43 protein-coding genes, 1 tRNA gene and 1 pseudogene (2 of these 45 running past the window's edge) are annotated in these 57,671 nt (G+C 68.8%); 29 read left to right on the forward strand and 16 right to left on the reverse strand.

Annotated features, from left to right (window positions below; genetic code table 11):
• On the reverse strand, positions 1-1,704 hold the start of the coding sequence (locus tag MEU52_RS15430; RefSeq protein WP_337927654.1) for an amino acid adenylation domain-containing protein. It extends 2,889 nt beyond the left edge of the window; 1,704 of the gene's 4,593 nt are visible here — the first part of the coding sequence; it begins with the start codon at positions 1,702-1,704; its stop codon lies beyond the left edge, outside the window.
• A 330-nt stretch (positions 1,705-2,034) separates the two neighbouring features.
• On the opposite strand from MEU52_RS15430, the gene MEU52_RS15435 reads away from it, so the two are divergent.
• The 9 genes from MEU52_RS15435 (at position 2,035) to MEU52_RS15475 (ending at position 23,193) form a co-directional block, all read left to right on the forward strand.
• Positions 2,035-4,227: an AMP-binding protein gene (locus tag MEU52_RS15435; protein WP_238122256.1), complete on the forward strand. Its 2,193-nt coding sequence runs from the start codon at positions 2,035-2,037 to the stop codon at positions 4,225-4,227.
• Between the two features lie 46 nt (positions 4,228-4,273).
• Complete coding sequence (locus MEU52_RS15440; RefSeq protein WP_238122255.1) at positions 4,274-8,839, forward strand: type I polyketide synthase; 4,566 nt, start codon at positions 4,274-4,276, stop codon at positions 8,837-8,839.
• A gap of 92 nt (positions 8,840-8,931) precedes the next feature.
• Positions 8,932-9,999 (forward strand): LLM class flavin-dependent oxidoreductase, encoded by a 1,068-nt coding sequence (locus MEU52_RS15445; RefSeq protein WP_238122254.1) that lies wholly within the window; start codon positions 8,932-8,934, stop codon positions 9,997-9,999.
• Positions 10,000-10,013: 14 nt separating this feature from the next.
• A complete protein-coding gene (locus MEU52_RS15450) occupies positions 10,014-14,426 on the forward strand; it encodes a non-ribosomal peptide synthetase (protein ID WP_238122253.1) in 4,413 nt (1,470 codons plus the stop codon).
• A gap of 31 nt (positions 14,427-14,457) precedes the next feature.
• Complete coding sequence (locus MEU52_RS15455) at positions 14,458-17,742, forward strand: amino acid adenylation domain-containing protein (RefSeq protein ID WP_273546281.1); 3,285 nt, start codon at positions 14,458-14,460, stop codon at positions 17,740-17,742.
• Between the two features lie 296 nt (positions 17,743-18,038).
• Positions 18,039-19,322 carry an MATE family efflux transporter gene (locus tag MEU52_RS15460; protein ID WP_238122251.1) on the forward strand — a complete coding sequence of 428 codons (1,284 nt, stop codon included), beginning with the start codon at positions 18,039-18,041 and terminating at the stop codon, positions 19,320-19,322.
• Positions 19,309-20,082 (forward strand): 4'-phosphopantetheinyl transferase family protein, encoded by a 774-nt coding sequence (locus MEU52_RS15465; protein ID WP_238122250.1) that lies wholly within the window; start codon positions 19,309-19,311, stop codon positions 20,080-20,082. The genes MEU52_RS15460 and MEU52_RS15465 overlap by 14 nt, the downstream gene beginning before the upstream one ends.
• 135 nt (positions 20,083-20,217) lie before the next feature.
• Positions 20,218-22,635 carry a TonB-dependent receptor domain-containing protein gene (locus tag MEU52_RS15470; RefSeq protein WP_238122249.1) on the forward strand — a complete coding sequence of 806 codons (2,418 nt, stop codon included), beginning with the start codon at positions 20,218-20,220 and terminating at the stop codon, positions 22,633-22,635.
• A 165-nt stretch (positions 22,636-22,800) separates the two neighbouring features.
• The gene (locus MEU52_RS15475) at positions 22,801-23,193 is read left to right on the forward strand and encodes an Rrf2 family transcriptional regulator (RefSeq protein ID WP_238125018.1); all 393 of its coding nucleotides are present in this window, start codon (positions 22,801-22,803) and stop codon (positions 23,191-23,193) included.
• A 43-nt stretch (positions 23,194-23,236) separates the two neighbouring features.
• Here MEU52_RS15475 and MEU52_RS15480 read toward each other — a convergent pair whose 3' ends face one another.
• Positions 23,237-23,827 carry an RrF2 family transcriptional regulator gene (locus MEU52_RS15480; RefSeq protein WP_238122247.1) on the reverse strand — a complete coding sequence of 197 codons (591 nt, stop codon included), beginning with the start codon at positions 23,825-23,827 and terminating at the stop codon, positions 23,237-23,239.
• Between the two features lie 356 nt (positions 23,828-24,183).
• On the opposite strand from MEU52_RS15480, the gene MEU52_RS15485 reads away from it, so the two are divergent.
• The 6 genes from MEU52_RS15485 to MEU52_RS15510 all read left to right on the forward strand — a co-directional run bounded on the left by MEU52_RS15485 (position 24,184) and on the right by MEU52_RS15510 (position 29,857).
• Entirely contained in the window at positions 24,184-25,038 is an 855-nt protein-coding gene (locus MEU52_RS15485; protein WP_238122246.1) for an iron-siderophore ABC transporter substrate-binding protein, read from the forward strand.
• Positions 25,035-26,036 (forward strand): FecCD family ABC transporter permease, encoded by a 1,002-nt coding sequence (locus MEU52_RS15490; RefSeq protein ID WP_238122245.1) that lies wholly within the window; start codon positions 25,035-25,037, stop codon positions 26,034-26,036. Before MEU52_RS15485 ends, MEU52_RS15490 begins: the two co-directional genes overlap by 4 nt.
• The gene (locus tag MEU52_RS15495) at positions 26,033-27,019 is read left to right on the forward strand and encodes a FecCD family ABC transporter permease (protein WP_238122244.1); all 987 of its coding nucleotides are present in this window, start codon (positions 26,033-26,035) and stop codon (positions 27,017-27,019) included. The genes MEU52_RS15490 and MEU52_RS15495 overlap by 4 nt, the downstream gene beginning before the upstream one ends.
• Positions 27,006-27,851, forward strand: coding sequence for an ABC transporter ATP-binding protein (locus MEU52_RS15500; protein ID WP_238122243.1), 846 nt, complete (start codon positions 27,006-27,008; stop codon positions 27,849-27,851). The genes MEU52_RS15495 and MEU52_RS15500 overlap by 14 nt, the downstream gene beginning before the upstream one ends.
• Positions 27,852-28,203: 352 nt before the next feature.
• On the forward strand, positions 28,204-28,755 hold the full coding sequence (locus tag MEU52_RS15505) for an RNA polymerase sigma factor (RefSeq protein WP_238122242.1): 552 nt from the start codon (positions 28,204-28,206) through the stop codon (positions 28,753-28,755).
• A 145-nt stretch (positions 28,756-28,900) separates the two neighbouring features.
• Positions 28,901-29,857 carry a FecR family protein gene (locus tag MEU52_RS15510; RefSeq protein WP_238122241.1) on the forward strand — a complete coding sequence of 319 codons (957 nt, stop codon included), beginning with the start codon at positions 28,901-28,903 and terminating at the stop codon, positions 29,855-29,857.
• 268 nt (positions 29,858-30,125) lie between these two features.
• Here MEU52_RS15510 and MEU52_RS15515 read toward each other — a convergent pair whose 3' ends face one another.
• The 7 genes and pseudogenes from MEU52_RS15515 to MEU52_RS15545 form a co-directional block, all read right to left on the reverse strand.
• Positions 30,126-30,899, reverse strand: a complete 774-nt coding sequence (locus tag MEU52_RS15515) for an enoyl-CoA hydratase (protein WP_238122240.1) — start codon at positions 30,897-30,899, stop codon at positions 30,126-30,128.
• Positions 30,900-30,923: 24 nt separating this feature from the next.
• Positions 30,924-31,988, reverse strand: a complete 1,065-nt coding sequence (locus MEU52_RS15520; RefSeq protein WP_238122239.1) for a branched-chain amino acid ABC transporter permease — start codon at positions 31,986-31,988, stop codon at positions 30,924-30,926.
• 3 nt (positions 31,989-31,991) lie between these two features.
• Positions 31,992-32,882, reverse strand: a complete 891-nt coding sequence (locus tag MEU52_RS15525; protein WP_238122238.1) for a branched-chain amino acid ABC transporter permease — start codon at positions 32,880-32,882, stop codon at positions 31,992-31,994.
• A gap of 11 nt (positions 32,883-32,893) precedes the next feature.
• Complete coding sequence (locus tag MEU52_RS15530) at positions 32,894-33,667, reverse strand: ABC transporter ATP-binding protein (protein WP_238122457.1); 774 nt, start codon at positions 33,665-33,667, stop codon at positions 32,894-32,896.
• A 378-nt stretch (positions 33,668-34,045) separates the two neighbouring features.
• Positions 34,046-35,218: pseudogene (locus MEU52_RS15535) on the reverse strand (AMP-binding protein); the annotation flags it as partial.
• Complete coding sequence (locus MEU52_RS15540) at positions 35,206-36,063, reverse strand: ABC transporter ATP-binding protein (RefSeq protein WP_238122237.1); 858 nt, start codon at positions 36,061-36,063, stop codon at positions 35,206-35,208. The gene MEU52_RS15540 and the pseudogene MEU52_RS15535, both read right to left, overlap by 13 nt.
• 34 nt (positions 36,064-36,097) lie before the next feature.
• Positions 36,098-37,426, reverse strand: coding sequence for an ABC transporter substrate-binding protein (locus tag MEU52_RS15545; protein WP_238122236.1), 1,329 nt, complete (start codon positions 37,424-37,426; stop codon positions 36,098-36,100).
• A 244-nt stretch (positions 37,427-37,670) separates the two neighbouring features.
• Between MEU52_RS15545 and MEU52_RS15550 the strand changes: the two genes are divergently transcribed.
• Genes MEU52_RS15550 through MEU52_RS15585 form a run of 8 tightly spaced genes read left to right on the forward strand, consistent with a single transcriptional unit; the run spans position 37,671 to position 45,958 of the window.
• On the forward strand, positions 37,671-38,789 hold the full coding sequence (locus MEU52_RS15550) for a phosphotransferase family protein (RefSeq protein ID WP_238122235.1): 1,119 nt from the start codon (positions 37,671-37,673) through the stop codon (positions 38,787-38,789).
• A gap of 11 nt (positions 38,790-38,800) precedes the next feature.
• Positions 38,801-39,991 carry an acyl-CoA dehydrogenase family protein gene (locus MEU52_RS15555; RefSeq protein WP_238122234.1) on the forward strand — a complete coding sequence of 397 codons (1,191 nt, stop codon included), beginning with the start codon at positions 38,801-38,803 and terminating at the stop codon, positions 39,989-39,991.
• The gene (locus MEU52_RS15560) at positions 39,988-40,782 is read left to right on the forward strand and encodes an SDR family NAD(P)-dependent oxidoreductase (RefSeq protein ID WP_238122233.1); all 795 of its coding nucleotides are present in this window, start codon (positions 39,988-39,990) and stop codon (positions 40,780-40,782) included. Before MEU52_RS15555 ends, MEU52_RS15560 begins: the two co-directional genes overlap by 4 nt.
• A 14-nt stretch (positions 40,783-40,796) precedes the next feature.
• Positions 40,797-42,017 carry a CaiB/BaiF CoA transferase family protein gene (locus MEU52_RS15565; protein WP_238122232.1) on the forward strand — a complete coding sequence of 407 codons (1,221 nt, stop codon included), beginning with the start codon at positions 40,797-40,799 and terminating at the stop codon, positions 42,015-42,017.
• Between the two features lie 35 nt (positions 42,018-42,052).
• On the forward strand, positions 42,053-43,696 hold the full coding sequence (locus MEU52_RS15570) for an acyl-CoA synthetase (protein WP_238122231.1): 1,644 nt from the start codon (positions 42,053-42,055) through the stop codon (positions 43,694-43,696).
• The gene (locus MEU52_RS15575) at positions 43,680-44,417 is read left to right on the forward strand and encodes a FadR/GntR family transcriptional regulator (RefSeq protein WP_238122230.1); all 738 of its coding nucleotides are present in this window, start codon (positions 43,680-43,682) and stop codon (positions 44,415-44,417) included. The genes MEU52_RS15570 and MEU52_RS15575 overlap by 17 nt, the downstream gene beginning before the upstream one ends.
• An 11-nt stretch (positions 44,418-44,428) precedes the next feature.
• A complete protein-coding gene (locus MEU52_RS15580) occupies positions 44,429-45,160 on the forward strand; it encodes a nitroreductase (protein ID WP_238122229.1) in 732 nt (243 codons plus the stop codon).
• A 36-nt stretch (positions 45,161-45,196) separates the two neighbouring features.
• On the forward strand, positions 45,197-45,958 hold the full coding sequence (locus MEU52_RS15585) for an SDR family NAD(P)-dependent oxidoreductase (protein ID WP_238122228.1): 762 nt from the start codon (positions 45,197-45,199) through the stop codon (positions 45,956-45,958).
• 11 nt (positions 45,959-45,969) lie between these two features.
• On the opposite strand, the gene MEU52_RS15590 is transcribed toward MEU52_RS15585, so the two are convergent.
• Positions 45,970-46,533, reverse strand: coding sequence for a TetR/AcrR family transcriptional regulator (locus tag MEU52_RS15590; protein ID WP_238122227.1), 564 nt, complete (start codon positions 46,531-46,533; stop codon positions 45,970-45,972).
• Between the two features lie 339 nt (positions 46,534-46,872).
• Between MEU52_RS15590 and MEU52_RS15595 the strand changes: the two genes are divergently transcribed.
• The 6 genes from MEU52_RS15595 to MEU52_RS15620 all read left to right on the forward strand — a co-directional run bounded on the left by MEU52_RS15595 (position 46,873) and on the right by MEU52_RS15620 (position 52,999).
• A complete protein-coding gene (locus MEU52_RS15595; RefSeq protein WP_238122226.1) occupies positions 46,873-48,081 on the forward strand; it encodes an ABC transporter substrate-binding protein in 1,209 nt (402 codons plus the stop codon).
• A gap of 15 nt (positions 48,082-48,096) precedes the next feature.
• Positions 48,097-49,536 carry an aldehyde dehydrogenase family protein gene (locus MEU52_RS15600; protein WP_238122225.1) on the forward strand — a complete coding sequence of 480 codons (1,440 nt, stop codon included), beginning with the start codon at positions 48,097-48,099 and terminating at the stop codon, positions 49,534-49,536.
• On the forward strand, positions 49,536-50,696 hold the full coding sequence (locus MEU52_RS15605) for a CaiB/BaiF CoA transferase family protein (protein ID WP_238122224.1): 1,161 nt from the start codon (positions 49,536-49,538) through the stop codon (positions 50,694-50,696). The genes MEU52_RS15600 and MEU52_RS15605 overlap by 1 nt, the downstream gene beginning before the upstream one ends.
• Before the next feature lie 8 nt (positions 50,697-50,704).
• Positions 50,705-51,550, forward strand: coding sequence for an IclR family transcriptional regulator domain-containing protein (locus tag MEU52_RS15610; RefSeq protein ID WP_238122223.1), 846 nt, complete (start codon positions 50,705-50,707; stop codon positions 51,548-51,550).
• A gap of 10 nt (positions 51,551-51,560) precedes the next feature.
• Entirely contained in the window at positions 51,561-52,181 is a 621-nt protein-coding gene (locus MEU52_RS15615; RefSeq protein WP_238122222.1) for a glutathione S-transferase, read from the forward strand.
• 83 nt (positions 52,182-52,264) lie between these two features.
• Positions 52,265-52,999: an SDR family NAD(P)-dependent oxidoreductase gene (locus MEU52_RS15620; protein ID WP_238122221.1), complete on the forward strand. Its 735-nt coding sequence runs from the start codon at positions 52,265-52,267 to the stop codon at positions 52,997-52,999.
• Between the two features lie 142 nt (positions 53,000-53,141).
• On the opposite strand, the gene MEU52_RS15625 is transcribed toward MEU52_RS15620, so the two are convergent.
• The 6 genes from MEU52_RS15625 to MEU52_RS15650 all read right to left on the reverse strand — a co-directional run.
• Positions 53,142-53,228: transfer RNA gene (locus MEU52_RS15625), tRNA-Leu, on the reverse strand.
• Between the two features lie 112 nt (positions 53,229-53,340).
• The gene (locus MEU52_RS15630; RefSeq protein ID WP_238122220.1) at positions 53,341-54,498 is read right to left on the reverse strand and encodes an HlyD family secretion protein; all 1,158 of its coding nucleotides are present in this window, start codon (positions 54,496-54,498) and stop codon (positions 53,341-53,343) included.
• Positions 54,495-54,836 (reverse strand): DUF3302 domain-containing protein, encoded by a 342-nt coding sequence (locus tag MEU52_RS15635; RefSeq protein WP_238122219.1) that lies wholly within the window; start codon positions 54,834-54,836, stop codon positions 54,495-54,497. Before MEU52_RS15635 ends, MEU52_RS15630 begins: the two co-directional genes overlap by 4 nt.
• A 353-nt stretch (positions 54,837-55,189) precedes the next feature.
• Positions 55,190-56,047 (reverse strand): TetR/AcrR family transcriptional regulator, encoded by an 858-nt coding sequence (locus tag MEU52_RS15640; protein ID WP_238122218.1) that lies wholly within the window; start codon positions 56,045-56,047, stop codon positions 55,190-55,192.
• 72 nt (positions 56,048-56,119) lie between these two features.
• Positions 56,120-56,749 (reverse strand): isochorismatase family protein, encoded by a 630-nt coding sequence (locus tag MEU52_RS15645; RefSeq protein WP_238122217.1) that lies wholly within the window; start codon positions 56,747-56,749, stop codon positions 56,120-56,122.
• Positions 56,746-57,671: the 3' portion of a 2,5-dihydroxypyridine 5,6-dioxygenase gene (locus MEU52_RS15650; RefSeq protein ID WP_238122216.1), read on the reverse strand. The gene runs 133 nt beyond the window's last position; the window shows 926 of its 1,059 coding nt (coding positions 134-1,059); its start codon lies beyond the right edge, outside the window; its stop codon occupies positions 56,746-56,748. The genes MEU52_RS15645 and MEU52_RS15650 overlap by 4 nt, the downstream gene beginning before the upstream one ends.

Consider the following 57,671-nt stretch of genomic DNA (forward strand, 5'->3'; position numbering starts at 1 on the left):
GAGCAGCGCGGCGGCTTCCGGCGCCCGCGCCACCTGGCGCTCGAACATCGCCTGAAAAGTGTCGCTCTCGTCCTGCTCGCGCCGTGTGGCGTTCCACTGGATGAGCTGCGTGTGTCGCTCGTTTTCCGGCAGGAGCGACACGCTGGCCACAGCCTGTTCGGGTGCCGCGGCGATGGCCCGCAGCATGATGAGGAAATGGGTGGCGAACGATCTGATGGTTTCGGGTCGAAACAAGGCGGTGTCGAACTCGATCGCGCCGGTGAGGCCCTCCGGCCCCTCCTGCATGTTCATGCTGAGGTCGAGCTTCGCCACACCATCAAGACGGGGCAGACGGCGCAGCTCCACGCCGGGCAGGCCGGCAGGCTGGCGGGGGGCGGAATCGAGCTGGAATTTCAGCTGGAACAGGGGATTGAGGCTGGCGTCCCGCTCCGGCTGCAGCTCTTCCACCAGCCTTTCAAACGGCAGGTCCTGATGCTCCAGAACGTCCCACAGCGTCGCCTGCGTGTGCTTGAGATTCTCCAGGAATCCCGCCGCGAGGTTCAACCGGGAGCGGATCGGCAGCGGATTGACGAACAAGCCGATGAGGTCCTCGGTCTCCTGCCGCGGGCGGTGGGCCACCGGCGTGCCGATCACGAGGTCGCTCTCGCCGGTGTGCCGCGCCACGAAAATGTTGAATGCCGTGAACAAGGTCGCGAACAGCGTCGCCCCATGTGCGCCCGACAGGCGGCGCAGGGCCGATGCCGTGGCGGTGTCGACGACGAAGCCGTGGATCTCGCCCACATTGCCGGGGGTCGGCGGGCGTTGAAAGTCGCCGGGTAGGCGGGTCTGGGGCAGCGGCCGCTCCAGATGGCGGCGCCAGAAGGTCAGCGCGCGTTCAAGGTGCGGCCCTTGCAGGTGCGCGCGCTGCCAGGCGGCGAAATCGCCATATTGGATGGGCAGGGCGGGCAGATCCACGCCGGCGCCGGAGACCGCGGCGGTGTAACAGGCTGCGAGATCCCGCATCAGGATCTCCATGGACCAGCCATCGGCGCAGATGTGGTGTAGCGTCAATTGGAGCAGGGTGAGCTCCGGCTCCAGCTCAACCACCGTCAGGCGCAGCGGTGGCTCGGCCGTAAGGTCGAACGAACGTCGCGCCTCGGTCTGTAGCAGCGTATGGATCTCTGACGGGCTGGGCGCCGCCGCACCGCGATCGATCCGCTGCACCGGAACGCGGGTATCGGCGACGACGCGCTGCACGGGAACCCCCTCTTGCGTGTCGATGCGGGTGCGCAGAATGGCATGCCGCGCCACAACCTGCGCCAGCGCGGTGTCGAGGGCTGCCAGATGAAGCCGGCCGCGCGCCTCCACGGCGAAAGACATGTGGTAGAGCCCGGCATCCGGCAGCATCTGCTCGATGAACCAGAGCCTTTGCTGCGCGAACGACAGCGGCGGTGAGGCATCGCCGCGCCCTTCGATTTCAGGCGCAACCGGCGGCGTTGTGGAGACAGCGCTCTCGAGAAAGGTCAGGATCTCGGCTTTACGGTTGCGAATGGCCTCGGTGACCTGCGGCGTGAGCGCTTGCCGAGGTCCTGAGCAGCGCAGCCGCCCACCATCGTTCCACACACGCACGCCCTGTCCGGACAGGTCTTGCAGCAGATTTTTGATTGCCTCGTGGCTCGTCACTGCGATGCTCCCGGGACCGTAAAGTCGGATAGAGCTGGCCACAACAGATGTGCGGTTGGCATAGATCTTAGATATACAGACGATGGCAGGGTATATGTTGAGTTTTTAATGATTAAAAACGTTCTCTCGGGGTGAATGTCCCCTGTCCCGCGTGTGTCGACTTTATGAATTCATGTTCGCGGCCCGTCAGGGTGGCGCGTAAATGTTGACTACTGGATTCAATAATTATATGCAAGAGGCAATTCGTCAACGGCGTTTATACGCATGCGAAGGTTACATTTCAGGGATTCTAAGTTGTCGTCGCAGAAATGGCATGCCTGCAGGCGTGCCTACGCGTTTTCGGCCTTCCCCTCCAATAAGGAGAAGATGGACATGCACAACACCTCTTTGTCGGGCCGGGATAGCGGCGGCGAGAGCGGGTTCGTGAGCATCGTGCACATGCTCGAACGCAGGGCTGTCGCGACCCCCGATGAGGTGGGCTTCCGCTTCTTCTCCGACAGCGCGGTGCCGGCCGCTGAGGCGCGCTTCGATGCCTGGACCTGGCGGGAGCTGCGCGAGCGGGCGCGGGGTGTCGAGCGGGCGCTGCGCGCTGAGGGCGCGGTCGCCCCCGGCGCGCGCATTCTCGTCGTCTATCCGCCGGGCCTCGATTTCATCGCGGCCTTCTTCGGCTGTCTCTATGCGGGCGCCGTGCCGGTGCCGGCCCCTGCGCCCCGGCGCGCGGATGGCATTGAGCGCTGGCTGCATGTGGCGCGGGATGCCGGCATCTGCGGCGTGCTGTGCCCGGCGGATCTGGTCGAGCCGCTCCTGCCGCTGCAGCAGGCTGTGGGGCGCGGCTTCTGCTTCGCGCCGGCGGCCGCAGATGCCGCCGCGCCGTGGTGCACGTGCGACGAACGTCCGTTCGTTCCGCCCGGCGCGCGGCAGGTGGCCTTTCTGCAGTACACCTCCGGTTCCACCAGCAATCCCAAGGGCGTCATGGTGACCCATGGCAACCTGATGGCCAACTTGCGGCAGATCAGCGTGGCCTTCGCTTACAGCCCGCAGGACCGATCGGCCTGCTGGCTGCCCCACTATCACGACATGGGCTTGATCGACGGAATCCTGTCGCCGGTGTTCAACGGTTTTCCCGTCTCGCTCATGGCGCCGGCGTCGTTCCTGCGCCGGCCCCTGCGCTTCCTGGATCTTGCCTCCCAGTGCCGCGCCACGGTGATCGGCGGACCGAACTTTTCTTACGAGCATTGCGTGGAAAAGTTCACGCCGGAGGCCGCTGCGGGCCTCGACCTGTCCGCCATCCGCATCGCCTACAATGGGGCGGAGCCGATCCGCCCGCACACGCTGCGCCGCTTCGCCTCGACGTTCGCTTCATCGGGCTTTCGCTGGGAGGCGTTCTATTGCTGCTACGGCCAGGCGGAGGCGACGCTGTTCCAGACCGGCAATGGCCCGGCCGATCCCCCAGCCTTCCTCGCCGTGCGGCGGGAGGACCTCTCCACCCGCGGCGTCGCGATCGAAGCGGAGGCGGATGGGGAGAAGGCGCTGGAGCTGGCGGCGTGCGGCCGTCCGGCGGACGGGCTCGACCTCGCCCTGGTCGATCCGGAGCAGCGCCAGCGGGTGGCCGATGGCATCGTGGGCGAGATCTGGATCCGGGGGCCCAACGTCACCCCCGGTTATTGGGGCCGCGCCCAGCTGAATGCGGAGACCTTTGACCAGCGCCTCGATGGCGCGGGCGGCTGGCGGCGCACCGGTGACCTCGGCTTCCGCGTGCGTGGGCAGATCTACATCGCCGGCCGGCTCAAGGATCTGATCATCGTCCGCGGGCAGAACCACCACCCCGAGGACATCGAGCAGTCGGTCTTTTCCTGCCATCCCGCGCTGGCCCAGGGGCGGGCGGGTGTCTTCCCCATCGAGATCGAGGGCGAGGAGCAGGTGGGCATCGCCTGCGAGCTCACGCGCGACGGCCTGCGCGATCTTCCCGCCGACGAGGTCCTCGCAGCCATCCGAGGGGCGGTTTCCCGCAGCCACAGCCTGAAGGCGGGGGTCATCGCGCTGCTCAGGCCGGGTAGCCTGCCGCGCACCCCGAGCGGCAAGGTGCGCCGCTTCGCCTGCCGCCAGGGTGTGGCTGACGGCGCGCTGCGCATCGTTGCGCGCTGGGACGCGCAGCCCGGCGCGGCGCTGGCAGCGCCGGCGCTCCAGGAGCCGGTCCCCTGGCGCGAGCAACTGCGCGACCAGCCCAGGGCCTTTCGCAGGGATGGCCTGCGGCGTCTCATTCGCCAGGAGGTGGCTCTGCTCGCGCGGCTGGCGCCGGGAGAACTGCCGGAAGCCTCCACCGGCTTCTTCGACCTCGGGCTCGATTCTGTTGCCCTCGTCAACATCGGCGCCACGCTCGAACGGGAACTGGCGTTGCAGGTGAAGCCCACGCTGATCTTCGAGCATCCCACCATCGAGGCGCTGACCGACTATCTGCATGGCGTGCTCGATGCTGGGTTCCCCGACCTGCCGGTTCCGCACCATGGAGCCCTCGCCTCCGTTCCCGGCATCCCGCCATCCGGCGCGTCGATCATGCGGTCATAGCCGCCCGCACGATCCCTCCCGACCAACGAGAGCGAAAGCAAAAGCGATGACTGATGTCGACACGCCGGCGATTGGTTCCGAAACCTTCGATCGGGGGACGCGCGCGGCGGCGCAGGAGGAGCGGATCGCCATTGTCGGTCTCGCCGGGCGCTTCCCGGGGGCCAATGACATTGACGCTTTCTGGCAGCTGCTGCACGACGGGCGGAGCGGCCTGCGCACCGTCGACGATGCCGAGCTGACGCGGGCGGGGGTCGACCCGGCGACATCGGCGCGGCCGGACTATGTGCGGGTCTGGGGCGGGTTCGACGATCCCACCGGCTTCGATGCGGGGTTCTTCGGCTATGCCCCGCGCGAGGCGGCGCTGCTGGATCCGCAGCACCGGGTGTTCCTTGAATGCGCCTGGGCGGCGCTGGAGCATGCCGGCTACGACAGCCGCGCCTTCGCGGGGCGGATCGGTGTCTACGCGGGCGGCGCGCTCACCTATCATTTCAGCCACATTCACGCCGATCCGGCCTTGCGGGAGAGTGTGGACCCGCTCCACGCCGGCCTGAGCAACGTGCTTGGCATGATTGCCGCCCGCACCGCCTATCACATGGACCTGAAGGGGCCCTGCGTCGGCGTCCAGGCAACGTGCGCCACCTCGCTGATCGCCGTGCATCTCGCCGCCCGCAGCCTGCTGGCCGGCGAAGCGGACATGGTGCTCGCCGGCGCCGTGGCCGTCGGCCAGCCGCGACCCGAGGGCTATGTCTACAAGAGCGAGGGCGTGGTCTCGCCGGATGGTCTCTGCCGCCCGTTCGATGCCGCCGCGCAGGGCACGGTCTTCAGCAATGGCGTCGGCGTGGTGGTGCTGCGGCGGCTCAGGGATGCGCTGGCGGACGGCGACACCATCCATGCGGTGCTCCGTGGTTCGGCGATGGGCAATGACGGCGCCGCCAAGGTGGGGCTCACCGCGCCCAGCGTCGCCGGCCAGGTGGCGGTGCTGGAAGCCGCCCTGGCCGACGCCCGCATCGCGCCGAGCAGCGTCGATTATGTGGAGACCCACGGCACCGCCACCGTGCTCGGCGACCCCATCGAGCTGGCCGCGCTGAACCGGGTCTATGGGCCGGGGCTCGATGCGGAGGGCCGCGTCTGCGGGATCGGCTCGGTCAAGGGCAATGTCGGGCACATGGATGTGGCCGCCGGCATGGGCGGCCTCATCAAGACCATCCTCGCCCTGCGGCACGAAACTCTCCCCGCCAGCATCAATTTCGCCGCGCCCAATCCGGGCTTTGATCTTCCGGCGAGCCCGTTCCGCGTGGTGACTGAGAACCGGCCCTGGGGCCGCACGCCGGACCGGCCGCGGCGGGCGGCCATCAGCGCCTTCGGCATGGGCGGCATGAACGCCCACGTCATCCTGGAAGAGCCGCCGGGCCAGCCGCGGGCATCCGCGGTCGCCGGCCCGCATCTGCTGCGGCTGTCCGCCCGCGATGCCGAGGCGCTGGCGCGGATGCGCCGGGCTCTCGCCGCCGCCATCGGCGCTGAGGACGGCCCCGCGCTGGCCGATGTGGTCCACACGTTGCACACCGGCCGGCGCCCCATGGGTCGGCGCTTCGCCTGCCTGGCCCACAGCCGCGCGGAGGCGGTGGCGCTTCTGGAGCGGGGGGAGGGGCCCGCCTGCGTCGAGGGCGAGGCGCTGCCGGGCACGCCGTCGCTCGTCTTCCTGTTTCCGGGCCAGGGCGCCCAGTATCCCGGCATGGCGCGCGCGCTACTGGAGCACGAGCCAGAATTCCGCTCCGCTTTCGAGGCATGTCTCGATCTGCTGCCGGACACCCTGGATCTCAGGGCGGTGCTTTATGGTGACGCCGAGACGCTGCGCCGCACGCAATGGACACAGCCGGCGCTGTTCGTGGTGGAATATGCGCTGGCGCGGATGTGGCTGGCAAAAGGCCTGCGGCCGCGCGCCCTCATCGGGCACAGTATTGGTGAGTATGTCGCCGCGTGCCTTGCCGGCGTGTTCTCGCTCGCCGATGCGCTGCGGCTGGTCTGCGCACGTGGCACGCTGATGCAGGCCTGTGCGCCCGGAGCGATGCTGTCCGTCGCCCTGTCCGAGGCGGAGGCGCGGGCGCTGGTGTCGCCCGAGGTGGACCTCGCCGTGGTCAATGGACCGCGCAGCTGTGTGCTCGCGGGCACGCTTTCGGCCATCTCCGCGCTCGCCTCTGATGTCGAGCAGCGTGGTATCGGCAGTCGCTTGCTCAAGACGTCTCATGCCTTCCACAGCTTCATGATGGAGCCGGCGCTGGCCCCCTTCTCCCGGCTCCTCAGCGAAATTCCGCTCCATCCGCCGACCCTGGACATCGTCTCCAACCTGACCGGGGACTGGCTCACGGCCGGGCAGGCGACGGATCCGACCTATTGGGTGGCGCAACTGCGGCAGGCGGTGCGGTTCGGCCCCGCCCTGTCGCGGGCGTTGGAAGTGCCGAATCCGCTTCTGCTCGAAGTCGGGCCGGGGGCCACGCTGACCCGGCTGGCGGCCCAGCCGTCCGGTCCCGGCCTGCGCGCGGTGACCACGCTGCCCGACACCGCCGAGCAGGACGCTGCCGAACACGTGGCCCTGGCGCATGCGCATCTCTGGGTCGCAGGGCTGGAGACGGAGCGCGACGAGCCGCACGCGGGGGCCACGCCGCGGCGGGTGGGTCTGCCCACCTATCCATTCCGTCGGGAATCCTTCTGGGTGCCGCCTGCGTCGCCGGTGCAGGGCGAGATCGAGGCGCCGGGGCGGCGTGCCGACCTCGCCACCTGGTTCCACCAGCCCCTCTGGCGGCGCTGCGCTGCCCCGCGCGCGGGTGACGCCGAGCTCCCGCGGGCCCGCTGGCTGCTGCTCGGGGGCGCGGCCGCGCTGGCCGCCATCGGCACGGTGCCGGCGCAGGTGGAGGTGATCAGCGTCGAGGCGGCGGCTGGATTTGCCCCGGCGGGTGCGGGCTTCGACCTTGATCCCGCCGATCCGGATCACTATCGCGCGCTCTTCACCGAACTGGCGGCCAGGGACATCTGGCCAGACCAGATCATCAATGCCTTCCCGCTCGATCCTGCCGCGGCGCCTCAGGCGCCGTTCACCAGCGTCTTCGCCCTGGGTCGAGCTCTGACGACGCTGGATGAGCGGCCCGCCGTGCTCACGGTGCTCGCCCGGGGTATGCAGCAGGTCACGGGGGGAGAGGTGCTCGCGCCCGCCGCGGCCATGGCGCTCGGGGCACTGCGGGTGTTGCCGCAGGAGGTACCGTACCTGCAGTGCCGCAGCGTGGATCTGCCGGCCGTCGCTGCCGGCCCGGTGGCGGGGCTTCGCGCTGCGCTGACCCGTCCGTGGCAGAAGGATGCCACCGTATTGGCCCTGCGTGGCGGCCTCCTCTGGCGGGAGGAGGTCACGGCCGCGCCGCTCACTGAGCCTGCGGAGGTTCCGGCACTCTCCGCAGGGGCGACCTATCTGGTGGTCGGCGACCTGACCGAGGGGCTCGGCCTCATCTATGTGCGGGCGCTGGTCAGGTCGCTGCGCGCGCGGGTGGTCGTGGTGGGCCGGGCTGGGCTGCCGCCGGCGGAAGAGTGGGAGCACTGGCTCGCCTCGCATAGTCCGCAACACCCGGTGAGCCGCTTCGTGCGGGCACTCCGCGACATCGGTGTACCGGGGCGGGACTATGTGCTGTTCAGCGGTGATCTGACGGATCCGGACTGGCTGCGTGGCTGCATCGCTGACAGCCAGCGGCGCTTCGGGCCGATCCAGGGGGTGTTCCATACCGCCGGCATGGGCGAGGGCCACCATTGCCCCCTGGCCGAGGCGACGCCAGAGCAGGCGGGCGGCTTGTTCGCCACAAAGATCGCCGGCATGACGGCTCTGGCCGATGCCATCGTCGGCATCGCGCCCCGGTTCGTGCTGGTGCAATCCTCCTTCTCCACTGTGGTGGGGGGCGTGGGCCTCGTCGCTTATGCGGCAGCTAACAGCTTCCTCGACGCCTTCGTCGATGCCAGGCGCGAGGCGGGACCGGCCATGCCGGAGGCGACCAGTTGGCAGGCCATCGACTGGGATACCTGTCTGCCTTACGGGCAGGGGCGCGAGGACCTCGGCGGGTCTCTCGCGGCCCCATTTGCCCACGCGATGGATGGCGACGAGGTGTGGCGGGTGACCCGCGCGGTGCTGGCGCGGCCCGATGTTTCACGGGTCGCCGTCACGCCGGAGCCGCTCGAACGCCGCATGGCCGCGGCGGCGCAGGTCGCGATGGTGGACGCGGGCGACACGGCCCGCAGCGCCCGCCCTGATCGTGCCACGGGCGGCCCCCCGCGCGATGCGGTGGAGGCGGCGGTGGCGACGATCATGGGCGAATTGCTGGGCATCGAGGGGATCGGTGTCGATGACAATTTCTTTGCGCTCGGCGGCCATTCGCTGCTTGCGGTGCAGGTGGTCATGCGCCTGCGCAAGCATTTCGCAACTGAATTGCCCATGCGCGCCCTCCTGTTCGAGGCGCCCACCGTTGCGGGGATCGCGGCGGTGATCCGCGGATCGCTCGAAACCGCGCAGCGGGAGCAGGAGACCCTCGCGGCGCTGCTCGACGAAATCGAAGCCGACGGTCAGCGGCAAGAGGCCTGATGGCGCGCTCGAGCCGGGTCGGTCGGCTGAGGCGTCGGCAAGCATCGCATGTGAAGATCCGGCATCAAACGCCGCAAGGAGAAAGAGAAAGCATGAAATTCAGTCTCTTCTACTTCGATGGCGACGGCGACACCGCCGTTGGCGATCGCTATCGCCTCTTGATGGACAGCGCGCGCTTCGCCGATGCCAACGACTTCACGGCATTGTGGGTGCCAGAACGGCATTTCCACGCCTTCGGCGGTCTCTACCCCAACCCGTCGACGATCCACACCGCACTGGCGATGGTGACCCAGCGCATTCAGCTGCGCTCCGGCAGTATCGTCCTGCCTCTGCATCATCCGGTGCGGGTGGCGGAGGAGATCAGCGTCGTCGACAATCTGTCCGGCGGACGTGTCGGCGTCGGCATCGCCTCCGGCTGGACGCGGGATGAGTTCGTGCTGTCGCGTGAGCCCTATGGCAGCCGGCGCAGCCTGATGTGGCGCAATTACGAGGTGATCTCGAAGCTGCTCGCGGGCGAGCACGTGAGCCTCGAGCATGCCGATGGTCAGGTTACGGAAGCGCGGACTTTGCCGCGGCCGGTGCAGCCGCGCATTCCCTTCTGGGTGGCCAGCCAGTCCACCGAGACCTTCATCGAAGCCGGGCGCCGTGGCGTCAATGTGCTCACTGCTCTGCTCGGCGAAACCCTGGAAGGGCTGGCGCCGAAGATCCAGGCCTACCGGCGATCCCTGGAGAAGCACGGCCACGACCCTGCCTCTGGCACCGTGACCATCATGGCGCATACGTTCCTGGGGGCCGATGCGGCGCAGGTCAAGGCGACCGTGACTGGCCCCTTCGGGGATTATCTGCGCACCCATTATCACCTGCTGGAGGGGCTGGCCCGCAGCATGGGGCTCGATATCGCCCTGGAGAACTTCAGCCAGGACGACCTCGACAGCCTCATCCAGTTCGGCATTGAGGGGTTTATGCGCGGGCGCTCCCTCATCGGTACCCCGGACGGCGCAGCCGAGACCGTCGAGGCGCTCGCGGCCGCCGGCGTGGATGAGATCGCCTGCCTCATCGACTTCGTCCAGGACTACGGCCTGGCGATGGGTGGCCTGCCGCATCTCCTGGTGCTGGCCCGCCGTTACGCGCCGGTGCCCGCCTTGAGCAAAGCCGTGTGAGGAAGGGCCCTGTCGTGAGCAACGCAGATCCGATGGACAGGTTGCGGGCGCGGGTCGCGGCCCTGGACCCGGCGCAGCAGGCGGACTTCCGCCGGCAGCTGGAAGCCCGCGGCATCGCCTGGGACAGCCTCGCGCCGCAGGCTGAAGCGGTGAGCCGGCCCGACCGCCTGCCGCTCTCGCCGGGCCAGATGCATTTCTGGATTCAGCAAAGCCTTTATCCGGAAAGCTCGGCCTATCATGTGGCTTATCGCTGGCGACTGCGTGGCCCGCTCGACCGCGCCGCGCTGGAGAAGAGCCTGCAGGCCATCGTCGATCGGCATGCGCCCCTGCGCACGGCGTTTCCGCTGCATGAGGGCGAGCCCTGGCAGCAGGTGCTGCCCGGCTGCGCATTCGCCCTCGATTTCACCGACGCGGAGGGATCCGAGGCCCGGCTGGAGGAAGTCGCGCACCGCGCCGCCACCGCACCGTTCGATCTGACCCAGGCGCCGCTGTTTCGGGTCCACCTCGTGCGGTTCGGTGCGCAGGAGCATCTGCTTGCCATCACCTTGCACCATATGATCGCGGATGGATGGTCGCGCGGCGTGCTGATGCGCGAGCTGGCGGCGGGCTATCGCGCCTTCTGCGCCGGTCGTGCGCCGGACCTGCCGGACCTGTCCGGCGACTTCGCCGCCTGTGTGCGCGCGCAGCAAGACTGGCTGCAGGGCTCCGCCAGCCACCGGCAGCGGGCCTATTGGAAGGCGCGCCTGAGCGACCTCAAGCCGCTGGAGCTGCCGACCGACCGCTCCCGGCACAGCACCATCGACATGGCGGCGGCGCGCATCACGCGCGACCTTCCATCGACGCTCTACGCGCAGGTCCGTGTGCTGGCGGCACGGCTCGGCACCACGACTTTCACCGTCCTGGCCGCGACGTTCAAACTGTTGCTCCACCGCTATTGCGGCCAGCGGGACCTGGTCATCTGCACGCCGGTCGCCGGACGCATGGGCGCGGAGGCCGCCGGCCTGATCGGCCTGTTCACCAATACCCTGGTGCTGCGCACCCGGCTGGACCCGGGCCTGACCTTCTCGCAATGGGTGGGGCAGGTTCAGGACTGCGTTTCCGATGCGCTGGACCACCAGGAGCTGCCCTTTCCCATGGTCGCCGAGGCCCTCGGCCTCAATCGCGACGCCCGGCAAAATCCCCTGTCCCAGGTGATGTTCCAGGTGCAGACCGGCGGCTACCAGCAGCAGAATGCCGAAGAGGTCGATCTCGGCGTCGCGGGCCTGTCGGTGCGGCAGCAGCCGGCGCCGCTGCGGGAGACCAAGGTGGATCTCAGCTGGTACATGATGGAGCGGGAGAGCGGCTGCCTCTTGACCATCGAGTATCGCACCGCCCTCTTCGATCCCTGGCGCATGGCGCGCATGGCGACCCATTTCGAGCATCTGCTGCAGTCTGTTCTGCAGGCGCCCCATGCGCTGTTGCCGACCCTGAACTACATGTCCGAAGAGGAGCGGCACGCCCTTGTCGCGCTCGGCACGCCGGTGGAAGCGCAGCTGCCCCGCGTCACGGTGCACGAGGTCATCGCCGATGTCGCCCGACGCTATCCCGAGGGGGTGGCTCTGGAGAGCGATGGCCGGAGCTGGAGCTATCGGCAACTGGAGGATGACGCCCATCGGCTGGCGCGATGGCTGTCGTCGGGGCCGGAGCCGGTGCGGCCCGGTGATCGGGTGGCCGTTTCGCTGCCGGGCAAGGGGGCCTCCATCGTGGCGCTGCTCGCGCTCCTGAAGGCCGGCGCCATCTATGTGCCGCTCGATCCTGACCACCCGGCGGACCGTGTGGCCTATGTGCTGCAGGATGCCGGCGTGAGCCTGATCCTGACCGATCAACCGCAGCTCTACCCCGCGCATCGCTGCCTGGATCCGCTGGCGCCGGTGCTGGAGGCCGACCCTGCGGTGGCGCTGCCCGCGGCGGACCCGGCGCGCCTGGCCTATCTTCTCTATACCAGCGGCAGCACCGGCCGGCCGAATGGCGTGCCCATCGGTCATATCAGCCTGCTCAACCATCTGTGGTCCATGGCCCGGTGCCCGGGCCTGCGTCCGGGCGATCGCATGCTGGCCATCACCACGCCGACCTTCGACATCTCCATTCTCGAGATGCTGCTGCCGCTCAGCATCGGCGCGACGGTGGTGCTCTACGGCCAGGGGCTGCTGCTCGCCCCGGCGAAGCTGGCGGAGGTGTTGAGCCGCGACCGCATCACCCACATGCAGGCCACCCCCGCCTATTGGCGCATGCTGCTCGACAGCGGCTGGCGGGGGTGCGCGACGCTGACCGCGCTGTGCGGCGGCGAAGCGCTCGATGCACCACTGGCCCGCCGCCTGCTGCAGCACGTGGGCACCTTGTGGAACGTCTATGGTCCCACCGAGGCCACCATCTGGGCGAGCGCGCTCGTGGTGACGCAGGAACATGCGGAAAGCGGCAAGGTCCCCATCGGCGGGGCGGTCGACAACACCCATCTCCATGTTCTCGACACCTATCTGGAGCCGCTGCCGCGCGGCATTCCGGGCGAGCTGCATATTGGCGGCGCCTGCCTGAGCCCAGGCTATTGGAACCGCCCGTCGCTGGCCGCCGCCCGCTTCGTGCCCAATCCGTTCCGGGCCGCGCCGGGTCAGCCGCTGCACCTCTATCGCACCGGCGACGCCGTGGTCCGGCTGGCGGGGGATGAGATCGAGTTCATCGGCCGCACCGATTTCCAGGTGAAGCTGCGGGGCTACCGCATCGAGATCGGCGAGATCGAGGATTGTCTGTTCAAGGAGCCCCTGGTCGAGCAGGCGATCGTGATGCTCGATGCGCCGAACGAACGGCTGGTAGCTTATGCGCTGGTGCGCGATCCCGCTGCCGCCATCGACGATGGGTCCACGGAACGTGCGCTCCGCCAGTCCCTCGCGGCGCAACTGCCGCGCTACATGGTGCCGACCGCGTTCGTTCTGATGCGCGCCTTCCCGCTCAATCCGAACGGCAAGGTGGATCGCAAGCAGCTTCCTTTGCCGAAGGCGTCGGTGGCGCGTGCGCGACCCACCGCCCCGCGCAATGCTGCAGAGGCGACCCTGCTGGCCATCTGGATGGCGGTGCTGCAGCGCGACGACTTCGGTGTGGAAGACAATTTCTTCGATCTCGGTGGCGATTCCATTCTCGGCGTCCGCATCGTCGCCCGCGCTCAGGCGCAGGGCCTGGGGCTTGAGCCCACGCAGATCTTCGAGCACCAGACCGTCGCCGCGCAGGCGGCCGTCGCCGCTCGGAAACCGTCGCACAGGCCGCAGCTCTCGCGCTGGCAATGCTATGCGACCGGTGCGGACCTCGCCCCGTGGCTCGTCACCTTCCACGCGCCGGCGCCCGATGCGGTGATGCGACGCGCGGCGGAGCTGGTGGCGCACCACCACCCCGCCCTGCGCGGCCATCTGGTTCCGGACGCCGTCCACGCCTCCTTAGACTGCGGGGGCGACGACGATCCGGCCCTTGCGCAATGGGCGCGCGATGTCTCCCGCCAGGGCGGGCGCATGACCTTCGGTCTGCGCACATGTTTGCGGGATGGCGCACCGATATGCGCCCTTGCCGCCCATCCGCTCCTGGTGGACGCTCTGGCCATCGGCTGGATAGTCGCCGACCTCGAAGATGCGGCCGGCGCGCTCATGGCCGGCGCCGCGCCGGTGCTGCATGCGCCCGGCAGCGACGAGGCCTGGCTTGCCCAGGCGGGAGGAGAGACCCCGGTCAGCGCGCCGCCTTTGTCCGACGCCGCTCTCGCGGGCGAGGTGTGTACGGCTCTCGGGCCGGATGCGGTGGCGCGTCTGCGCACGACGGCGCGACACCTGGAGGTGCCGCTGGAGCTGATGGTTCTCAAGGCGCTGGAACAGGCGCTCGCGCCTGCGAGCGGGGGCGATGCGCCCGCCTTGGCGCTTTTGACCGCCACCCGGCCGGACGCAGCGTGCCGGCGGACGGCGGGAAATTTCACGCGGCTCGTTCCGATCTCCACTGCGCCGCGCCCGCGCGCCCACGACCCCGACTGGTTCGTGGCTCAGAAGGCCCGCCTCGCCGCCGTCGGGCCGGGGGGCGATCCAAGCGATGCCGGCACAGCACGGATCGTCCTGTCGTGGCAGGACCGGGAGGCCGATGCGCGGGCGCCGGGGGATGGCGGCGATCGCGGGGACCTCCAATGGCAGCTGGCGCCCCGCTGCGTGTTTCCGCAGGGGTGTATCCTGGGCGTGGAGGCGCTCGCGCATGGGGAGGGCCTCGACCTGCGCTGGCATTTCGACCCCGCCCGACAGCCCCGTGCCGAGGTGGAGGCGCGGGCGCGTCTCCACCTGCAAGCGCTGACCGGCATGAAGGCGGAGGCCTCCAGCTCGGCTGCGAAAGTGGATCGCCTGCTGGACAGGCTCAGATCGCGGAAGGATTAGCGCGGTGGCCGAGGTGGTCGATGTCTTCGAAATGACGCCGATGCAGAGCGGAATGCTCTTCCATACCTTGATGGAAGAGCATTCCGGCACCTATTTCGAGCAATGCTGGTGTCGCCTTGATGGGCACCTCGACGTCGCGGCCTTCCAGGCGGCGTGGCAGCGGGTGATCGCCCGTCACGCGGTGCTGCGCGGCGAATGCCATTGGGTGGATCTCGATCGCCCGGTGCTGGTGATCCATGACGGGGTTGAACCGGAGTGGCATCTGGCGGATTGGACCACCCTCGACGCCGTGGCGCAGGAGCAAGCCTTTGCCGATTGGCTGGCCTCCGACCGCCGGCGCGGATTCCGGCTCGATACGGCGCCCCTCATGCGTTTCGCGCTGTTCCGCGTGGGACCGGACAGCCACCGCTTTGTCTGGAGCTTCCACCACCTGCTGATGGATGGCTGGTGTGGCTCTCTGCTGGTGGGCGAGATGCTGCGCGCCTATGCGGGCCGGGAACTGCCTCCGTCGCCGGCGCCCTATCGCCGCTATGTGGAGTGGCTCGCCGCGCAGGATGGAACTGCGGCGCGCGCCTATTGGAGCCGTACTCTGGCGGACCTTCCGGAAGCGCCGGTTCCGGAGCTGGCGCCTCTCAGCCATGAGGCGGCAGGCAGCGGCGACGAGGCCGGCACCGTCGAGTTCCGCGAGGTGGTCGATCCTGACCTTGTCGCCCGGCTCACGGCCATGGCGCGGCGGGAGCGCCTCACCCTCGCCACTGTTCTCCAGGGAGCATGGGCCCTGCTCCTGTCCCGCTACAGCGGCACGGACGATGTGGTGTTCGGAACCGTGCTGTCGGGTCGGCCGGCGGACTTGCCGGGAGCCGATGCCATGATCGGGCTGTTCCTGAACACGGTGCCGCTGCGGGTGGCGACCGATCCGGCTCGGCGGGTCGCTCCCTTTCTGCGCGATCTGCAGGCCGAAAGCCGCCACCGTGAGCGGCACGGCCACGCTGCCCTCACCGACCTGCAGCGTTGGAGCCGCAGGGAGGCGGGTCAGCCGCTGTTCGAGACCTTGCTGATCATCGAGAATCTGCCCCTGTCCATGCAGGATGCCTTCGCGCGGGAGGCCGGCGAACTGGCGCTTCTGGAGGCGGGGAGCTTCGAGCGCACCCATTATTCGTTGGCCCTGCGCGTGTTTCCGGGCACACAGACCGTACTGGCCCTGAGCATCGACACGGCTCGGGTCGCACCGGCGCATGCCCGGCAGATGCTGCGCCACTATCAGGGCATCCTCTCCCGCCTTGCCGACGCCCCCGAGGCCTATCTCGGCGACATCGAGCTGCTGGCGGACGCGGAGCGCGGCCGGCTGCTGGAGATGGGCCGTGGCCCGGCGGCTCCGGCGGCCGAGCCGATTCCGGTGCAGGTCTCCGCCCACGCGGCGCGGACGCCGGACAAGACCGCGGTGGCCTACGCCGCACCCTCCGGCGACGTGATGCTGAGCTATCGCCAGCTGGAGGCGCGCAGCGAGGACTGGGCGGCGCGTCTGCGGACGCGGGGCATCGGCCGTGGCGCGGTGGTTGCCGTGTGCCTGCGCCGTGGACCTGATCTGCTCGTCACTTTGCTCGCCGTCCTGAAATCGGGGGCAGCCTATCTGCCCATCGACCCCGGTTATCCGGCGGAGCGCATCGGCTACATGCTCGCGGATTCCACGGCCGCGCTGCTGCTCACCGACCTCGCGCCGGCGGAGCGGCCGGCGGTGCCCGAGGGGGTGCCGGTGATCGCTCTCGATGAGCCCGAGGGCGCTGTACGCGCCATTGCCGGTGCGTGTCCCTCGCCCGACCCCGAAGACCTTGCCTATATCCTCTACACCAGCGGCAGCACCGGCCAGCCCAAGGGCGTGGCCATTCAGCACCGCGCACTGAGCAATTTCATCACCGCGATGGCGGCTCGCCCGGGCATCGATGCCGCCGACCGGCTGCTCGCGCTCACCACCATCGGCTTCGACATCGCCGGCCTTGAGCTGTTCGGCCCCCTCGCGCGGGGCGCGACGGTGCTGTTGGCGGACACTGCGGCCGCTCGCGATGGCGCCCGCCTCGTGGCGTTGCTGCGGCGGTTGCGGCCCTCGCTCATGCAGGCGACGCCGGCAGGCTGGCGCATGCTGGTGGACGCCGGCTGGGAGGGGGATCGCGATCTCAGGATGCTGTGCGGCGGCGAGGCGCTCGACGGGCAGCTGGCCGCGCAGCTGCTGGCGCGTGGTGGCGAGCTGTGGAACCTGTACGGGCCGACGGAAACCACCATCTGGTCGGCAGCGGTCGAGGTGCGCGCCGAGACCCTCCAGAGAGGCGGAGCGCCGGGGGCCGGGGTGCCGGTGGCGGGCCCCATCGACCAGACCATGCTTTATGTGCTCGACCCGCGTGGCCTGCCGGTTCCTGTCGGCATCGCCGGCGAGCTGCATATCGCCGGAGCGGGGCTGAGCCCGGGATATTGGGGCAAGCCCAGCCTGACCGCCGAGCGCTTCGTGCCCAATCCGTTTCGCGCCGGCCCGCAGGACGGGCTGCACCTCTACCGCACCGGCGACCTCGTGCGCTGGCGCGCCGACGGGGCGCTGGATTTCCTGGGGCGCATGGACAGCCAGATCAAGCTGCGCGGCTACCGCATCGAACTCGGTGAGATCGAGGCGCGGCTGTCCGCTCATCCCCTGGTCGCGGAAGCGGCCGTGCTGGCGCAGGAGGGGGCCGCGGGCATGCAGCTCGTGGCTTATCTGCGCTGGGCTGGCCCGCCGCCCGCCGATCCGGCGGCGAGCCTGCGCGATCACCTGGGGCAGGCGCTGCCGGCCTATATGGTGCCAGCCGCCTATGTGCCGCTGGAGCGCTTTCCCCTGACCCCCAACGGCAAGGTCGATCGCAAGGCCTTGCCGGCGCTGCGCCCGAACCTGCCGACCCGGAATGCGGAACAGGTCTCCACCCTGGGCGAGCCCGCGGCAACACTGGCGGCGCTCTGGTGCGACATCCTGAAGGTGGGGCCCATCGCGCCGCAGGACAATTTCTTCGCCCTCGGCGGCCATTCGCTGCTGGTGATCGCGCTGCAGAATGCCGTGCGCCAGCGGTTCGGGATCACGCTCGACATCACCGATTTCTTCCGCTTTCCCACGTTGCAGACCCTGGCGACCCGCATCGCTGGATTGACGGGGATGGCGACCGGCGAGGAGCGGGACTGGCACGACCGGGCCGGATCGCAACGCGCGGGCCGCGCCCGGCTCGCCCAGCGCCGGGACCTGAAGCGACAGGATCCGCGCCGCGGCGGCCCGGCGGACGGGCCGCCGATGCCGTCACCATGAGCGCTCTCCTCCGCCGATGTCACGCTGAGAGCGGCGTTCCGCGACATCAATGCGGATTGGTGTGATGAAACGCGACAACGCCATAAATTGGAGCGCCCGCCGCAAGCCAAAGGGCCCGGAAGATGATCGAGGGAACACGGGGCACGGCAGGAGCCGTGGTCCAGGGGAGCCGGACGGGCGAGGGAGGGGCGAAGGCGGGGATGGACGCAGAACACAGGCCCGGCGAGCGCGGCCACGCGCCCGATGGCGCTCCGGGGGCCGCCGCGCAAGCCTCGCTATTCCAGCTGAGCTTTCCCATGTTCCTGCATTCGGTGCTGACGTGTGCGGTGATGCTGCTGGAGGGCGTCATCATCAGCGCGCACTCCGCCGATGCCATGGCCGCGGTGGCGGTGGCCAAGCAGGTGCTGCAGATCGCGTTCGAGATGTCGGGCATGGTGGGCATCGGCGCCGTCATCCTGATCTCCCACAGCCTGGGCCGTGGGGAGCGGGAGCATGCGCGGCGGGTGGCCGCCGCAGCGCTCAAGGCGAATGCTGTGCTGGGCCTCGCCATCGGCGTGCTGCTGCTGCTGCTGAGGCCGGTGGTGCTGTGGCTCCTCGACGTTCCCGAGGCGTTGGCCGACGATGCGAGCACGTATCTGGCCATCGTGGCCGGGTCCATGTTCTTCAACGGCATTGCCGCGGCCGCGCTGTCCTGCCTGCGGGCATTCGGCAAGAGCCGGATCATCCTGCGCGTCGGGTTGGCCCTGTCGGTTCTCTATGTGGCGACGCTGTATGTGCTGGTGCTCGGCGCCGGCCCTGTGCCGCCGCTGGGCGTCATGGGTGCCGCGCTCGGCGCCTTCTTCCTCCGCGTCCTCATGGCCGTGCTGTTCGGTCTGGCGCTGTTTGTCGCGCTCGGTCCGTGGTCCGGGGGAAGGCCGTTGTTGTCGCAGCTTCCGCTGGTGCGCAAAATGCTTGGGCTGGCCTATCCCAGCGTGTCCGATTACATCGGCTACAGTTTCTATCAATTGGCGCTGCTCAGCCTCGTCACGGGTTTCGGCGTCGCCGCCGTTCTGGGCCGCGCCTATGTGCTGCTGGCCATGTCGTTCCTGGTGCTCGTCGTCATGGCCATCAGCCAGGGCAATGAGGTGCTGCTCGGCTATCGGTGCGGTGAGCGCCGGCGCGAACAGGCCTTCCACCAGGCCCTGCGCTCCAGCGTCATCGCCGCGACCCTTACCACGGTGCTTGCCGCGCTGGTGTGGCTGCTGGCCGACCCGTTCATCGGCCTGTTCCGGGCGACCGACGAAATCCGAGCGCAGGCCGAGCGCCTGCTGCTGCTGACCATCTTTTTGCAGCCCGGGCTGGCGTTCAACACCATCCTGTTGCAGTCGCTGCGCGCGGTGGGCGACGTGCGCTGGCCGGTGGTGGCCAGCGTCGCCATCACCTGGGGCGCGGGGCTGCCCCTGGCCTGGCTGCTGTGCGTGCGGCTGGACCTGGGGGTGGAGGGCGTGTGGTACGCGCTGATCGTGGAAGAGACGGCCAAGGCCGTCATCATGCTGCTGCGCTGGACCCATCGCGGCTGGCTGCGCCATGGCCTGGTGTGAGGCTCTGCCACCCGGTGACGTGCACCTGCATCTGGTGGACGACACCGCCATTGTCGCGCCGGAGCTTCTGGCGCGCTATGCGGCCTGGCTGAACCCCGAGGAGGCGGCCCGTCACCAGCAGTTTCGCTTCGCCCGGCATCGCCACCAGTTCCTAGTGGCCCGCGCCCTCGTGCGGGAGACCCTCTCGCTCTATTGCCCCTGGATCGCTCCGGCCGAGTGGTGCTTCGCCTTTAACGCCTATGGTCGCCCGGGGCTTCGCGCCTCGCTCGCCTGCGACATGGATTTCAATCTCTCGCACACGGACGGCCGCATGGTGCTGGCCATCTGTCGGGCGCCGTCGCCGGGTGTCGACATCGAAAGGCTCGATCGGCCGGAGATCGCTCCGGACGATATCACGCCGTTCTTTTCCGCCGGAGAGGAAGCGAGCCTGCGCGGTCTAGCGGAGCCGCTGCGCCGCCGGCGCTTCTACGAGCTTTGGACCCTGAAGGAAGCCTATCTCAAGGCCTGTGGGCGGGGATTGTCGATTCCGCTGCGCGATTTCACCATCGGCTTCACCGCACCGGGCGCGCTCTCCATCACCTTTGCGGACGGCGTCGACGACAGGGCGGGGCGCTGGCGCCTGTGGTCGGTGTGGGCCGGCGCCGGCTATGCCCTGTCCCTTGCCCTTGCCGACGCGCCTGCGCAGCGCCTGCGCTTGTTTCAGCGCGTGCCCCTTGCCGGGGGGCGGGAACTGGCATGCCGGATCCTCGGCCAAACGTGACCGGCGCGCGGATTTTTCCTGCCCGCGAGTCCTAAAGCCCGAACCTCAACCGTCACCAAAGTACCGGACGCCTGGCCGCCATGTAATGACAACTGGCGAGAGCGCTCCGGCTTCGTGGCGGATGGGGCGGTGACGATGAGCGACGTACGTGAGAGACGCAGGCCTGGACGCGCCGGGGCTCGGCTGAGGTTTTCCCTCCTTGCCACGACGATGCTCGCTCTGGGCTCCGCCCTGCCCGCCGATGCCCAGACTCCGGCGCCCGCCAGCTCTGTCCAGCTCGCCATCTCCATCGGCCCAGGTACTTTGACCGCGGCGCTGAACCAGCTCGCCGCGCAGGCGGGGCTGGAGATTCTCTTCGATGCGGAACTGACCAGCGGCCGGCTGACGAACGGCGTGCGTGGCACCATGACGCCGAACCAGGCGCTGGACACGTTGCTGGCGGGAACGGGCATTCGGGCGCGCTTTGCCGGCCGGAACCAGGTTGTTCTCAGCGGCAGCAATGTCTCGCCTTCGGATGACGTGGTCTATGGCGACACGATCGCGCTCGATGCCATCACCGTCTTCGGCGCCCGCAACGCCACCATCCTGCAGGACGTGAGCTCGAGCGTCGGCATCGTTCGGGCTGAGGAGATCGAGGACGGCGAGATCACCTATCTGCAGGATACGTTCCGCCTGCTCGGCAACGTGATGGACAGCGCAACCTTGAACTCGGGGTTCGTCATCCGTGGCATGAGCTCCGAGGGGTTCGTCCCCGCCGGCGCGCCTGCCGGTTCGCTCTATGTGGATGGCGTGCTGCAGACCCGCTACAATGCCCGTTTCGGGGCTCGCAGCACCTGGGATGTGGAGCAGGTGGAGGTCTATCGCGGGCCGCAATCCACCCTCAGTGGCCGCGCTGCCCTGGTGGGTGCGATCTATGTCAAGTCGAAGGATCCGACCTTCGACAAAGAGCTTTTGGTCTCCGGGACGCTCGGAAATTACGAGCTGATGGGTACCTCTTTTGTCGTGAATACACCGCTTGTGGCAAACCAGGTTGCCCTTCGTGTGTCCGGCACCTTCGAGCAGTCCAAGACCTCGGTTTCGTATCCGACCTTCGTGAATTATGCGGGCTATGGCGACCTGACCACGGAGATCGGCGGGAGCATCCGTGCCAAGCTGCTGCTCACGCCCGATGCGCTGCCGGACACGCGGGCGCTGCTCACCTATTCGTTCTCCAACGATCGTCCAAACGAGCGCCTGATCGGGATCGGGCCGGGCTTCGATCTGGACGACGAGCGAGGCGATTTCTACGATCCCATCACCTATGCGGAATACCGGGCGATCAAGGCGCATAACCTGGGCCTGGAAATCACACACGATTTCTCGGATGCGCTGCGGCTCACCTCGCAGACCGGCTTCCAATATGGCGAAACCACCCGTCGCTCCGTCGACGCGGACACTCCCGGTACGCCGAACGGCATCTGGGGCACGGTGGATGACACGCTCATCACGCAGGAGCTTCGCCTGAACTATCAGAAGGACCGCTGGAGATGGGTGGCGGGCCTGTTCGGGAGCTATCAGAATTTCGACAGCGAATTCGATGCCGTCGCGTATTCCTACTATCAGTGGGATCAATACCAGAGCCGGAAGACCACCAACCTCGCGGCTTTTGGTGAAGTGACCTATGAATTCGTGCCCAGTTGGTTTGTCACGGTTGGTGGCCGTGTCGACTACCTGCGCGAGAAGATCGTGGAGGACAATGCCGAAGGCCTCTACGGGACGAGCCTGCCCGTGGTCCGCAACAATGCCGACTTCAACGAGACGAACTTTGTGCCAAAGCTCGGCATTTCAAAGAAATTCGGTGAAATGCACACGGCCGGATTCACCTTTTCACAGGGCTTCCGCACCGGTGGCTTCTATGTGAATTACGAAACGTTCGAGCCGGAATATTACGATCCGGAAACGGCGAATAACTACGAGCTTTTCTATAAGGGAAGCTTCCTGGACAATCGCCTGACCATCAATGCTAATCTGTTCTACACGACTTATGACAACCAGCAGATCGAGGTTCGGCCGGACCCGAGCCGTCCGTCCTATCGCATCACCACCAATGCGGCCTCGTCGCGGTCGTGGGGCTTTGAAATCGAGCCGAATTTTCAGGTGAACGAGCAGATGTCGGTGTTTGCATCGATCGGCTACCTGAACACGAAATTCCTCGAATTCGATCATGCGGTGTATGGGGATCTCGCTGGCGAGGCCTTCCCGGAAGCTCCGGCATGGAGCGTGGCCTTCGGTGGAAAATACAAATTCGAGAATGGAATTTACGTCTCTGCCGATGCCAAATACACATCGAGCTACACGGCCCGCTTCGGTGTCCCGCCGCTCGACTTTATTGATCCGCGCTTCATCGTCAATGCGCAGGTGGGCTATAAGAAGGACAATTGGGAAATCATCGCCTATGCGGAAAATCTATTCGACTCCCGTTATCTAACGGTGGTCGATTACGATGCGACGCCGGTCTACGGCCAGCTTGGCGCCCGCCGCGCCCTGGGCGTCAACCTCAAGGCCCGCTTCTGAGGGAGCGGGCGCGCGAGGTGGCGCCACGCGCTCCGGTCGTTGAGACCGGGGCGCGGCCATGACGGCGTAGCACGCCCAAGAGCGATCGCATCACGGCCTTGCGGTTTGCGCGTCAACGTGTGTCCAGTCGTGGCCGGCCGTCTGTCGCAGGTTGGGAGAAAGCGGATGTATTTCACTCGCCAAACCGAGATCGCGGTGTCCATCCTGTCCCTCTGCGCGCGGGCGCCGGAAACCTACGTCACGAAACGCGAAATGGCTGATCATGCCCAGGCCAGCGCCGGGACGGCGGCGCGCGTCGCCGCTACGCTGGCGCAGAGGCGCCTGTTGCGCAGCCGGCATGATGGGAGCGTGCAGCTGGCGGTGGATCCGCGCGAGGTTACGCTGGCGCAGATCCTCAGCATCACCCAGCCGGGGCTCGCGTGGCTTCAGGAGGAGCGCAGCGTGACGGTGTCAGCGGCCAGCGCGTTTCACGTGGTGGTGGAGGCGGGATACCGAAACCTGCTGCATCTGGCCGAGCGTTACACCGTTGCCGACTTTGCCTCCGAGCCGCGCGCCTAGGGGCCCGTGGGATAGGGCCCTGGGAGGGGCCTCTGGTGCTCTCTCAGGCCGTTCCCGCCCGTGAAAGCGCCGCTCGTGCCCGGGTGGCGCCACGGCCGCGGGCCAGACGAGCAGCGCCGGACGGCGGGGAAGGTGGCGGAGGTTCGGCGGGCGCGGCCATCAGCAGGCTGTGAACTGAAGCCGCCTGGTCGGCATCCATGGGGGCGACGAGGTCGGCAATGGTAAAGCGGTCCAGCAGGCGCACGAAGAAGGAGGACGCCGCCGCGACGATGGTGTCGAGCAGCGCCTGCCCGTTGGGAGACGCCGCGGCCGGGTCTTCCTTGGGCTTGCCTTCGAGGTTTGGCTGGGTGATCCGCAAGACGTCCACGAGCTTGATTTTGTCGGGGTCCATGGCGAGGCGGACGCCGCCACCCGGACCGCGCTCGCTGCGCAGGAAGCCGTGGCGCACCAGAAGCGCGATGACCTGATGCGCGTGATCCTTCGTGGCGCCCACCTTGTCCGCGAGCAGTTGAGCCGGGAATTTTTTCTCTGGATTGCCAGCGCAGACCGCCAGGATATTGATGGCAATTTCAGATTGTCGTTTCAATTGCATGGCGCGCAGTCGCTCGGGAGCATCACCGGTCGGCAGAACCAACCTTGTCGCATATTCATTGCCGCATGACCATTCGCAATTGCAGCGGGCGCCAGTCTTCGGCGCCGGTCGCGGTGCGTCCGCGCTGAGCTTTTTGGCACCGCGTCGTCCCATTGGGCCGCGCTCGTTCGTCTGATCATCGAGCGGGCATGCGCCCCTCGATGATCAGCCACGGGTGGGGCGGCATGGTTGAGGCGGGGCGGAACGTGTCACAGGCTCGCACAGTGCGTGGGGTCGCGCAGCTGAGCCGCGGCCGGCGGACCGGCGCGTGCGCGGCGCGTTGGGCGGGGCGTCTCGTGCCGCTGCTCCTGTGCCTGTGGCTCCCACCGGGGGCCTTCGGAGGGGGATGTGACGGCCGGGTGGTCGCGGAGCATATCCTCGGCGCGTCCGTCTGCGTGCCGGAGCAGCCGCAGCGCGTGGTAGTGCTCGATCCGTACTTCAGCCTTGGAATGGCGCGTGAGCTCGGCGTTGCTGTAGTGGGGGCGCCCCTTTCCACGGCGGCGGACGCAGCGGTGGTCGAGGGGGCTCGGCAGGCGGGGGTGGTGGACATCGGCGATTTCCGGCAGCCGAGCCTGGAGAAGATCATCGCCTTGGAGCCGGATCTGATCATCGGCATCGGGCAGATGCACGGCGAGCTCAGGGAGCGGGTGACGCGCATCGCGCCCACGGTGCTCATCACCGCCGATGACTGGAAGGCGCATTATCTGGCGCTGGGCGCGGCCACCGGGCAGATGGAGGCGGCGCTGCAGAACCTGCACGCCTATGAGGCGCGCGCCGCGGCGCTGCGGGCCCGCGCGCCGGAGCAGAAGGTTTCCGTTATCCGCATCGCCCCCTACGGCTTCCAGGTCTATCTCGATGGGCCGAAGGCATACGCGCCCTATGCGGTGCTGCGGGAGGCGGGGGTGAAGCGCACGGCCTATGAGACCACCAGCGACGACACGGTGTTCCGGCGTCCGGATTGGGAAGCCCTCGCGGCCCTCGATGGCGATGTGATCCTCTATGTGGTCGTCAACGCCTACGATCCCGCGAAGGACGATGCGCTGGCCGCCGAGACGCTGAACAATCCCCTGTGGCAGATGTTGCCCGCCGCCCGCGCAGGCCATGTGCATCGCCTCGAGCGGGGCGCCTGGATGGGCTTCAACAGCGTCGCTTCCGCCCATCGTATCCTCGACGATGTGGAGCGCTACATCCTCGCGGAACGTCCTGTTCCATGATGTCCGAAGGCAATAAGGGGGTGGCCCTCGCCGCGCTCACTGGTCTCGTCATCGTGGCGGCGCTGGGGTCTGCCGTGGTCGGCAGCGCGCGCATAGGCGGTGCCGACGTGGTGCAGGCGCTGTTCGCGTTCGATGGCTCGCGGGAGCATCTGGTGGTGTGGACGCTGCGCCTGCCGCGGGTGCTGGCTGGGCTGCTCTGTGGCGGGGCGCTGGCGGTGGCCGGGGCCATCATGCAGGCGGTCACCGCCAATCCTCTCGCGTCGCCCGGCCTGTTCGGCATCAACGCCGGCGCCGCCTTCGCCGTGGTCATCGCCATCAGCCTGTTCGGCATCGGCTCGAGCAGCGTCTTCGTCTGGTTCGCCTTCGCCGGGGCCGGCGCCGCCGCCGTGGTCACCTATGCGGTCGGCGCCCTCGGGCCACGCAGCGGCGTCACCACGCGGCTGGTGCTGGCCGGGGCGGTGCTCACCACCTTCCTGACCTCCCTGACCACCGCGATCCTCATCTTCGACCAGACCACCCTTGATGCCGTACGGCTCTGGACCGCCGGCTCGCTCGCAGGGCGGACCATGGACCAGGTGCTCGCGGTCTCGCCTTACATGATCGCCGGGCTGGTGGGCGCGCTGCTGCTCGGCCGTCATCTCATGACCCTCAGCCTGGGGGCCACGGCGGCGCGGTCGGTGGGGCAGCATCCCCTCGCCTGGCGGAGCGTCGCTGTGGTGCTGGTGATCCTGCTGGCGGGCGGGGCGGTGGCGCTGGCCGGGCCCATCAGCCTCGTAGGGCTGGTGGTGCCGCACATGGTGCGCATGACCATCGGCTTCGACTACCGCTGGATCATCCCCTTCTGCGCGGCCGGCGGCGCCCTGCTGGTGCTGGCGGGTGATATCGTGGGGCGTCTTCTCTTTTCCAATCAAAGCTTTCCCGTCGGCGTTACCATGGCTCTCATCGGCGCGCCGTTCTTCATCGCGCTGGCCCATGGCAGGTTGGGGAGCTTGCGATGACCGCCTGCGTCCTCTCCCTGTTGCTCGCCATCGGCGTGCTCGCGGCCGCCGGGCTGGGGGTCGGCGATCATGGGGTTCCGCTCGGCGCGCTCGTTCAGGGGCTCTTCGGCGGCCCGCCGCTGAGCCCCCAGGCGTACATGATCATCATGGATCTGCGCCTGCCGCGGGTGCTCCTCGAGGTGCTGGTGGGCGTCAGCCTCGCCGTGGCCGGGACCATCGCCCAGGCCCTGATGCGCAATCCGCTGGCCGAACCGGGGTTGCTCGGCATCAATGCCGGCGCGGCGCTGGCGACCACGACGGTGATCGTCGCATGCGGCGTCAGCGACGCGCAGCTCCTGCCGGTGGCCGGTTTTGCCGGTGCGGGTGCGGCGACCCTGGCGGTCTATGCGCTGTCCTGGCGCAATGGAACCGCGTCGCTCCGGATCATCCTGATCGGCATCGGCGTCAGCGCCCTGGCCACCGCCGCCACCACCTTGATGACCGCCTTCGGCGATGTGAAGGAGGTGCAGCGGGCGCTGATCTGGCTGGCAGGCAGCCTCTATCTCGCCGATTGGGACAAGGTGCGGATCCTTGCCCTCTGGCTGCTGCCGGCGCTGACGGTGGCGCTGTTGTCCTGTCGCGACCTCGATCTCATCCGCTTCGGCGACCAGGTCGCGCGCAGTCTGGGGCAGCGGGTGGAGGGCGCGCGCGCCGTCATGATCCTGCTGTGCGCCCTTCTGTCGGGCGCCGCCGTGGCGGCCGCCGGCCTGATCGGTTTCGTCGGGCTGATGGCGCCGCACATGGCGCGCGGCCTGGTCGGTCCAGGCCACCGCCGCGTCATCCCGGTGGCGGCGCTGATCGGCGCGGCCATGGTGATGGCGGCGGATCTTCTGGGCCGTACGGTGGTGGCGCCGGTGGAGCTGCCTGCGGGCCTGATGACCGCGCTCGTCGGTGCGCCGTTCTTCGGTTATCTGCTCTGGGGACGTCGCCATGTCGCCGTGTGACGATCAAGGCGGGCTGCGTGCCCGGAACCTCTCCGCCGGCTATGGGCGCAGCCTGATCCTGCGCGAGCTGGACCTTGCGGTTCCGCCGGGTGCCTTCACCGCTCTGGTGGGGCCGAACGGCAGTGGCAAGTCCACCCTGCTGCACGCCCTGGCGGGTCTTCTGGCGCCGCGGGAGGGCGCGGTGCTTCTGGACGGCGAGGCCATTTCCCGCTTGCCGGTGAAGGCGCTGGCGAAGCGGGTCAGCCTGCTGGCGCAGGGGCCGATCGCACCGGAAGGCCTCACGGTGTTCGATCTCGTTCAGCAGGGCCGCTATCCGCACCGCGCCCTGTTCGAGCGCTGGTCTGCGCGCGATGTCGCTGCATGCGACGAGGCCCTGCGGCTCACCGACATGGCGGTCCTGCGCGATCGTCCCCTGGCGGATCTGTCCGGTGGCCAGCGCCAGCGCGCCTGGATCGCGATGACCCTGGCGCAGGAAGCGGAGATCGTCCTGCTGGATGAGCCCACCAGCTTCCTGGATCTGGCGCACCAGATCGAGGTGATGGAACTGGTGGTGGAACTGGTCCGCGGCCGCGGCAAGACATTCGTCGCCGTGCTGCACGACCTCAACCAGGCGGCCCGCTATGTCGATCACATGGTGTTGCTGAAGGCCGGGCGGATCATGGCCGCCGGCGCACCCGCGCAGGTCCTCACGGCCGAGGCCATCGCTACGGTCTTTGGTGTCGCCGCCACCGTCGTGCCCGATCCGGTGACCGGCACGCCCATGTGCGTCCCGCTATGTGCGTCCCTCTTGCCGGTCGGGCCCATGGCGGCGGGAGGAGGTGGCGTTGCGTAAGGGCAACACTGCGTGGAAATTGACCGGCGGCTGTGGGGGCACACCACGGCGGGCGGCCGGCTATGGGCCGGATTCGTTGAGCTATATCAGCCATTAACCGGCGCGCCCCGGGTTTCTCCTCGGGTTCACTCAAGCAGATCTGGAGTAGTTCTAAGTTATTGTTATTGAATGATTTTCCCATCTGCCTATATTTTACCATCATGTATTCATCTCGGACCGGTCAATCGGTTGGCGCTCACCGCGGCAGAGGCGCGAGGCGGAAGACTAGTGGGTGGCGGTAGGCTCCTGCCGGTCTCTTTTTCCCTCGCCCGGGACGCAGTGCGCCACGGATATCCTCTATGGAATTGCGGCGATGGCATCTCTCTCGAGCTCTCTGACCTGCTCGACCAATATCGACAGCAACGAATTGCTGAATCGGGCCATCGAGGCGCATTACGAGGAGATCACGGCCGCCGTGCGCCGGCGCGGCCATTCCCGTGGTGCCGCGCTGGACATCGTGCACGACCTCTACGTCAAGCTGGCTGCGCAACCTGACGTGCTGCGGGACAAGCGCTCGATCCGCGCCTTCCTGTGCCGCGCCGCCGTTAATCTGGGCATCGACCGTTTCCGGCGCGAGCGGTTCGAGATGCGCCTGTTCTCCGGCACGGAGGAAGAGGCCTGTGTCGTGCCGGCGGATGCGGCCGCCCCCGACCGGGGCCTGGATATCGAGGCGCGGATCATCATCCTGCGGGAGGCCATCGGCGAACTGCCGCCGCGACGCCGGGCGGTCTTCATCATGCACCGGCTGCATCATATGTCGCCGGCTGAGATCGCGCGGCGATTGAAGATCAGCCGCAACATGGTGGACCGCCACCTGCGGCAGGCTCTGGCCCATTGCCTCGACCGGCTTCTTCTGCACGGCTGATGGCCGGCCGGCCCCCGGTTGCCTGGTTTTACGTCGCTCCCCGCGAGAAAGGTGCTACCCGCGTCGCGCGAAATTGCTCTAGATGTCCCATTTTGATAGGCCGGCTCGTCTACTGAGTGAGACTGCGAGACTTTCGGGACCCCCGATGCCAACCAGGCAAGGCGCGCGCGCGCAACATCGACGCCATGTGGAGGCTGCGGAATGGCTGCTGCGCAACCGCGATGCATCCTCATCCGCGAGCGACAGGGCGGCCTTTCAGCTCTGGCTGGACGAGGACCCGGGCAACCGCCGTGCCTATGAGCTCGCGGAACTGCTGATGGGCGATGCCCGCGCTGCCATCGAGTCCGATCCCGAGCTCCGCAGCTTCAAGGTGAAGCCGCGCAGTGTCGCCAAACCGGTGGCGGGCTGCCTTCTGGCCCTCGCCCTTGCCGGGGGCCTGTTCGTGGCACTGGATGGTCCCATGCGCCTTCAGGCGGATGTCATCTCGGGTGCCGGCGAACGGCCCGTGATCGCCTTGGCGGACGGCAGCACCATGCAGCTCAATGCATCATCGGCGGTGGCCTATGATTATGACGGTGCGCAGCGCACCGTGCGGCTGCTGCGGGGGCAGGCCTTCTTCCAGGTCGCGCGTGATCCCGCGCGCCCGTTCGGCGTGGAGGTGGGGAATGCCCGGGTGGTGGCCCTCGGCACCGCCTTCGACGTGCGCCTGGGCGAGGCGGAGACCGACGTGACGGTCACGCAGCACGCCGTGCTGGTGGAGTTCGCCGAGAGCGGGCGCCCCGCGGTGCGGGTTGCCGAGGGGCAGCAGGGCATCCTGAACCGCGGGACGGGAACGAGCGAGGTGAAGCCGAGCGACCCCACGCTGGCGCTGGCGTGGCGGCGCGGCCAGCTGGTGGTGGACGGCGCACCGTTGTCCTTCGTCGTCGAGGAAATGAGCCGCCACTTCTCCGGCCGGATCGTGATCGCTGGCGAGGAGCTGGCCCAGCGTCGCGTCAGCGGTACTCTCGCTATCACCGACACCACCGCCACGCTTTCCTTCATCCAACGCGCCCTCGGCGTGTCCACCTTCAGGATCGGCCCCCTGATCGTCATCCGCGGTTGACGTCTGCCACCGCTCGCCCCGACGACCTGCGCATCGGCAGATTGCCCGCGACGTGATCGCTTCGGCGGCGCCGCATTGCACGGTTACGGCAAGATCTGAGCCTGGGCTGGAGGAGTCCTTGGCACGGGTTTGGGCGCCATCATGCGCGATAAACATCAGTATTGATGAGTAAAATCAGTTTTGTGTTCTGCTTCTCGTGTGGCTGAGATGGTGGGCATCCGGTCTCGGGTCCAGCGCGCGCGGGTCGCACGCACGGCGCCGGGCTGCGTCAGCGGTGGGTGAAGCGGGGCGGACGTTTTTCCACGAAGGCGGCCATGCCTTCCTTCTGGTCGGCCGTGGCGAACAGCGCCTGGAATACCCGCCGCTCGAAGCCCAGCCCCTCCGACAGGGAGGTGTCATAGGCACGGTTGACGCTTTCCTTGATGCTCAGCACCACCGGCAGCGATTTCTCGGCGATGGTGGCGGCGATGGCATGTGCGGTCGGCAGCAGCTCGGCGGCGGGGACCACGCGCGAAACCAGGCCGATGCGCTCCGCTTCGGCGGCGTCGATCTGACGGCCCGTGAGGCACAGGTCCATGGCCTTGGCCTTGCCCACCCAGCGTGAGAGGCGCTGGGTGCCGCCGGCGCCGGGCATGATGCCGATGGTGACCTCTGGCAGTGCGAAGCGGGCCGTGTCGGCGGCGATGATGAGGTCGCACATCATCGCCATTTCGCAGCCGCCGCCAAGGGCATAGCCCGCCACGGCCGCCACCAGCGGCTTGCGGGCGCGGGCCACCACGTCCCAGCTGGCCAGGAAATTCTCCAGCAGGGTGTCGGGATAGGTGCGGCTGGCGGCTTCCTTGATGTCGGCGCCGGCGGCGAAGGCGCGGTCGGAGCCGGTGATGACGATGGCGCCGATCTCCGGCGTCGTCTCGAACGTGGCGAGGGCGGTGGTGATCTCGGCGATCATGGCCGAGTTGAGGGCGTTGAGGGCCTCCGGCCGGGCCAGGGTGATGGTGCCGACGCGGCCTTGAGTGTCGACCCGGATGTGGGAGAAGGTCATGTTAACCCCTTGAGAACAGGCGGATCAGTAGCGCAGCGGCCAGCGCCGCAGGCGCGCCTTGGCATGGCTGACGAGCCGCGCGAGGCCGTGCGGTTCCAGGATCAGGAAGCCGACGATGAGCGCGCCGAAGATCATCAATTCCAGGTTGGCGATGACGTCCGGCTTGATGGCCGAGCCGAACACCGCGGCCCCGTTGGTGATGGCGACGGGCAGCAGCACGATGAAGGCGGCGCCGAGGAAGGACCCCATGACGGAGCCGAGGCCACCGATGATGATCATGAAGAGGATCTGGAAGGAGCGGTGAAGCGAGAAAGCCTCGATTTCGATGGTGCCGATATAGAGGAAGCTCCAGAGCGCGCCCGCCACCCCGCAGTAGAAGCCGCTCACCGCGAAGGCGGAGAGCTTGGCGCGCACGGTATCCACCCCGGTCAGCTCGGCGGCGGTCTCGTGGTCGCGCACCGCCATCCAGGCCCGCCCCAGTTCCGAGCGCACCAGGTTCATGGCGAGCACCGCCAGGCCGGCGACGATGATCAGGGCGGTGACGTAGCGGGCCGGGATCGAGGCCACCTCGAAGCCGAGCCAGCCCAGGGTGGGGGTGGAGACCACGCCGGAATGGTTGTCGAGCAGCAGCCACGGCACGTGGGTGCAGAGCCATTCAATGAAGAATTGGGCCGCCAGGGTGGCGACCGCCACATAGAAGCCGCGGATGCGCAGGCTGAGCAGGCCGAACAGCGCCGACACCAGGCCGGCGATGAGGCCGGCGAGGGCGAGGGAGAGGGGGAAGGGCAGCGCCGGCACGCGCGCCACCAGGTTCAGCGCCGCATAGGCGCCCACCGCCATGAAGGCGGCTGAGCCCAGCGAGAGCTGGCCGGCATAGCCGGTGACGATGTTGAGGCCGATGGCGGCCAGGGACAGGATGAGGAACGGCAGCAGGATGGAACCCAGCCAATAGTCGCTGGCCACCAGCGGCACCACCACGCCGGCCACCAGCACCAAGGCGATCATGGCGCGGCGGTCGAAGGCGAGGGGAAACAGCGCCGCATCCTGGGCGTAGGAGGTCTTGAGCGCTCCGGCGTCTCGATAGAACATGGGTCAGACCCTCGCGATACGGGCGGCGCCGAACAGGCCGGTGGGGCGCCACAGGAGGACGGCGACGGCAAGGGCGTAGGGGAACCAGTTCTCGATGCCCCCGCCCACGAACGGGCCGAGATAGACCTCGGCCAGCTTTTCGCTGACGCCGATGACGAGACCGGCGACGATGGCGCCGGCGATGGAGTTGAAGCCGCCGAGGATCATCACCGGCAGTGCTTTGAGCGCCACCAGGGTCAGGGCGAACTGCACGCCCAGCCGGGCGCCCCACACCAGGCCGGCCACCAGGGCGATGAAGCCGGCGACGCCCCATACCACGGCCCAGATGAAGCCGAGCGGCACCCCCGCCACCTGGGCGGCCTGGGTGTCGTCCGCCACCGCGCGCAGGGCGCGGCCGATGCGGGTGGTGCTGAAGAACACCGAGAGCACCGCCACCAGCACCGCCGCCATGACCGCGGTGGAGAGGTCGAACTGCGAGACCAGGATGCCGCCCCATTCGATGGGATCATCGGGAATGCCGAGATCGAGCCCGCGCACCCCGGTGCCCCAGATGAGCTGGGCCAGGCCCTCGAGGAAGATGGACAGGCCGATGGTGGCCATGAACAGGATCATGGCGTCCTGCCCCAGCAGCGGGCGCAGCACGGCGCGTTCGATGCCCACCGCCAGCGCCATCATCACCACCAGCGTCACCAGGAAGGCGGCCCAATAGGGCAGCCCGTATTCGGTGAAGCCGACGAACGTGAGCGCGGCGAACAGCACCATGGCGCCCTGGGCGAAGTTGAACACGCCGGAGGCCTTGAAGATCAGCACGAAGCCGAGAGCCACCAGAGTGTACATGACGCCGGACAGCAGCCCGCCCACCACCACTTCGAGAAAGAAGGAGAAATCGGACATGGGAGCGCTCCTCAGGCAGCCGTGCCGCCGATGGCGGCAGAGCCGAGATAGGCGGCGATGACGTCAGGGTCGGCCCGCACCGCGTCGGGCGGGCCATCGGCGATCTTGCGGCCGTAGTTCAGCACCACCACCCGGTCGGACAGGCCCATCACCACGCCGATGTCGTGCTCGATGATGAGGATGGTGGTGCCGAAGCTCTCGTTCACCGCGCGGATGAAGCCGCACATGTCGGCCTTCTCCTCGTGGGTCATGCCGGCCATGGGCTCGTCGAGCAGCAGCAGGCTCGGCTCGGTGGCCAGGGCGCGGGCCAGCTCCACCCGCTTCTGCACGCCATAGGGCAGGGTGGCCACCGGCACCTTGCGCAGATGCTCCAGGTCGAGAAAGGCGAGGATCCGCTCGGCGGCGGCGCGCTCGCGGCTTTCCTCGCGGGCGGCCGCCGGCAGCCGCAGGGTCTTGGCCAGCACCGAGGCGCGAAAGCGTGCGGCGCGCCCCACCATCACGTTGTCGATGACATTCATGCCCTTGAACAGGGAGACGTGCTGGAAGGTGCGCCCGATGCCGGAGCGCGCCGCGAAGGCCGGGCGCATCCGCGCCCGGGTCTTGCCGCGGAAGGTGATGGTGCCCGCGCGGGGGTGGTAGACGCCGTTGAGCACGTTGAGCAGCGAGGTCTTGCCGGCGCCGTTGGGGCCGATGACGGAGAGGATCTCGCCGGCCCGCACGTCGAGGGAGACGTCGGTCAGCGCCTTCACGCCACCGAAGGCGACGCTCACATCGCGGATCTCCATCAGCACCGCCCCGCCGCTGCGCGGCGCCGGGCCGCCGGCGGGGCGGGCCTGATGCGCCGCCGGCGCTCCGACCCGGGGAGCCGTCGGGCCGGAGCGCCGGACCTCGCCCGTCAGGGTCAGCTCGGCGGGGCTGAAGCCCTGGGGGCGGATGCGCACGGTGGTGATCTTTGGCGCGGCGCCGCTGCGGCCGGCATTCACCGCGGCCACCGCCCGGTCGGCCAGGCTGCGCACGGCGGGCAGCGCGCTGGCGCCTTCCCCGGCGGGCAGGCCGTTGGCCTCCAGGAAGCGGTCGAGCGCGGCGGGGTCGAAGGCGATCTCCGCGAGCAGGCCGTTGTCGGTGGCGCTGACGCGGGCGCGCTCGATCTCCGGCGTGTCGCGCAGCAGCGCCTCCACATGGGCGAGGGGGCACCGCCCACCCTCAGCGGGAGTCGCGGGGGCCGCAGGCACGATGGCCCCCGCCGCGGTCTGCGCATATTCGGTGCGCAGCGGCACGCCATAGCCGAGCAGGCGCGCCACCATGCCCGGCTCCGGCTCTGCTCCGGTGACCACGGCGCATCGGCAGCGGCTGAGGCCGAGGGCGTTGAGGAGCGGCGCCGCGAACAGCAGCGTGCCACCGGGCAGGCCCGCCCGCGCCAGGCGCTGCAGGGCGCGGCCGACGCCGCTCTGGGTGCCGAGCCGCGCGGTGATGGAGCGATCGAGCAGCTCGAACACCCGCGCGGGCGCGCACAGATAGGTGGGGGCCACCTCCTGCAGGTCCAGGGGGAAGGTGGCCGGGCCCTCCACGCAATGGACGCACAGGCCGCTGACCAGCGGCTGCACGAGGCTGGTGGCGGCATCGGCGATGCCGGACATGGGCAGGAAGGCGAGGGTGGTGTCGCGCGCCCCGAGGCCCAGCTCGTTGAGGGTGGCGCGGCCGGCCTGCAGCAGGGCCGCGTGGGAGAGGGCCACCGGCGCCGGCAGGCCCTCAGCGGTGTCGTCATGAAGGACGAGGGCGGTGTCGGCGGCGCCGGGCCCGGCCGCGCGGATGGCAAGCCAGGCCACCGCCTCGTCGCGGTCGACATCGGGGTTGGGGGCGATCTCGTCGAGCCGCAGCAGCGGGCCGGAGAAGCCCGGCAGGCGGGCCTGCCACAGCAGCGCCGCCTCGGCGCCGTCGCACAGCACCAGGTCCGGGGTCTGCGCGGGGGCGCCGAAGCGCCGCAGGAATTCCCCGCTCAGGGGCATGGCCGCCGCGCCCAGCGCCTGGGCGGCGAGATGGGCGGCATAGAATTCCGGCCGGTTCTCGCCCACGGTGGCGAGCACGCTGCCGGCGCGAAGGCCCATGCCATCCAGCAGCCGGGCCATGGCGGCCACATGGCCGAGATAGGCCTCGAAACTCCAGCTGTGCCAGATGCCGGCGCGCTTGTGGCGCAGGGCCGGGCGGCCGGCGTGGTCGCGGGCGGCGGCGAGGAGCGCCTGGGGCAGGGTGCCCGCCGGCGCCAGGTGTGACAAAGCGGCGTGATCCGGCGCGCTGTTCATGGGGCGTTCCTTGCGAAGCGGGGTCACGAGAGCCATCGGCGGCGGCGGTCGGCGAGGGCGGCATCGCCCATGCGCGCGGCGCTGGCATCCAGGCCGAGATAGGAGGCGCGGATTTCCGGGTCATCCATCAGGACCTCGGGGGCGCCTTCGCGCACCACCCGCCCGCTTTCGATGAGATAGCCATAGGTGGCATAGCGCAGCGCCACCGAGGCGTTCTGCTCGGCCAGGAGGAAGCTCATGCCCTCCTTGCGGTTCAGCTCGCGGATGATGACGAAGATCTCTTCCACCAGCAGCGGGGCGAGGCCCATGGAGGGCTCGTCCAGCAGGATCAGGCGCGGCCGGGCCATCAACGCCCGGCCGATGGCGCACATCTGCTGCTCGCCACCGGACAGGAAGCCGGTGGCCATGTTCCGCCGCTCCCTGAGACGCGGGAAGTAGCTGTAGACGAGCTCCAGGCTGTCGGCGATGGCGCGCCCCCCGTCGCGACGGGAGAAGGCGCCCACCTTCAGGTTCTCCTCCACCGAGAGGGTGGGGAAGCAGTGCCGCCCCTCCATCACCAGGGAGAGCCCGCGGCCGGCGAGGTCGCAGGCGTCCAGCGTGTCGATGCGCGATCCGTCATAGTGGATGGAGCCGCGGGTGATCTCGCCGCGTTCCGAGCGCAGCAGGTTGGCCACCGCCTTCATGGTGGTGGTCTTGCCTGCGCCATTGGCGCCGAGCAAGGCCACCACGCCCTGGCGTGGCACGCTGAGCGAGAGGGCCCGCAGCACCAGCGCCAGGCGCCCGTACATCACCTCGATGGCGTTGATGGTCAGCAAGGCGTCTTCCGGGGCTGCGGCAGTGTTCTGGGCCGCGGTATCCCGGCGCCCGACGTTCTGGGTCATGGTGGTCCCTCCCGTGGGTGTGGCGACGTCCGGCTCAGTCCTCCTTGGCGCAGTCGCGCGGGGTGATGTTCTTCTCCTGCGCATACTTGGCGGCGGAGGCCTCGATCATGGGGCGCACCAGCTCATGGTCGGGCTTGATCCAGTCGGAGATCATCACCCACTTCTCGCCGTCCCACTGCTGGAAGCGGATGGCGCCGCCGCCTTCGTGATCGGCGCAGGTGACGGAGATGGCCGGCATCAGCCCCTCCAGGCCCAGCTCCTTGATGCGCTCGGGCGTCATGGTCAGGTGTTCCAGGCCCCAGCGCACCTGATCGCCGGTGAGCGGCTTGTTGCCGAACTTCTTCATGGCGGTGCGCATGGCTTCGGTGATGGTCGCCCCGTGCAGCACGCCGCGCACGTAATAGACCGAGCCGATGCGGTTCTCCTCCACATTGCCGAGGCCCTTGGCGTAGACATACTTCTTGATGTCCTCGAACACCGGATAATTGGCGCCGGTGGCGTGGAACTGGGAGGTGATGAAGCCCTTCGCGGCGGCGCCCGCCGGCGTCACGTCCTCTTCGGAGCCCGACCACCACCAGCCGATGATGCGATCGCGCGCGATGCCGGCGCGGGCGGCTTCCTTGAGGCCGGTGGGGGTGGCCGCGCCCCAGCCGCGGAACAGCACCCAGTCCGGCTTGTACTGGCGCACCTGGAGCCACACGGCGCGCTGGTCGAGGCCGGGCGGGGCGATGGGGAAGGTGGTGACCTCGAAGCCGTAGCGCTTGGCCTGCGCGTCGAGAATGGGCTGGGTCTCACGACCGGCGGCGAAATCCATCACCACATTGGCGATCTTCTTGCCCTTCAGCTTCTCCATGCCGCCTTCCTTCTCGCCAATAAAGCGGATGGTGGCGGTATTCTCGCTCCAATAGTTGGAGATCAGCGGGAAGAAATAGGGAAAGACCCGGCCGTCCGACGAATCCGTGCGGCCATAGCCGATGGTGACCGAGGGGATCTTGTCCGCGGTCATGCGGTCGATGAGGGCATACACCCCGCCGGTGCCGGAGGGGGTGAAGGCGGCCGCGCCGGTGGGGCCCTTGCCCTTCTGGCGCTCGTAGCACTCGATCATGCGGTCGGGCTGGTAGCCGGTCTCGCATTCCTCGGGCACCAGCTTCACGCCATTGACGCCCCCGTCGCGCTGGTTGAGCAGGGTGAGATAGTCCTCATACGCCCCATAGATGCCCGAACCGCCCGGCGCATAAGGCCCGGTGCGGTAGATGGCGATGGGCATGAACTGCTCCATGGCCGTCCCGCCCTCGGCGCGGGCCGGGGCCGGAGCGACCATGGCGCAGGCAAGCGCAAGCATCCCGACTTGGTGAAGTTTCACGGCTGAGCCTCCCTCGGCCTGTGCATTTTGCCAGGCTATTTTTATCTGATGATCCGACGATAATAGGAGCCTCTGTCTTTCGTCAAGAACACGATGATTTTCCGGGGTGTTCTAAAAATTCACGTTATTTCATATAATTGCTGCGATGCATTCTGATTTTTCGCTGCTCTGCATCACATTTTCATGCTTGACCGGACAATTTTGGTCCGACAATTTTGGTCGGACAATTCGAGAAGGACGTTTCATGTCTGAGGCGAGATCCGAGGCCCGCGCTGCTGGCCCGTCGGCGGCCGTGCCGGCCGGCGTCGCGTTGCGCGGGGCGCAGGAGAGCCGGCCGCAGGATTGGGGGGCAATCTCCCGCCACCTCGCCGGCGTGGGCCTCGCCCTCGACCCGGGGATGGCGCCGCGCCAGTTCGCCGGTGGGCTGGCCAATCTGAACTACCTGCTGCGCCTCGCCGATGGTGGCTGGGCGGTGCTGCGCCGTCCGCCCGACGGGCCGCTGCCGCCCGGCGCCCATGACATGGCCCGCGAGCATCGCATTCTCTCCCGCCTCTGGCGGGCGCTACCGCTGGCGCCGCGCAGCCTGCATCTGTGCGCTGACGCCGCCGTGGCTGGCGCGCCGTTCCAGATCCTCGAGTTCCGCGCCGGCATCGCCATCCGCGGCGACAGCCTCGCCCCGCTGGATGAGAGCGCGCAGACCGGCGCGCGCCTCTCGGCGCTGCTGGTGGAGACGCTGGCAGCCATCCATGCGGTGGATGCGGACGCGGTGGGGCTCGGGGATCTCGGCCGGCCCACCGGCTTCTTCGCCCGCACCGCCCACGGCTGGCTCACCCGCGCCGCGCGGATCGGCGACGGCGCGGTGTCGCCGGCGGTGCGCGCCATCGCCCGGTGGCTGGAGCAGGTGCGCGAGCCCGCCGGCAACGCGCCGACCCTGCTGCACAACGACTTCAAGCTCGACAACATGCTGCTCGATCCGACCCGCCTGACGCCGGTGGCGGTGGTGGACTGGGACATGGGCACCCGCGGCGACCCGCTGTTCGACCTCGCCACCCTGCTCAGCTACTGGACCGAGCCGGGCGACCCCGGCTGCATGCACCGGCTCGCCCAGATGCCCACCGCCAAGGCCGGCTTCGCCAGCCGCGAGCAGGTGGCGCTGGCCTATGCCCGCGCCACCGGGCGCACGCTCGATGCGCTGAAGCCCTATCGCGTGCTGACCATGCTGAAGCTCGGCGTGGTGTTCCACCAGCTCCACGCCCGCTACCGCGCCGGCGAGACCTCCGATGCGCGCTACGCGCCGTTCGGCGTGCTCGGCGACGAGCTGCTCGATTTCACCCTCGACATCGTCAACGACAAGATCTTCTGAGGCGACGCCCCATGGATTTCTCCCTCCCTCCGGACCTTGCGGCGCTGCGCACGCGCACCGCACGCTTCGTGCGCGACGTGGTCATTCCCTTCGAGGCCGATCCGCGCCGCACCGCGCACGGGCCCACCGACGCATTGCGGCAGGAGCTGGTGGGCGCCGCCCGGGCCGCCGGCCTGCTGAGCCCCCATGTGGCGCAGCGATGGGGCGGGCTCGGCCTCTCCCATGTGGGCCGGGCGGTGGTGTTCGAGGCGGCCGGCTATTCCATGCTGGGGCCGGTGGCCCTCAACATCGCGGCGCCCGACGAGGGCAATATGCACCTGATGGCGGCGGTGGCGACGCCGGCCCAGCAGGAGCGCTGGCTGAAGCCGCTGGCGGCGGGCGCGACCCGCTCCTGCTTCTGCATGACCGAGCCCCACCCGGGCGCCGGCGCCGACCCCACGCTGCTCAAGACCACCGCCGTCAAGGACGGCGACAGCTTCGTCATCAACGGCCGCAAGTGGCTCATCACCGGGGCCGACGGGGCGGCTTTCGCCATCATCATGGCGCGCACCCTGGTGGACGGGCAGGACGTGGGCGCCACCATGTTCCTCACCGATCTGCCGGCGAAGGGCTTTGCCGTGGCGCGGGAGCTGGACACGCTGGATTCCTCCTTCACCGGCGGCCATGGCGAAGTGGTCTTCGAGAACCTGCGCATTCCCGCAAGCGATGTCCTGGGCGCGGTGGGCGAGGGCTTCCGCTATGCCCAGGTGCGGCTGGTGCCGGCCCGCCTCACCCATTGCATGCGCTGGCTCGGCGCTGCCCAGCGGGCGCATGACATCGCCGCGCATTTTGCGCGCGAGCGTGAGGCGTTCGGGGCCCGGCTCATCGCCCACGAGGGCGTCGGCTTCATGCTCGCCGACAATGAGATCGACCTGCACACCACCCGCCTCGGCATCTGGCACGCCGCCTGGATGCTGGACCAGGGCGAGCGGGCCAACATGGAAAGCTCCATGGTGAAGGTGCACGCCTCGGAAGCCATCTTCCGGGTGGTGGATCGTGCCCTGCAGATTCTCGGCGGCCTCGGCATGACGCGGGATACGGAGGTGGAGCGCATCTTCCGCGACGTGCGCGGCTTCCGCATCTACGACGGCCCGTCGGAGGTGCACCGCTGGAACATCGCCCGGCGGCTCGGCAAGGCCGAGGGACGGAGGGCGGCGGCATGAGCGCGCGGGTCTTTCCACAGGCGCTGGCCGCGGTGCCCGACGGGCTGGCCGACAAGGTAGTGATCGTCACCGGCGGTGGCCGCGGGCTCGGCCGCGCCCTCGCCGAGGGCTTCGCGGCGGCGGGCGCCCATGTGGTGATCACCGGGCGCGACGCCGCCACCCTCGCCGAGACGGTCGCGGCGCTCACCGCGCGCGGCGGCTCGGCCCTCGGCGTGCCCGCCGACGTGGCGCGCGCGGCGGATGTGGAGGCCTTGTGCGCCACCGTGCGCGATGCCTATGGCCGCATCGACGTGCTGGTCAACAATGCCGGTATCAATCCCTGGTACAAGCCGGCCCAGGACACCAGCCTGGACGAATGGCAGGCGGTGATCGACACCAACCTCACCGGCGTGTTCCTGGCCTGCCGCGAGGCCGGACGGGTGATGCTGGCGCAGGGGGCGGGCGCCATCGTCAACGTCACCTCCGTGGCCGGCCGCGTGGCCCTGGCCAAGACCACCGCTTATTGCGCCGCCAAGGGCGGGGTGGAGCTGATGACGCGCCAGCTGGCGCTGGAATGGGCGCGCAAGGGGGTGCGGGTGAATGCCGTGGCCCCCGGCTATTTTGAAACCGATCTCACGCAGGGCCTGCGCGCCAATCCCGCCCTTGCGGAGCGGGTGACGGGGCGCACCCCCATGGGCCGCTTCGGGCACCCGTCCGAGCTCGTGGGCGCCTGCCTGTTCCTTGCCTCGCCCGCCGCCAGCTACATCACCGGAGCTTCGCTCGCGGTGGATGGCGGCTGGACCGCCGCCTGATGGGGACCTCTCACATGACCATGCTCACACCCCCCGCCGCCGCGCGCCCCGCCACGGTTCCCCCGGCCCTCGACGGCCTCAAGGTGCTGGATCTCACCCGGCTGCTGCCGGGGGCCTTCTGCTCCATGATGCTGGCGGACCTCGGCGCCGACGTCACCAAGATCGAGCAGCCCGATGGCGGCGACTACAACCGCACCTTCGCGCCCATGGCGAAGACGGTGTCGGGCTCGTTCCTGCTGCTCAACCGCAACAAGAAGAGCCTCACCCTCAACCTGAAGACGCCGGAGGGCAAGGCCATCCTGCGGCGCCTGGCATGCACCGCAGATGTGCTGCTGGAGGGCTTCCGCCCTGGCGTCATGGAGCGGCTCGGCCTCTCCTATGAGAGCCTGGCGGCGGACAACCCGCGCCTCGTCTATTGCGCCATCTCCGGCTACGGGCAGGACGGGCCGAACCGGCTGAAACCGGGCCACGACCTCAACTATCTGGCCGAGGCCGGCGCGCTGCAATTGTTCGGCAAGGCGGGGGAAGGGCCGATCGTGCCCGGCCTGTCCATCGCCGATGTGGGCGGCGGCTCGCTGATGGCCACCACCGGCATCCTTGCCGCGCTGCTCTCCCGCGGGGTGACCGGCAAGGGCCAGTTCGTGGATATTTCCATGCATGACGGCGCCATCTCCTGGCTGGCGCTGCACGCGGCCGACCATCTGTTCGCCGGGCTGGAGCCGAAGGGCGGCGAGCGGCCGTTCATCGGCCAGGCGCCCTGCTACAATGTCTATGCCTGCGCCGACGGAAAATACGTGGCCCTCGGCCTGATCGAGGAGCATTTCTGGCACCGCTTCTGCGATGCGGTGGAACTGCCCGCCTTGAAGGCCGAGCAATGGCCGCAGGGCGCCGCCTGCGAGGCCCAGAAGCGCACCCTTGCCGACCTGTTCGCCACCCGCCCGCGCGATGCCTGGGTGGGCGCGCTGGAGGCCGCCGACATTCCGGTGGGTCCGGTGCTGTCCATGGAGGAGGCGTTCGCGGCGCCCCATGCCCGGCATCGCCAGATGCTGCTGCACATGGAGCATCCGCAGGAAGGCACCATTCCCCAGCTGGGTTTTCCGGTGAAGCTGTCCGGCACGCCGGCCAGCCTGCGCGCGCCGCCGCCGCTGCTGGGCGAGCACACGGCGTCCATCCTGTCCGGCCTCGGCTACAGTGAGGACGATATTGCCGGGCTGCGCACGGCCGGCGCGATCTGAGAAGAGAACCCGCGAGAGGTTCCCGGGAGGAGCATATGGCGCCCAACATGACCGATTACGAGGCCACCCGCCGGACGTTCCGATGGCATGTGCCGGAGACGTTCAATTTCGGCGTCGACGTGGTGGACCGCATGGCCCGCGAGGATGATCGCCCGGCCCTCATCTGGGCCAATGCGCAGGGGGAGGAGAAGGTCTTCCTGTTCTCCGACATGGCCCGGCTGAGCGCCCACTTCGCGGCGGTGCTGGCCGCCCGCGGCATCGGCAAGGGCGACCGCGTGCTCATTATGACGCCGCGCATTCCTGAATGGCAGATCGCCATGGTGGGCTGCCTGAAGCGGGGCGCGGTGCCCATTCCCTGCATCGAGATGCTCACCGCCAAGGACATCGCCTATCGCGTCCGCCATGCGGGCGTGCGGGCGGTGCTGGCCCGCGCCGCGCACACCCACAAGTTTGCCGAGGTGATGGACGAGGTGCTGGTCCGCCTGTCCATCGGCGAAGCGCCGGGCTTCGAGGCGCTGGCGCCGGCCATGGCGGCGGCGGCGGAGACCGCGCCGGCGGTGGTGGAGGCGGATGATCCCGCCGTTCTCTACTACACCAGCGGCTCCACCGGCCTGCCGAAGGGGGTGCTGCATGCGGCCCGGGGGCTCTATGCCTGGCGTAATTCAGCCCGCTACTGGCTGGACCTGCGGCCCGGCGACATCATGTGGTGCACCGCCGACGTGGGCTGGAGCAAGGCCGGCACCTCCATCCTGTTCGGTCCCTGGAGCTGCGGCGCCACCACCTTCTTCTATGACGGTCCGTTCGACCCCCAGGAGCGGCTGCGGCTGCTGGAAAAATACAAGGTGAGCGTCTATTGCGCGCCCGGCACCGAATTGTTCCGGGTGGTGGATGCGGGGGTGGAGGCGCACGATCTGTCGGCGCTTCGCCACACCGTCTCTTCCGGCGAAACCCTGAACGGGGCGGTGGCCGACCGGTGGCTGGCCAAGACCGGCATCGCCATTCTCGAGGCCTATGGGCAGACCGAGACGCTGATGACGCTGCTCAACTATCCCGCCAAGCCCACGCGCATCGGCTCCATGGGCCTGCCGGCGCCGGGCCTGGAACTGGACATCATCGACCCCAACGGGGTGCGCCTGCCGCCGGGGGCGGAGGGGGACATCGCGCTGCTCACCCCCAACCCGCAGATGATGCTCGGTTATCTCGACGACCCGGCGCGCACCGCCGACTGCTACGTGGAAGGCCCCGAGGGCCGCTGGTTCATCACCGGGGATCTCGGGGCGAAGGACGAGGATGGCTATTTCTACCATCGCGGCCGGCGCGATGACGTCATCAATTCGGCGGGCTACCGCATCGGCCCCTCGGAGGTGGAGAATGCGCTTCTGGAGCACCCCGCCGTGCAGGAGTGCGCGGTGGTGGCGGCGCCGGATACGGAGCGGGGCGAGATCGTGAAGGCGTTCGTGGTGGTGCGGTCGGGGGTCGAGGCCGATGCGGCGCTGGTGCGCAGCCTGCAGGACCATGTGAAGGCCGTGACCGCGCCCTATAAGTACCCGCGGGCCATCGCCTTTCTCGATGAGCTGCCGAAGACCATGACCGGTAAGATCCAGCGGCGCGTGCTGCGCGATATTGAAAAGGAACGCGCGGCCTTGGGTGGAAAGATGAAACATGTCCCTGTTGTTTGATCCGGTTCAGGCGGAGCCCGCCTTCCGCCTGGTGGCCCGCACCATCGAGGAGAAGATCCTGGCGGGGGAGATCGCCCCCGGAGATCCGCTGCCGGCAGAGGCCCGGCTGGCCGAGCAACTGGGGGTCAACCGCTCCACCGTGCGCGAGGCGATCCGGGTGCTGGAGCAGAACGGGTTCGTGCGGCGCGAGCTGGGCCGCAAGAAGCTCTATGCCTCCATTCCCGAATCCGACGTCATCTCCCGCCGCCTCACCGCCGCCATGGTGCTTCACCAGGTGACCTTCGAGGAATTGTGGGAGGCCATGTTCGCCTTGGAGCCGGCCGCCGCCGCCTCGGCGGCGCACCGTTCGGACGAGGACGATCTCGCCGCTATCGCCCGGAACCTGGAGGCCACCCGCCAGGCGCTGCAGGACAGTTCCAGCCTCACCAAGCTCGACATCGAGTTTCACGAACTGGTGGCCAAGGCCACGCGCAACCGCGCCATCCAGGTGGCGCGGTTGCCGCTGAGCGAGCTGTTCTACCCCCCCTTCTACCGGGTCATGTCGCGCCTCAACGCCGGCCAGCGCCTGCTGGTGGCCCATGAAAGCATCTACGAGGCCATCCGCGATCACGACGAGAAGCGGGCGCGGGACTGGATGGAAAAGCACATCCTCGATTTCAAGCGGGGGTACGAGCTCGCCAACCTGGACATGTCCAGCCCCGTGGACATGCCCGAGAAATGAGGGTGCCGCCCATGTCCTCGCCTTCGATCTCCGCGCCGCCCGTCGCTCCCACGGGCCGCCCCGTCGCGGCAACGGCGGTGGAGGCCATCGCCTCACGGCGCGCGGTGCGGGCTTTCCTGCCTGACGAGGTGCCGCCGGCGCTGGTGCTGCAACTGCTCGATCTGGCCGCCCGGGCGCCGTCCGGCAGCAATGTGCAGCCCTGGCAGGTGCTGGTGCTCACCGGCGCGCCGCTGGCGGCGCTCGGCGCCGAGCTGCGGGCGCTGTCGCTGGCGGGCGCGGAGGGCCAGGAGGAATATGCCTATTATCCGCGGAGCTGGCGCGAGCCTTATTTGGCGCGGCGGCGCAAGGTGGGCTGGGACCTCTACGCCAGTCTCGGCATCGCGCGCGGCGACAAGGCCGGCACGGCGGCGCAGATGGCCCGCAACTTCGTGTTCTTCGATGCGCCGGTGGGGCTGTTCTTCACCATCGACCGGGATCTGGAGAAAGGCTCCTGGCTCGATTACGGCATGTTCCTCGAGAACATCATGATCGCGGCGCGCGCCTTCGGCCTGGATACCTGCCCGCAGGCGGCCTTCAACCATTATGGCCATGTCATCACCCAGCGCCTGGCGGTGCCGCCCACGCAGACCCTGGTGTGCGGCATGGCGCTCGGCTACGCGGATATGAGCGCGCCGGAAAACACCTTCGCCACCACCCGCGAGCCGGCGGCGCACTTCACGCGCTTCATCGACCGGCTCGCCTGAGCCGCACCATCACACATCATCTGGGAGGACAACGCCATGCAGCTGCAGGGAAAGACCGCTATTGTCTCCGGCGCCGCCTCGGGGCTGGGGCGGGCCACCGCCGAGCGCCTGGCACAGGAGGGCGCCCGGGTGGCGCTGGTAGATCTGAATGCGGGGGCGCTCGATGCGCTCGCCGCGTCCCTCGGTGCCGGTGCCTATGCGTGCGACGTCACCGATGGTCCGGCGTGGGAGGCCGCGTTCGCCTGCATTACCTCCGATCTCGGGTCGCCGTCTGTATTGGTGAACTGCGCCGGCATCGCTCCCGGAGCGCGCATTGTCGGGCGGGAGGGACCGGCCTCGCTGGCCGAGTTCGAGCGGGTGGTCCGCGTCAATCTCACCGGCACCTTCAATCTCATGCGGCTGGCCGCCCATGCCATGACGGCCCACGCTCCGGATGCGGAGGGAGAGCGCGGGGTGATCATCAACACGGCATCGGTCGCCGCCTATGAGGGGCAGATCGGCCAGGGGGCCTATGCCGCCTCCAAGGGCGGCGTGGCGGCGCTTACCCTGCCGGCGGCCCGCGAGCTGGCCCGCTACGGCATCCGCGTGGTGGCCATCGCGCCGGGCCTGTTCGGCACGCCCATGGTGGAAGCCATGACCGACGAGGTGCAGCAGGCGGTGGTGGCCAACATCCCGTTTCCCAAGCGCTTCGGCAAGCCGTCCGAATATGCGGCGCTGGTGTCGAGCATCATCGGCAACCCCATGCTCAACGGGTCGGTGCTGCGCCTCGACGCGGCGCTGCGCATGCAGGAGCGCTGAGAGCGGCGCCGTCAGCTCCTGCGGGTCATGGCCAAAAGCGCCTCGATGGCCCGTTCGCCCTCCGCGTCGGAGAGGGGGGCGAGGCCGCTCAACTCGGCGAGCCACAGGCCGTCGGCCGCCAGCCGCACGATCTGCATGGGGGCGGTCTTCTCCTCCGGGGCGAGGGCGTCGAGGCGGGCGGTGATCCAGTGCCGCCACCGCTCGCGCAGGGAGGCCTCGGCCAGCAGCAGCACGGCGAGGCTGTTCCAGCGCTCGGCATCCGCGTCGGCGCCGGCATCCAGGCTGGCCAGCAGATAGGCGCGGGTGAAGCGGCCGTGGGGATCCACATCCTGGGCCATCAGCTCCTGGATCTGTGCCTGGGCATGCTCCAGCAGGGCGTCGTGCAGGGCATCGATCAGCGCCCGCTTGGTGGGAAAGTGATGCAGCAGCCCGCCCTTGCTGACCCCGGCGGCGCGGGCGACCGCATCCAGCGTCAGCGCGTGCAGGCCGGTGTCGACGCACAGGCGCGCTGCCACCTCCAGCAGCTGGCTGCGTACCAGCTGGGGCTGCTTTCTGCGTTGATGCGCCTCGCTCATGCTTGGGTCCTCCCCGGCGCCCGCCGGCGCCTGCTCCCGCCTCGGCTCGACGCAGGAGTGATGCGGGGAGGGCGTTTAGCACCGGCATTTCAAACCGTCCAGATGGTTTGTTTGGGTCCGGCCGATGTCGCACCGTCCGCACCGCTCGCCCGGGAGATTCGCCGGCGGTGGGCGGTGCAGCAACCCGGATGAGCTGTGCCGCGCCGCCTTCCGGTTGCGCAAATGGTCCGCTAGATGAACCAATGGTTCAAAAATTTGCATCCGCGCCCCATGCTGTCTAACGTGAGGCCACGCGCCCGTTGGGACGGGCCGACAACAAGCAAGATTGGGAGGAAGAGGATGGGTAGTCTCCGCAGGCTGGCGCTGGGCGCCATCGTCGCGACGCTCGGCTGGCCGACGCTGGCGGCCGCGCAGGATGTGAAGCCGTTCCGCATCGGCGTCTCGAACGATCAGTCCGGCCCCTATGCCGATCAGGGCGGCCCCGGCTCGGTGCTGGCGGCGAAGATGGCGGCGGAGGATTTCGGCGGAAAGGTGTTGGGCCGGCCGATCGAGATCCTGGTGGCGGACAATCAGAACAAGCCGGACATCGCCGGCCAGATCGCCCGCCGGTGGTTCGACGTGGATGGCGTTTCGGCGATCACCGATGGCGGCTCCTCGGCCTCGGGCCTCGCCGCCCAGGCCGCCGCCGCCGAGCGCAAGAAGGTGACGCTCATCACCGCCGGCACCGCGCCGGACTTCAGCGGCAAGCTGTGCTCGCCCTATGGCACCCAGTGGGCGACCTCGTCCTATGCCCTGGCCAACACGGTGGTGAAGGACCTGGTGCGCGACGGCGGCAAGAAGTGGTTCTTCCTCACCACCGATTTCGTCTTCGGCCACGCCCTGGAAGCGGAGACCTCCAAGGCCATCAAGGCGGCCGGCGGCACCGTGCTCGGCAGCGCCAAGCACCCCATCAATACCCAGGACTTCTCCTCCTACCTGCTGCAGGCACAGGGCTCGGGCGCCGATGTGGTGGCCATTGCCGCCGGCGGCTCGGACATGATCACCGCGGTGAAGCAGGCGAAGGAATACCAGATCCCCGGCAAGCTGGTGGCGCTCTATGTGAGCCAGCCGGAAGTGGACGCCATGGGCCTCGATGCCGCCCAGGGCCTGCGTTTCGCCACCCCCTTCTACTGGGATCTCAACGACACCACCCGCGCCTGGTCGAAGCGGTTCCAGGAGCGCCACGGCAAGATGCCGTCCATGATCCACGCCAACACCTATGCCGCCGTGACCCATTACCTGAAGGCGGTGCAGGCGGCTGGCGAGGACGATGCGGCCAAGGTGATCGCCAAGATGAAGGCCACGCCCATCGGCCAGGATGCGCTCATCCAGAATGCGTCGATTCTCGAGAACGGCCGGGTGATCATGGACATGTATGTGGCCAAGGTGAAGAGCCCCAAGCAGTCCAAATTCCCCGGCGACAGCTTCGACATCGTCGCCACTTTGCCGGCGGCGGAAGTGTTCGAGGGCATCGCGGCGTCCGATTGCCCGCTGTTGAAGAAGCAGTGAGAGAGGATTTCCAGGATGGCTTCGGGTCTCTTCATCGGCGGGCGCTGGCTCGATCACGGCACGCGCGTCGCCAACATTAATCCCTCCGACACCTTGGATCCGCTCGGCGACTACAATTGGGGAACGGTCGCCGATGTGGAAGCCGCGGTGGCGGCCGCCCGGGCGGCGCAGCCCGGGTGGGCGGCGGTGCTGCCCGAGGCCCGCGCTCGGCTGCTGCGCCGGGTGGGTGACGAACTGCTGGCCCGCGCCGACGAGCTCGGGCGGCTGATGGCGCGCGAGCAGGGCAAGACCGTGCGGGAAGGCCGCGGCGAGGTGATCCGCTCCGGCGAGATCTTCCATTTCTTCGCCGGCGAGACCGTCCGCAACCACGGTGTGTTCACGCCGGGGCTGCGGGAGGGCTTCACCATCACGGTGAGCCAGGAGCCGGTGGGGGTGATCGGCGTGATCACCCCCTGGAACCTGCCCTTGTCCATTCCCGCCTGGAAGATCGCCCCGGCCCTCGCCTATGGCAACACGGTGGTGTTCAAGCCGAGCGAGCTCACGCCCGATTGCGCCTTTGTGCTCACCGACATGCTGGAGCGCGCCGGGGTGCCGGCGGGGGTGTTCAACCTGGTGATGGGCAACGGCCGCGATCTCGGCCCGGCGCTCATCGATGGCTGTGATGCCATCACCTTCACCGGCTCCGGGCCCACCGGCGCCGCGGTGGTGGCCGCCACCGCCGGGCAGATGAAGAAGGTGCAGGCGGAACTGGGCGGCAAGAGCGGCCTCGTCATCGACAAGACCTGCGAGCTCGACCTCGCCGTGGAAGTGGCGTTCCAGGGCGCCTTCCACGGCACCGGGCAGCGCTGCACCGCCTCCAGCCGCATCATCGTGCTCGATGCGGTGCGCGACGCCTTCCTGGACAAGTTGCTGAAGCGCATGGCCGACAGCCGCATCGGCCACGCCCTGGAGGAGGCGACCGAGATCGGGCCGGTGGTGGACCAGCGCCAGCTCGACAAGGATCTCGGCTATATCGACATCGCCCGCACCGAAGGCGGCGAGGTGCTGGGCGGCGGCAGCGTGCTGGAGCGCCCCCACGCGGGCTTCTATCTCGCGCCCTGCCTCATCGCCACCACCAACAACGGGGCGCGCATCAATCAGGAGGAGGTGTTCGGACCGGTGGCCTCGGTGCTGGCGGCACATGATCTCGACGAGGCCATCGCCATCGCCAACGATGTGCATTACGCCCTTTCGAGCGGCATCTGCACCACCGACCTGATCGCCGCGGAGACGTTCCGGAGTCGCTCGCGGGCGGCCATGGTCACCGTGAACGCTCCCACGGCGGGCCTCGATTTCCACGTGCCGTTCGGTGGCCGCGCCCCCTCGGGCTATGGCCCCCGCGAGCAGGGCATCGCGGCGCGGGAGTTCTATTGCGAATACAAGAGCACCTACGTCAACGTGTCGGGGCATCTGTGATGGCGGGGCCGCTGCAGGGCATCCGGGTGCTCGACCTGTCGACGGTGATCGCCGGCCCCTATGCCGCGCAGATCCTCGGCGACATGGGGGCGGAGGTGCTCAAGGTCGAGCCGCCGCAGGGCGATATCATGCGCGCGGCCGGCCCCGCGCGCTCGCCGGCCATGGGCGCGGCTTTCCTCAATGCCAACCGCAACAAGGATGGGCTGGTGCTCGACCTCAAGCAGCCCGCCGATCGCGAGCGGCTGCTGGCCCTGGTGCGGACGGCCGACGTGCTGCTGCACAATATGCGGCCGGCCGCCGCCGCCCGGCTCGGCCTGGGGCCGGAGACGCTGCTGGCCGAGAACCCGCGGCTGGTCTATTGCGCCATCGTCGGCTTCGGCCAGGACGGCCCCTATCGCGACTGGCCGGCCTATGACGACATCATCCAGGCGGCGGCCGGCTGGTCGGCGCTGGAGGCGACAGTGGGGGGCACCCCGCGCTATGCCCCGACCATCGTCGCCGACAAGACCACCGCCCTTTATGCGGTGGCGGCCATCAACGCCGCCTTGCTGCATGCGGCGCGCACTGGCCAGGGGCAGGCGGTGGAAGTGCCCATGTTCGAGGTGATGGCATCCTACCTGCTGGTGGAGCACTTGGCGGGGCGCACCTTCGTGCCGCCCGAGGGGCCGCCCGGCTATGCCCGCCTGCTGTCGCGCCACCGCCGGCCCTATGCCACCCGGGACGGTCATCTGAGCGTGATGCCCTACACCGCCAGCCACTGGCAGCGCTTCTTCGAGGCCGCCGGCCGGGCCGATTGGGCGGCCGATCCACGGCTCGCCGACGATGGCGCGCGCAGCCGGGCCATCGACGAGCTTTATGGACGCCTGGCGGCGTGCCTGCCGGCGCGCACCAATGGCGAATGGATCGCCCTGCTGCGGGCCGCCGACATTCCCTGTTCTCCGGTCAACGACGTCGACGATCTGCTGGCCGATCCCCATCTCGCCGCCGTGGGCTTCTTCACGCCCGCCACGCACCCCACCGAAGGCGAAGTGCTCACCGTGCGGCCGCCGGTGCGCTTTTCCCGCACCCCCTGCGCGGTGACGGCGCTGGCGCCGGGCCTCGCCGCCGACGGGGGAAAAGCGCAGACGGATCTTCTTGCCCCCGACTGTTTCGCGCCATAATCCGATGCATGGCTACGACCAACCCCGTGAATGCGCTGATGCGCGGTCTTCTCGTCCTGGAGGCCGTGAACGCCTATGGCCCGGCTGGCCTCTCGCAGGTTCAGCACCACACAGGCATTCCCAAGGCCACCGTGCTGCGGCTGTTGGAGAGCCTGCGGCAGGCGGGCTATCTCACCTTCGATGCCGACAGCCGCACCTATCAGGTGGGCCTGCGGGCGCTGGCGCTGTCGAACAACGTCTCCTCCGACGACAACCTGCTGCAGATCGCCCGGCCGATCATGGCGCGGCTGCGGGAGAAGATGGGCTGGCCCTCCGACCTCGCCGTGTTCCAGCACGACAAGATGGTGATCGTCGACACCAACCGGCAGCCGGGCATTCTCTCCAGCAACCGCTCCATCGGCTCGCGGGTGCCCATGCTGGCCTCGGCCACCGGGCGCGCCTATCTGGCGGCGGTGCCGGAGGCCGAGCAGCAGCGCATCCTGCTGCATCTCAAGGACGCGACCGACCCGTTCGAAAAGCTCGCCCGCGATCCGGCGGCGGTGCAGCGTATCCTCACCGAGACCGCGCGGCGCGGCTATGCACTTTCCGACCAGGAATTCCTGAAGACCAATCGCGGTGCGGCCGTGGCGGTGATGCGCGGGGCGCAGGTGGTGTGCGTCATCAACCTCATCGCGGTCGCCGCCCTCGCCACCTTGGCGGATGTGGAACAGCGCTACGTGCCCATGCTGTTCGAGGCGAAGGCGGAGCTCGAGCAGAAGCTGGCGGGAGCGCTTTCCTCGCCCTTTGCCGACGCCCGCGCCCCGGGTGCCGCCATGGCGCTCCACCCCCGACGCCCGCGCAAGCCCCCCACCTGAGGCCTCGGCCATGAAGCTCCTGCATTCCACCGCCTCCCCCTTCGTGCGCAAGGTGATGGTTCTTGCCCATGAAACCGGGCTCGCGGATCAGCTGACCCTGGTGCCCTGCGTGGTGAGCCCGGTGGCGCGCGACGGCCGGGTGGTGCCGCACAATCCCAGCGGCCACATTCCGGCACTGATCCTCGACGATGGCGAGGCGCTCTACGACAGCGTCGTCATCTGCCAGTATCTCGATACCCTGCACCAGGGCCGACCCCTGCATCCGCCGGCCGGCATGCCACGGGCCCGCACGCTGTGCCTGCAGGCGCTGGCCGATGGCATCATGGATGCCGCCGTGCTGATCCGCTTCGAGACCGCGCTGCGGCCGGCGGAGCTGCGCTGGCCGGCCTGGATCGAAGGGCAGGGCGCCAAGATCGTCTCCAGCCTCGACGCGCTGCAGGCCATCTGGCGGAGCCATCTCGATGGCCCCCTCGACATGGGGGTGATCGCGGTGGCCTGTGCGCTCGGCTATCTCGATTTCCGGCTCACGCCGCAGGCCTGGCGCCCGCAGGCTCCCGAGCTAGCGCGCTGGTACGATGCCTTCGCCAGGCGCCCCTCCATGGTGGCGACCGTGCTCAAGCCGGTCGCCTGAGGGCCCCCGAGACCGGTCGGCCGGCGCTGCGGCCGGCGCACGGTGACACACATCAGAACAAGACACGCCCCTGGGAGGAGCGCATGAGCATGACGTTTGGCGAGAGCGTGGTTTTCATCACCGGCGGTGGCGCCGGCATTGGCAAGGCGACGGCGGAGCTGTTCCTCGCCGAAGGGGCGCGGGTGGCGGTGTTCGATCTCGACCCCACCTCGGCTCCGGCTGGCTCCGAGACCCATCAGGGCAGCGTCACCGATGCGGCGGCGGTGGCGGCGGCGGTGGATGCGGTGGCGGCCCGGCACGGGCGCATCGACATCCTGGTCAACAATGCCGGCGTGTCCTTCCTCGGCACCGTGGAGGACGGCACGCTCGACGACTGGACGCGGGTCCTCGACATCAATCTCGTGAGCGTGGCGCGGGTGTCGCGGGCCGCCTTGCCGCATCTGCGCCGCTCCACCCATGGGGCCATCGTCAACATCGCCTCGTGCCTGGCGGACACGGGCCTGGCCCGCCGCGCCCTCTATTCGGCCACCAAGGGCGGCGTCGAGGCCCTGTCGCGGGCCATGGCGGCGGATCTGGTGGGCGAGGGCATCCGGGTGAACTGCGTCAATCCCGGCACGGTGGACACCGCCTTCGTGCAGGGCCTGGCCGCCCAGGTGGGGCGCGACACCCGTGAGTTCGCGGCGCGGCAGGTCACCGGCTACATGGTTTCGCCGCAGGAGGTCGCCCACGCTGTGGCCTATCTGGCCCGCCCGGGGGCGCGCTCCACGGTGGGGTCGGTGCTGACGGTGGAGGCCGGCTTCGGCAGCATCCGCAACTGAGGATGCGACGCGCCTTGTGCGGCTGGGCGTCGCCTGGCGACGACAGCCGCCACCCTGTGCCGAGAAGGGGCCAGCGCGGCACGGTTCAGGCGAAGCACGGTTAGGGCGAAGCACGATTTACGCGGGAACGACCAAGATCGTGTGGTGCGGGCGGTCGGACTCGAACCGACATATCCGTGAGGACGGCGGATTTTGAGTCCGCTGCGTCTACCAGTTCCGCCACGCCCGCGCCAACGCGGAAGCCGTTCAGCTGCGCGGGGGGAGCAATGCCACAGAGCGCGCCCTCTCGTCCAGCCCTTTGAGGACGCAGATGGCGCCGGGGCATGGACCCCGGCGCGGGCCTAGATGTTGAGCGGATAGAGCCAGGCCAGCCAGGTGCGCGAACGGATGGCGATCTTGCGCAGCGCCGCCCAGGAGCCGCTCTGCCCATTGACGTAGATAGCGGCGGCCCCCTGCGCGCCGATGGGGAAGCGCTCCGGGTCGGTGCCATCCACCAGGATCTTCACGCCGTACTGGCCCTGGGGCACGTCCGGATTGGCCGGCTCGAACCGCGGGATCTCCGCATTGGGAAGGTACTGGCCCTGGCCATTGGCCTTCCAGATCGTCTCCACCCGGCCGGTGAAGATCTGCCCCGGGTAGAGATTGAAGGCGAGCTCCACCCCCTGCCCCGGCTTCACGAACTTGAGGTTCTCCTGGAAATAGGTGGCGAGGACATAGCGCTCCTGCTCGACGATGAGGGCGGCGATGGCGCCCACGCGCAGGATGCCCGCCACCATGCCGGGGCGCACCTGGAGATTGATGATGCGGCCGTCCTCGGGGGCGCGCAGGGTGGTGTTGTCGAGATAATAGCGCGCCTGCCGCAGTTCGGCCTCCAGCGCCGCCACGGTGGTGTTCACGCCGTCGATGGTGGAATCGTATTTCAAGCGCGCCACGTCCGCTTCCGCCCGGGCGGCAGCGAAGTCGGCGGCGTCCTTCTTTTCTGCGTCGCGCCAACGGATGGCGTCGTCCTCGCGGGCGGCGCCCTGCTGGGCCAGCACGTCGAAGGTCTGTTTCTGGTGCTGGGAATAGGACAGCGAGGCCTCGGCCTGTTGCGCTCTGGCCTCGGCGGCGGCGATGTCCGCCTGCAGCACCTTCACATTCTGTCGCGCGGCGGCCAGCTGCGCCTCGAGCTGTTGGACTTTCGCCGCGTAGATGGTGGTGTCGAAGCGGAACAGCGGATCGCCCTTCTTCACCTGCGTGTTGTCCTTCACCAGCACCTCGGTGACGAGGGTGGGCTCGGGCAGGCGCGGGATGAGCTGGATGGTGTGCTGAACCACCGTCGCATTGGTCGAATAGGGCGTGACGAAGCGCAGGCCGATGACGAAGATCAGCAAGAGGTGGAGCACCACCATGCTGAAGGCGAACACCCAGCCGGGGGTCATCCGCAGCAGCTTCAGCTTGAGGAAGACCAGCCAGAAGACGAAGCAGGCAAGGGCGCAGATCAGGATGCCGATCATCATGGCGCGTCAGTCCCCTCCGGCTCGGACGAGGGCGGTGCTTTGCCCTTGAGGCGGCTGATCATGGCGTCGGTTTCACGCTTCACGTCCTTCGGCAGGTAGCGCAGGTCCACCACCGCCGTGGGCTTGAAGGCCCAGATCAAGGCCTGAATCCAGGGCACGACGGCCAGGAAGCCGACCCAGCCCATGGCATAGACCGCGTCCGCCTCCGGGTGGTGCCGGGCAATGGCGATCCGCCCCGGCAGGCCGAGAATGAAGATGAGCGCGCCCAGGAATGAGATGCCGATGAAGAACAGCACCGCGAATGTCAGATAGTCCCAGAAATCGAGGGTGAACCCCATGGCGGTTCCTTTCGGGGGGCTTTCGCCGGGGTGCGGCGCGAGCGCGAGGGTGTGCCGCGGCCGAGGGGCCGGCGCGGACGATGGGATGCGTGGCGGGAGGAGGCGGGGCGTGGAAACCGGCAGGGCACCGTCAGCGCGGCATGACGATCCGGCAGGCGGATCGGGGTGCCACCGCCATCAGCCGGTCGAGGGCGCCGCTGCGGCGCGCCCGAGCATCATGTGGGGGCCATTGTGGTGACCATCGCCCATTCTCTCCTGAAGTGGCTGAAACGGAGCCGCCAGCATGCCTTCAGGAAACGACCCACGCTTTTCATTTCGCGTCGACCGCGCGCCGCGCTTCAGGTCGCGCGGTGTCAGCTCTTGGGCTTGGAGGGTGCGCGCCGGCGGGCGGGGGGCTGCGCCGGCAAGCTCGCCGGGGGCGCCAGCATGCCGCCGGTGATGAAGGTGGTGATGGCGTTCAGGATCTCGTCCGGGTTCCCCGGATCGCAGATGCCTGGCGCCAGCTCCTCCACCCGGTGGGTGTCGGAGAAGGTGTAGAGATAGGCCCCCACCATGAAGGTGACGCGCCAGTAGATGTCCTTGCGCGGCAGCTCCGGCAGGGCGGCGCTGAGGGCGTCGGCGAACAGGTGGGTCGAGCGATCATAGGCGCTGGAGCGCAGCTCGTAGGAGATTTCCGGCGGCTCGGTGTGGAGGCGGGCGTGGAGTCGCATGAAGACGCGGCCGCCGGGGGAATTGCGCATGGTGAGCGCCGGCTGCAGGAAGGCGCCGAGAATATCGCGCACCTCCGGCTTCGCGCCGCCGGCCATCAGGGCATCGAGCCGCCGCTCGCGGTCGGCGGCGATCTCCACGGCGCGGCGCAGGAACGCTTCCTTGAACAGCCCCTTCTTGGAGCCGAAATAGTAATTGATGAGGGCCTGCGTCACCTGGGCCTTCTCCGCCACCGTGCGCAGGCTGGTGCCCGAATAGCCCTGGTTGGCGAATTCCATTTCCGCCGCGTCGAGAATGTCGTCGCGGATGCGGCTGACACCCTCGGGACGGCCGGGGCCGGAGCGTTTTTTCTTCGGTGTGGGCGCCGCCTTGTTCCTCGGTGTCGGCTCGGCTGCGTTCTTCAACGCCGCCGCGGCCTTGGGCGCCGGTGCGGCCTTGGGCGCCGGCGCGGCCTTGGGCGACCCGCTGCGGCCGCGGCCCGGTGCTGCACGTCCTTCGGTCATGGTCTGTCCTTCATCGGCGCCCTGCCGCCCGCGGGCTGGCGGCAGGGTTCGGATTACCATTCCCGATCCGGCTTACAAAGCCAGCACGCGCGAGGCCGGCACCACATCGGCATATTTCTGGGCCATGTCGAACAGATTGGCCGCGTGGGGGCCGAGCGCCCGGTCGCCCACGCAATCGTCCAGCACCACCGGCCGGAAGCCGAACGACATGGCATCCACCACCGAGGCGCGCACGCAGCCGCTGGTGGTGCAGCCCGCCACCAGCAGGGTGGCGACGCCGCGCTGGGTGAGCCACGGCGCCAGGGCGGTGCCGAAGAAGGCGGAGGGCACGGTCTTGCGCACCACCAGTTCACCCGTGCGGGGGGCAAGCTCCGGCACGATGGCGCTCGCCGCGTCGTCTTCCTTGAGGGTGAGCATGCCGGGCACCTTCAGGCAGAACACGTTGGTGTCGGCATCGTCGTCCTGGAACACGATGCGGCTGTGGGCCACCGGCCAGCCGGCGGCCCGGGCTTTCACCAGCACCTCCCGGGTGCGGGCGATGGCGGCGGGGATGTTGCCGCCGCCGAAGGCCGCCGGGTCGGCGAAGCCGTTGACGAAATCGACGATCAGGAGGCCGATCCGCCCCTCGATGCCCAGCGCCCGGCCGAAGCCCTGGCGGGCATAGACGGCGCCGTCCGCGCCGCTCTCCGGAGCCGTGCTCATGCCGGCTCATCCGTGGCTGGCGCCGTGGGTAGCAGCACGCCGTCGCGCACCACCTCGTGCTCATCCACCCGCACCGTGCAGTGGCGCATGGGAATGTCGATGTGGCAGGCGGTGGTGCGGCTGCCGCCGGCCTCGTTGTTGGGGCCCATGGAGAACAGGAAATTGCCGGCGAAGGCGCGGGCGTCCATACCCAGGGTCTGCTCGCGGTCGTAGAGGCCGAGGGTGGACCAGCGGGCCCGGTTCTGCAGCCCCCAGCCGATGTGGGAGATGGCGTAGGCCTCCTTGTCCTCGAAGGCGGCCATGTAGTCATTGAGCAGGTCGGCGTCGATGCCGCCGGTGATGGAGGTCACGTAGCCCTTCTCCACGATCATCTCGATGGGGGTGGAGAGATAGGACTTCATCGGCAGCAGAATGTCACCCACCTGCAGCACCACCCGGCCATGGGCCTCGCCGTCATTGGGGAAGGTGAAGCTGAAGCCGCTCGGCCAGTGGTCCCAACGGCCGGGGGCGTCCACATAGCCATATTCCTCCACCACCGGGAACTGGCCGAGGGGCAGGTGGAGATCGGTGCCGGCCTTCGAGGTCACGTGCATTTCGCGACCGCCGGAGAGGAGCGCGGCGGCGGCCGCGCACTTCGCCTTGTCGGCGGCATCGGGCAGCAGCCGCACCAGCACCTCGGGCGGCTCCACCGCCAGCAGGATCTTGGTGCCACTCTCCAGGATCTCCTGCTGCTCGGGGGAGAACAGCAGGGTCATGAGATCCAGCACCATGTCGCTCTGCTTCAGGGCGGCGATGGCGGCGGCGTTGCCGGTGAGCGGCGTGGTGCCGAGATAGGCGAGGCTGTCGCGGCTGTGGGCCAGCTGCGCATTCACCGGCTCCAGCTCCAGCCGGTTGACGACGGCGCCGAGATTGCCGGCGGCGA

This window comes from Xanthobacter sp. NM-25 (assembly GCF_022138605.1).
Classification (GTDB): Bacteria; Pseudomonadota; Alphaproteobacteria; order Rhizobiales; family Xanthobacteraceae; genus Xanthobacter.

Bases quoted from the DNA above. Each gene is read 5' to 3' on its own strand.
- MEU52_RS15435 (WP_238122256.1), top strand. From the start codon at position 2,035: ATGCACAACACCTCTTTGTCGGGCCGGGATAGCGGCGGCGAGAGCGGG.
- MEU52_RS15440 (WP_238122255.1), top strand. From the start codon at position 4,274: ATGACTGATGTCGACACGCCGGCGATTGGTTCCGAAACCTTCGATCGG.
- MEU52_RS15445 (WP_238122254.1), top strand. From the start codon at position 8,932: ATGAAATTCAGTCTCTTCTACTTCGATGGCGACGGCGACACCGCCGTT.
- MEU52_RS15455 (WP_273546281.1), top strand. From the start codon at position 14,458: ATGACGCCGATGCAGAGCGGAATGCTCTTCCATACCTTGATGGAAGAG.
- MEU52_RS15460 (WP_238122251.1), top strand. From the start codon at position 18,039: ATGTTCCTGCATTCGGTGCTGACGTGTGCGGTGATGCTGCTGGAGGGC.
- MEU52_RS15465 (WP_238122250.1), top strand. From the start codon at position 19,309: ATGGCCTGGTGTGAGGCTCTGCCACCCGGTGACGTGCACCTGCATCTG.
- MEU52_RS15470 (WP_238122249.1), top strand. From the start codon at position 20,218: ATGAGCGACGTACGTGAGAGACGCAGGCCTGGACGCGCCGGGGCTCGG.
- MEU52_RS15475 (WP_238125018.1), top strand. From the start codon at position 22,801: ATGTATTTCACTCGCCAAACCGAGATCGCGGTGTCCATCCTGTCCCTC.
- MEU52_RS15490 (WP_238122245.1), top strand. From the start codon at position 25,035: ATGATGTCCGAAGGCAATAAGGGGGTGGCCCTCGCCGCGCTCACTGGT.
- MEU52_RS15495 (WP_238122244.1), top strand. From the start codon at position 26,033: ATGACCGCCTGCGTCCTCTCCCTGTTGCTCGCCATCGGCGTGCTCGCG.
- MEU52_RS15500 (WP_238122243.1), top strand. From the start codon at position 27,006: ATGTCGCCGTGTGACGATCAAGGCGGGCTGCGTGCCCGGAACCTCTCC.
- MEU52_RS15505 (WP_238122242.1), top strand. From the start codon at position 28,204: ATGGCATCTCTCTCGAGCTCTCTGACCTGCTCGACCAATATCGACAGC.
- MEU52_RS15510 (WP_238122241.1), top strand. From the start codon at position 28,901: ATGCCAACCAGGCAAGGCGCGCGCGCGCAACATCGACGCCATGTGGAG.
- MEU52_RS15515 (WP_238122240.1), bottom strand. From the start codon at position 30,899: ATGACCTTCTCCCACATCCGGGTCGACACTCAAGGCCGCGTCGGCACC.
- MEU52_RS15520 (WP_238122239.1), bottom strand. From the start codon at position 31,988: ATGTTCTATCGAGACGCCGGAGCGCTCAAGACCTCCTACGCCCAGGAT.
- MEU52_RS15525 (WP_238122238.1), bottom strand. From the start codon at position 32,882: ATGTCCGATTTCTCCTTCTTTCTCGAAGTGGTGGTGGGCGGGCTGCTG.
- MEU52_RS15530 (WP_238122457.1), bottom strand. From the start codon at position 33,667: ATGGAGATCCGCGATGTGAGCGTCGCCTTCGGTGGCGTGAAGGCGCTG.
- MEU52_RS15540 (WP_238122237.1), bottom strand. From the start codon at position 36,063: ATGACCCAGAACGTCGGGCGCCGGGATACCGCGGCCCAGAACACTGCC.
- MEU52_RS15550 (WP_238122235.1), top strand. From the start codon at position 37,671: ATGTCTGAGGCGAGATCCGAGGCCCGCGCTGCTGGCCCGTCGGCGGCC.
- MEU52_RS15555 (WP_238122234.1), top strand. From the start codon at position 38,801: ATGGATTTCTCCCTCCCTCCGGACCTTGCGGCGCTGCGCACGCGCACC.
- MEU52_RS15560 (WP_238122233.1), top strand. From the start codon at position 39,988: ATGAGCGCGCGGGTCTTTCCACAGGCGCTGGCCGCGGTGCCCGACGGG.
- MEU52_RS15565 (WP_238122232.1), top strand. From the start codon at position 40,797: ATGACCATGCTCACACCCCCCGCCGCCGCGCGCCCCGCCACGGTTCCC.
- MEU52_RS15570 (WP_238122231.1), top strand. From the start codon at position 42,053: ATGGCGCCCAACATGACCGATTACGAGGCCACCCGCCGGACGTTCCGA.
- MEU52_RS15575 (WP_238122230.1), top strand. From the start codon at position 43,680: ATGTCCCTGTTGTTTGATCCGGTTCAGGCGGAGCCCGCCTTCCGCCTG.
- MEU52_RS15580 (WP_238122229.1), top strand. From the start codon at position 44,429: ATGTCCTCGCCTTCGATCTCCGCGCCGCCCGTCGCTCCCACGGGCCGC.
- MEU52_RS15585 (WP_238122228.1), top strand. From the start codon at position 45,197: ATGCAGCTGCAGGGAAAGACCGCTATTGTCTCCGGCGCCGCCTCGGGG.
- MEU52_RS15590 (WP_238122227.1), bottom strand. From the start codon at position 46,533: ATGAGCGAGGCGCATCAACGCAGAAAGCAGCCCCAGCTGGTACGCAGC.
- MEU52_RS15595 (WP_238122226.1), top strand. From the start codon at position 46,873: ATGGGTAGTCTCCGCAGGCTGGCGCTGGGCGCCATCGTCGCGACGCTC.
- MEU52_RS15600 (WP_238122225.1), top strand. From the start codon at position 48,097: ATGGCTTCGGGTCTCTTCATCGGCGGGCGCTGGCTCGATCACGGCACG.
- MEU52_RS15605 (WP_238122224.1), top strand. From the start codon at position 49,536: ATGGCGGGGCCGCTGCAGGGCATCCGGGTGCTCGACCTGTCGACGGTG.
- MEU52_RS15610 (WP_238122223.1), top strand. From the start codon at position 50,705: ATGGCTACGACCAACCCCGTGAATGCGCTGATGCGCGGTCTTCTCGTC.
- MEU52_RS15615 (WP_238122222.1), top strand. From the start codon at position 51,561: ATGAAGCTCCTGCATTCCACCGCCTCCCCCTTCGTGCGCAAGGTGATG.
- MEU52_RS15620 (WP_238122221.1), top strand. From the start codon at position 52,265: ATGAGCATGACGTTTGGCGAGAGCGTGGTTTTCATCACCGGCGGTGGC.
- MEU52_RS15630 (WP_238122220.1), bottom strand. From the start codon at position 54,498: ATGATGATCGGCATCCTGATCTGCGCCCTTGCCTGCTTCGTCTTCTGG.
- MEU52_RS15635 (WP_238122219.1), bottom strand. From the start codon at position 54,836: ATGGGGTTCACCCTCGATTTCTGGGACTATCTGACATTCGCGGTGCTG.
- MEU52_RS15640 (WP_238122218.1), bottom strand. From the start codon at position 56,047: ATGACCGAAGGACGTGCAGCACCGGGCCGCGGCCGCAGCGGGTCGCCC.
- MEU52_RS15645 (WP_238122217.1), bottom strand. From the start codon at position 56,749: ATGAGCACGGCTCCGGAGAGCGGCGCGGACGGCGCCGTCTATGCCCGC.